Source organism: Streptomyces sp. V1I1 (assembly GCF_030817355.1).
Lineage (GTDB): Bacteria > Actinomycetota > Actinomycetes > Streptomycetales > Streptomycetaceae > Streptomyces.
In genome coordinates this window covers 962,069-1,017,591 of record NZ_JAUSZH010000001.1, presented here as the reverse complement: position 1 = coordinate 1,017,591, position 55,523 = coordinate 962,069, and the positions used below count along the sequence as shown (strand labels likewise).

The window sequence follows — 55,523 nt, the reverse complement described above, 5'->3', positions numbered from 1 at the left end:
GCCGACGTACGCGGTCAGGGCGATCGAGCCGACCGCGGTGACGGGTGAGGCCGCCCACCGCACGCGTGCAGACCGGTCGGTGGCGATGAGACAGGTGGCCAGGATCAGCAGGGCGACGCCGGTGTTGCCCAGGATGGACCAGGTCGTCTGGCTGTGCGGCGCGGCGACCAGCAGCCAGGCGGGAACGCCTGCGGTCGGGTCCTCGCCCACGGCGTCGGACCACCAGGCCGATGCGGCCGCCGTGGTGTCCGTGGCCGCGTTCACGGCGGCCTGCGCGCCGGGGACCAGGTGCAGGGCCAGCCACGACCCTCCGTAGCCGAGCACGGCCAGCGCGCCGCCGCACATCGCCACCCTGGAGAGGGCTCCGGGGCGGCCGAGGTCGAGCTTGGCCACCGCCATTCCGGCGATGATGAAGGGCAGCCAGGTCACCACTGGGTACGCGCCGGTGATGAACAGCTCGACGAACCCGCCCGAGTCGGTACTCCGGGCCAGCGGATCGAAGGCGATGACGGCATCGGCCCGGCTCCTGTTCTCCACCGCGATCCGGATCAGATACAGGACCTGGGGCAGCACGAGCGCGGCCGCCGCGGCGATGACGGCCAGGGTGGCGGCCCGCAGCCGGTACAGCGGAAGCGCGAGGACGAACAGTAGCCCGTAGGCGGCGAGGATCACGTCGATATCGGTGTCCAGAGCGATGAGGGCGTATCCCAGCGCGATCAGGATGGCGGAGCGGATCAGTACTCTCCCCACGGCCTGTCGCCCCGCGCGCCCGGTCCGCGGCTCCGGTCGGCCAGTGAGAATGACCAGGGTGAACCCGGCCAGCAGCGCGAACAGGGCGGCCGGTCGCCCTCGGGCCGCCTCCATTACCCAGCCGAGCGGGCCGCCCACCGACGGCTCGGGACCGACGTGGGCGGCAAGCATGCCCAAGATCGCCAGGCCGCGGGCCAGGTCGAGGCCGATCAGCCGCCCCGTCGACGACGTGCCAGGCGGGTGGCCCGCCCCGACTGAGGACGCTGCTTCGGGCGGCGCGTCACACCTCATGTCCCCCAGGGTCGGTGAAGCTGCCAGTTTCAACCATCCGGCAGGCGGCTGGTACCGCCCCCGCCGGCTGGCTGGCGCAGTGCCGTCGCTGAAAGCCGCGCTCCGCGCGGACTCCGACTCAGGTGTGCGTGATTCCTACGCGTGCGGTGGTGCGTAGTGGCTGAGGAACATGTCGACGCCGCTGGTGATGAGGCGGCCGGTGAGGTCGTCGTCGATGTGGGTGCCGTAGCCGCTGAAGACCATGTGTGGGAAGACCAGCAGTGCGTACAACTGGATGATGGCGGCCTCCAGGTCGGGGATGACCAGCCGGCCCTGGTCCGCGAGCGTACGCAGTGCACCAGCCACGGCGGGGTGGTGGCCTTCGGGGCCGTGGCCCTGCCAGGCCCGACCGAGCTCGGGGAAGCGGTGAACCTCGGCGGCGACGAGGTTGCGCAGGGCGGTGACCTCGTGGTTGGTCCGGACCGCGGCCACCCAGGCGCGTGCGGCGTCGATCAGCGCGCTGCGCAGGTCCTCCACCTCGGGCAGCCCGTCGAGGGCGGCCGATGAGGCGCTGGAGAGGGGTTCGTCGAGCGCGCTCGTGATCACCGCGGTGAACAGCGCTTCCTTGCTGCCGAAGTGGTTGTAGACGGTCACCTTGGACACGCCCGCCTCGGTGGCGATCGCGTCCATGCCGACGCCGAAGCCCTCACGCAGGAACAGCCTGCGCGCCGCCCGGACGATGGCCTGCCGTTTCACTTCGGCGCGGGGTCCGCTGGGGGGCTGCTTGACGTTCTCCGCGCTCATAGGCGGATCTTAGCACCCAACTGAACTGAACAGTTGAGTTCAGGTGAACTGAACCGTACAGTTCAGAATGCTTGGGCGTCTGGCTCAGCCCTCCGTCCTAAGGAGCCGTCATGACCCACCCCGCCCCCGGTGCGCAGCACGCGCCGGAGCACCCTCTGCCGCCGGCCGACCCGCGCCGCTGGGCGTCCCTCGTGATCATCTGCATCGCGCAGTTCATGCTGATCCTCGACGTCACCGTGGTGAACGTCGCGCTGCCGGACATGGCCGCCGACCTCGGTCTCGGCCGGGAGACGCTGACCTGGACGGTCACCGCGTACACCCTGTGCTTCGGCGGTCTCATGCTCCTCGGCGGTCGCCTCGCCGACGCCTTCGGCGCCCGGCGCACGCTCCTGGCCGGGCTCGTGGTCTTCACCGCCGCCTCGCTGGTCACCGGGCTCGCCGCGGGCGCCCCCATGCTGCTCGGCGGACGCATAGCCCAAGGCATAGGCGCGGCACTGCTCTCCCCCTCGGCGCTCTCGATCGTCACCACCACCTTCCACGGGGAGGAGCGCAACAAGGCGTTGGGCGTGTGGGCTGCGATCGGCGGAACTGGCGCTGCCGCCGGTGTGCTGATGGGTGGCGCGCTGACCGCCGGCCCTGGCTGGCAGTGGGTCTTCTACGTCAATGTGCCGGTCGGCCTAGCCGTCCTGGCCGCCGTGCCCGCGGTGATTCCGGCTCGCGCGCCGCAGCCCGCCCGGCTCGACGTGCCCGGGGCGCTGCTGGTCACCGCGGGCACCGCCTCGCTTATCTACGGCCTGGTCACGGCGGGCGACGCCGGATGGGGAGCCACCGCCACACTGTTGCCGCTCGCCGCCGCGGTAGTGCTGTACGCGGCGTTCTCCGCGGTCGAACGGACCGGCCGGGCCCCGCTGATGGACCTGCGGATGTTCACCCGGCGACCGGTGCTGGCGGGCGCGTTCCTGATGCTGATCGCCACTGGGCTGCTGATCGCGTTCTTCTTCCTCGGTTCGGTCTATCTGCAGCACGTACGGGACTTCAGCCCACTCAAGACCGGCCTGCTGTTCCTGCCCGTTGCCGTGGCGACCGGTATCGGAGCCCATCTCGGGTCCCGGCTCGTCGGACGGATCGGCAGCCGTACGACCGCTGTGGCGGGCATGGTGATCGCGACCGCCGGAACCGTGCCGCTGACCCAGCTCTCCGCCGACGGCAGCGTGTACGCCGGTCTGCTGCCCGGCTTCGTGGTCGCGTCCTTCGGTCTTGGTGCGGTCTTCGTCACCGCCACCACCACCGCGCTGGCCATGGTGGAGAACCGTGAGGCGGGTCTCGCGTCCGGAGTCGTCAACACCTTCCACGAGGTGGGCGGTTCCATCGGTGTAGCGGTCGTCTCCACTGTCGCGGCGGCGGGCATCGAGTGCGGCTCCGTCGGCGCTTTCACGGATGCCTTCACGGTCTGCGCTCTCGCCGCGGGGGCGAGCGCAGCGGTGGCCCTGGGGCTCGTACCGCGCGGCAAGCCGCAGTTGACCGGCGGCCCCCACGCGCACTGACACGCTGCGGCCGCACAGGATGCGGACCCTGCGTCCACGCCGGTCGGGCTGGGGCAGTCAGTGCCTGTGGGACTCCTTGTCGGCCTCCGGGTAGACGAAGGTGCGGGTCGCGAGGTGGTTGGGAGCGGTCAGGGTTTCGTGGAGGATCCGGCCGTCCTCGTCGAGGGTCAGTTCGAGCTGGGTGTGCTCGGCCGGGTAGGCGAGGGCGATGCGGCGGTGGCCGTTGTCGTTGGCCAGGCGGGTGGTGACGGGGGCCGTGCCGCTGCCGTACGGCTCGGAGGCGAGGAACTTCTTTCCGGTCAGGGGGAGTTGCTTGAGGTTGCCAAGGCTGAGGGTGGTGTTGCTGGTGACCAGTTCGTGCAGGGTGAAGTGGGGGGTGGCCTGCATGGCGGCGACGGCTTCGCGGAGCAGGGCAGCATCGGGGCGGGGCGGCCAGGTGAGTGTTAGCCCGGTGCGGCCGCCGGTCCATCCTTCGGCGGACACGTTGAGGGTGAGGCGGCTGGTGCCCTTGTGCCAGGTGATGGGGGAGTAGAAGCAGCCGGTGCCGCAGCTGCGCAGCTTGAGCCGCCGGTTGGTTCCGCCCGGGTCTGCGAGGGTGGCGGTTAGGGCGTATTTCTTTGTGCCGTCGCCGACTTGGGGGGCGGTCAGGTCGAGGACGAGCTGACCTGCGCTGGCGCGTGCGCTGACGCCGATCTCTCCGGCGCGGGTACCGGCGGGCACGACAGGGCCGTTGGCCGGGGGCGCGAAGGGGAGGGGGCGGTCGGTGTCGGCGGGTGCCGGCAGGACTGTGAGGGTCGCGGACAGGGCGAGGATCACGGCGAGCGCGGAGGCTTCGGCGCGGGCCGGGCGTTGTGCGGACGTGTCGCGGCGGAGCCATCGGCGGGCGGTGATCGCGAGGGCAGCGGCAGTGGCGACCAGGGCGAGTTTGCCGAGCAGGACCTGGCCGTACGTGGTGGCGGTGAGGTCCTCGAGCGGGACGAGGAGCACGGTGGCGATCAGTCCCGTGGCGACCACCGCGGCGAACAGCCAGGCAGCCAGGCGGGCGTAGGCGAGAAGCAGCGCGCGGGCGGCGGAGCGTTCACCGCGCCAGGCCGCCATCGTACGCAGCACCTGTACCAGCGTCCCGGCCCACAGCGCGGCAGCCGCGAGGTGGACGAAGGTCAACACGGGTCCGGCGACGGGCTGTTCGGCCTGCGGGTGGGCGCGCAGCGCCTCGGCGACCAGCACGGCCGCCAGCGGAACGAGGGCCCAGGCGCGTCGGCGTACGAGCACGGCCACGGCCGCGAGCACGAAGCCCGCGACCTCGATCACGGAGAGCGCACCCGGCCGTGTGTCGAGGAGGGCACCCGGCGAGGCGTCTCCGGCTACCAAGGCGGCCAGGGCGAGAGCGGCCGCGCAGCCGACCAGGGCCACGGGCAGGGACCAACGGCGCGGACGGCGGCCTGGGGCGTTGGGGACGCGGGAGGCGAAACGGCCCGCCGCCAGTTCGCCGAGCAGGAGCGCGAGGGCGGCGAACAACAGCCAGCGCAGCACCGTGGTGGGCGTGGCGTCCTTCGCGGCCGTGCTCTGGCCGGAGCCGAGGGCGACGGTTCGCGGGCCGACGGCGAAGCGGTAGCTGCCCATCATGATGTCGCCGTCGCGCGCGGTGACCTGCCAGTCGACGGTATGGACGCCCTCGGCGAGGGCGGAACGCACGGGGATGGTGACGGTCCGGGCGCCCTGGCCGAGAGCAGGGGAACCCAGCCGCGTGTTCTTGAGACGCACGGACGATCCCGCGACGCTGACCGGCTGGTCGAAGACAAGGACCAGCGATTTGGGCGACTCGGCCACCGTCGCGTCCGCCGCCGGGCCGGTGAACAGCAGAGTGGCGTGAGCCGCGGCCGGCGGGGCGGCACCGATGAGGCCGGCGAGCGCGAGGACGATGGCAGCGAACAGCAGTCCGGCCGCCCGGTGGAGGAGCGGCCGGGCCCCAAGAGCGGGGCGTGGGGCAGGGGAGGTCACGGTCTGATGGTCTCCGGTCCCCGTTCGGGAGCGGCAACGGGGTCCGTCCTGACGGCGGACTGCGCGCGCAGGAGACGCAGTTCCTCGCGGGCGCGGCGGATCTCCTCGTCGACACTCTGCTTCGTGCGCTCGGGCGCGACAGGGCTGCAGCCCTCGTGCCGGCGCATCGGGCGGATGCAGCACACGTAGGTGAGGGTGGCGGCGAGCGCGGTCGCGGCCAGGGGAAGCCAGACGCCGGTCATGCCGGTGAGCCCTTGTGGAGGTCAGCCTTCGGGGACCTCTGCTCGTCGCGCAGGGCCTCGACCTCCTCGCGCAGGCGAGCGAGCTCCTGCTCCTGCGCGGTGGTGGGGGCGGTGTGCGACTGGTCCGGGGCGGGGCGCTTGCCGCGCATCATGAACCACATCATCAGTCCCATGCCGACGGGGCAGGCCAGCGCCGGGAGTATGTACAGCAGGTTGTCCATTGCGGGTCCTCGGGGTGTTGCGGTCGGTCAGTGAACCTTGGTCATGGGGTGCCCGGAGCAGCAGGTGGGGTTCTGATCTCCGCCGTGGCCAGGAGTCGCGCCCCTGGTCACGGTGATCTCACAGCCGCACTCGGCACACCGGTACACCTCGCCGGTCACCAGTGCCATGACGGGACCTCCTCTGCGCTGCTGCGCTGCGTCCTTACGCTCACGACGCTAGAACCTTCCCCCAAGGGCAAGGTCAAGGAGGCGGCGGCAGACAGTTCATCCTCGCCACCTTCGCCGCCTAGTCTTGATATTGGCTTTTCTTCTGAGATGTTCGATTTTGCGTCCATTGTCGTTCGTCGGCTCGGGAAGGCAGGGATGCGCCGCAAGTCTCGCAAACCACCCAGCAAGGGATCGGATGGCCGCCGCGCCCGGGCCGCCGCTCTGCGCGAGCAGGAGGCCCGCGCCCAGAGTCGCCGTCGCCTGCTGACCATTCTGGCGGCGACTGTGGCGGTGATCGTGATCATCGCCGGGATCACGATCGCGCTGGTCTCCACTTCCGGCGGCGGCCCTTCCGGCTCTCGCGCGACCCCCGAGGCGGGCATCCAGACCGTGCCGATGACGACCGCGTCGGGCCGTACGGCCGACCCGCCCTGGAGCGCCCCCGCCGATCCCGCGGCGCGCGCCAAGGCGGCCGGGCTGCCGATGCTCGGAGAGGAAGGGAACGTGGAGCACATCCACGCCGCACCTCGACATCACCGTCGACGGGAAGCCGGTCCCCGTCCCCGCGAACATCGGGATCGACGAGCAGACGCAGCAGATCAGCCCGCTGCACACACACGAGGCGAACGGTGTGATCCACATCGAGTCCCCGGTCAAAGCCACCTTCTCCCTCGGCCAGTTCATGACCGAGTGGGACGTCGCCCTCACCCAGGATTCGATCGGCGGGCTCAAGGCCGACGACGGCAACACCTTCCGCGCGTACGTCAATGGCAAGCCGTACACCGGCAACCCGGCGGCGATCGAGTTCACGGCGCACGACGAGATTGCGATCGTCTATGGGCCGACGGGCCAGAAGGTCGACGTGCCCGGCAGCTACGACTGGCCGGAAGGCGAATAGCCCAACCGAGTCGCCACGCTCACAGGCTCCTGAACTGCGATGACGAGTCAGACCGGCGGCCTGCGCAGGAAGCGGCGGGCGGGCGTGCCATAGCATGGCGCGCATGTCGCGCCGCGTACTGATGCCGCTCCGGGCCTGGTCCGGGGCGCTGCTCGTGTGCGCAGTCATGTTCTGCCTGACCGGGATCGCGCGGCCCGCAATAGCGATGCCCCCCTCGATGACCTCCATGGGCTCGATGGAGGTGGCCTCTCCGGCCGCAGCCGACGATCACTCCTCTCGGGTGATGCATGCCGACGCGGCCGGGGCTGGGGTAGCGATGGCGGTCGGCTCGGTCGAGCACGGTACGCACTGCCCGATGTTCGAGAAGCAGTGCGCGGCACCGCAAGCCACCCTCGTCCACGACGTTCAGCCAGGCACGGCCGTGACCGATGTGCCGACAGTGACGGCCTGCTCCCATGCGGCCGTCACCGCCCGGCCCAACGCGCCGCCTCCGGCCCTGGCCCCTCCTGATCTCCACCGGTTGTGCGTGTCAAGGACGTGACGGTTCGTCGCCCGTGAGGCTGCCCACTGCTGCCGCCTCGTGGGACGCCGACCTTCCTCACGTCCGCCTCGGCACGCCCGTAACCACATCCCTGTGTGCGTGCCGTCGTATCCGAACAGGAGTCACGACGCATGCCGTCGTCCATCACCTTGCTCATCACCGGTGTCAGCACCGGTCTGCTCGCCGGCGGCGCCTCGTGCGCCGCCGTCCAGGGCGGTCTGCTCGCAGGAGCAGTCACCCGCCGCGACCCCGCCGAGGCCCGCGTTCCCGCCCGCACGTCCTCCACGTCCGCCAAGAAGCGACCCCGAACCGCCGCCCCGAGCCCATCCGGGCGCGCGGCATCGACTGCGTCCCCGGAGCCGACGGTCGGGAACCTGGCCCCGGTCGGCGCGTTCCTCGCCGGGAAGCTGTTCTCCCACACGATCCTCGGCGCCCTGCTGGGGATCTTCGGCGCCGCGCTGCAGCCCAGTCCCCGGACGCAGGCGACGCTGCTGATCATTGCCGGGGCACTGATGGTGCTCTTCGCGCTCGACCTCTTCGGGGTCAAGGTGGTGGGCCGGATCATCCCCCGGCCCCCAGCCTCCTTCGGACGCCTCGTGCGGCGCAGCACCAAGACCACCTCGATGGCCACCCCAGCCCTGGTCGGCTTCGCCACGGTGCTGGTGCCGTGCGGGGTGACGCTGTCGATGGAGCTGGTCGCGATCACCGCGGGCTCCCCGATCGCCGGGGCGGCGGTGATGGCCGGGTTCGTGCTGGGCACCGCCCCGCTGTTTACCGTCCTCGGCTACCTCTTCCGCCGCTCCAGCCGGGCACTGTCCGGCCGCCTGGGCATCGCCACCGGCGTCGTGGTGCTTGCCGTCGCGGCCTGGACCATCGCCTCCGGACTCCAGGCCGGCGGGTGGGCCTCCTTCAACACCGGCTCCACGACCGTGGCGGCCGCCGCTCCCGCCCCTTCGGAAGGCGGTACGGGGGCCTCGGACGGCCCGGTGCGCATCGACGCCACCGGCAAGCAGGTCATCACCCTGACCGTGACGGACTTCTACGTCCCCACCCAGTTCACCGCCAAGGCCGGCGTGCCCACCACGCTGGTGCTGCACGGCAAGGACTCCGGCGGCTGCGCCCGCGCCTTCACCATCCCCGAGCTCGGGGTGCAAGAAATCGTGAAGCGTGACGGCGACACGAAGGTCGAGCTGGGCACCCGCAAGCCCGGCACGCTCCGCTTCTCCTGCGCCATGGGCATGCAGACCGGCACCATCGACTTCCAGGAAGACACAAAGTGAAGCTCTTCAAGCGCAAGAAGGACACCGACACCGGCAAGCAGTTGGTGCTCCACATCGAGGGCATGCACTGCAACAGCTGTGGCCTGCTCATCGACGACGAGCTGGAAGACATCCCCGGGGTCCGCTCCTCCAGTACCGACGTGAAAGCCGGACGCACCACCGTCCGCCTGGAGGAAGGCGCCGACGTCGCCACTGCCGCACTCGTTGCGGCGGTGCAGCAGGCCGGCGACTACACGGCCCGTCCGGCCGACTGACACGACAACGCCCCAAAGGGCGGCAGCAGCTCCGCCGTGTGGCCCGGCCGGGAAGTCCTCCCGGCCGGGCCACCCGGCGGGCCAACTGTGACGTGCGGGAGAGACCGGTGACGGCGAGGATGACACCATGCCCGAGCCGAGCGACAACGAGCGGCTGCGCCGCTACTGGGACAAGCAATCCCGCTCCTACGACCGGCAGATGCGGTTCTTCGACCGCACCCTGTTCGGCGAGAGCCGTTCCTAGGCGTGCTCCCAGGCCACCGGCGACGTCCTGGAGGTCGCCATCGGCACCGGCCTGAACCTCCCCCTCTACCCTCCCGGCGTGCGGCTGACCGGCATCGAGTGGAGCCCCAAGATGCTGGCCCTCGCCCGTCGCCGCGCCGACGAGCTCGGCCGGACCGCGGACCTGCGCGAAGGCGACGCCCAAACCCTGCCGTTCCCGGACACGTCCTTCGACACCGTGGTGTGCACCCTGTCGCTCTGCGCGATCCCCGACGACCGGCGCCCCATCGCCGAGATGAGCCGCGTGCTCAAGCCCGGCGGCCGGCTCCTCCTGCTGGACCACGTCCCCAGCTCCGCCTGGCCCGTCCGCGCGATCCAGCGGCTCATCGAACTCGTCACCGTTCCGCTCGGCGGCGAGCATCTGCTGCGCCGCCCCCTCCGGAACGTCCAGGCGGAAGGACTGGAGATCGAGCAATTGGGCCGGTTCAAGCTCGGCATCGTCGAAAGGCTCGCTGCCCGCAAGCCCGCCCGCGCATCGGCCGACGGGTGACGCGCAGGCCGAGCTCGGTCGGGCGAAGCGGCCACTCACTTTCGCAGGGCTTCCGTTTCCGCGCCGACGAGGCGCACGCTGGAGGGGAGGCCGCTCCGCCACCACCCCGGAACGCGGGGTCGGCGCGGGCAGCCACGCAACTCTCATGGCCTTGCGTAGGCGGGGGGATGAGGAGGCTCGCGAGATGACCGAACAGACCACCAGCCCGCCTTGGCATGTGGTCGGCGACTGGTTCGATACCTGCAAATGCGCCATACCCTGCCCCTGCACGTTCGCCCAGCCCCCGACCGAGGGCGATTGCGAGGGCGTGCTCGCCTGGCACATACGCGAGGGACGGTACGGGGATGTCCGGCTCGACGATCTGAATATCCTGATGCTCGGGTCCTTCACCGGCAACGTATGGGAGGGCACCCACACGGACGCATACGCCGCCGTCTTCGTCGACGAGCGTGCCAACGACCGCCAGCGCGCCGCGCTCGGCGCGATCTTCGGTGGTGAGGCGGGCGGCTGGCCGCAGCAGTTCAGCGAGGTCTTCAGCCCTGAGATGCGCGGGATGGACGTCGCCCCCATCACCGTCGAGATCGACGACGACCTCGGGTCGTGGAGCGCCGAAATCCCCGGCCGCGTGACCGCACGCGCCGAGGCCCTCACCGGTCCCACCACTCCCGAGGGCGCGCGCGTGCAGGTCCACAACGCCCCCGGTGCCGAGGTCGGCCCGGGCCAGATCGCCACCTGGGGTCGCGCCACGACCGACCAGGCCGACGCCTTCGGCTTCAGCTGGAACCGCAGCGGCAAATCCAGCAAGCACTTCCCGTTCGACTGGAGCGGCCCCAACTGACGTGTGGCAAGGCGCTCAGTGCGGTCGGTCCGTCATCGAGTTCATCGACGGCTCGGACATCTGCAGGCCGGGCAGCAACCAGTCCTGGAACGGGGCCAGAACGCCCAGGACAAGAAAGGCCAGACCAACCGCCCAGGTGAGCAACGGGCCGCGCCGCCACAGCTTCTCCAGGAAGATGACCGCCGCGAGGCCGGCCATGGCTGCCACATTCATCACGCCGAGCGGGACGAGGACGATCATCAGGCCCCAGCAGCAGCCCACGCAGTAGAGCCCGTGGTGCGCGCCCACGCGCAGGTCGCGGGCCCACGGCCGGAAGTGCGCGTACCGCATCAGGGCCGACAGCGGGTTGCGGCAGTGCAGGAGACAGACGCGCTTCAGCGGCCCGAACTGGTACAGCCCCGCGAGCAGGAACGCAGCCGCGCCAAGCCAGCGGCCTGTCTCGGGGGCGCCGTCCACCAGCCGGGCGGCTGCTGCCAGGACTCCGTAGGCGAGCAGACCGAATGCTGTCCAGGCCAGCAGGTAGCCCCCTGCGAACTGGGCGATACGCGCGGCGCGGACCGCACCGGCCGACTGCCGGCCGATGGCACGGGCCCATGTGATGGCCACCGGCGCCACCGACGGGAACATCATCGCGACCATCATGGTCACCCACAGCAGCAGGAAGAGCGGCAGCGCCAGACCCATCGTTCCCGGCTCCACGCCCATGTCACGGGACTGGGCGACGGTGAGCACCCATGCCAGTGCGGCGAGCACAGCCATCAGGGTCCATGCAACGGCCAGATCACGCCGCGGCAGGATTCCGGGCTGTGTCGGCGCGGGGGCGGCGACGCGGACGTGCAGCATGGCGCTCCTCCCAGGGGCCGCCCTGCCAATATCACCAGGCACGTCACCACCGGAGTCCCGGCAGTGTCGACTACTGCGCCTGCCCACAGGGAGTGACAAGTCGGCCCGACGCCTCCAGCAGATCACAGAAGTGGGCGCTGCAAAACCGCGTCGACGTGGCCTCGGCGGCCTCGACGGTGTGCCCACCGTTACTGTGCGCGCCCGCACCGCGCTCGGTTGAAGTAGGGAGGAGCCGGGCCGCGGACCGTCAGCGCGTCAAGGGCTGGAAGCGGCGCAGCCTCAAGCTGTTCGAGACCACGAACACCGAGGAGAAAGCCATCGCGCCGCCGGCGATCATCGGGTTGAGCAGGCCGAGCGCTGCCAGCGGCAGCGCGGCGACGTTGTAGGCGAAGGCCCAGAACAGATTGGCCTTGATCGTGCGAAGGGTGCGCCGGGCCAGTCGGATCGCATCCGCCGCCGCCCGCAAGTCGCCCCGTACCAGGGTCAGATCGGATGCGGCGATCGCCGCATCCGTGCCGGTGCCCATCGCAAGCCCCAAGTCGGCCTGGGCGAGGGCGGCCGCGTCGTTGACGCCGTCGCCGACCATCGCCACCACCTGGCCCTGCCGCTGGAGGCGTTCGACCTCGGCGACCTTGTCCTCGGGGTGGACTTCGGCGATGACCTGGTCGATGCCGACCTCGGCCGCCACCGCGTGGGCCGCCGCCGTGTTGTCGCCGGTCAGCAGGACGGGGGTGAGCCCGAGCCGCTTGAGGTCGGCTACCGCCTCGGCGCTGGTCGCCTTGACGGTGTCGGCGACGACCAGCGCGCCGCGAACACGCCCGTCCCAGGCGGCGAAGACCACCGTACGGCCCTCGGCCTCGGCCTTCTGTTGTGCGCGGCCGAGCTCGTCGGGCAGCACCTGGTCCTGTTCCTCCAGCCACGCGGCCCTGCCCGCACGGACCGTACGTCCCTCGACCTGCCCGGTCACGCCCCGGCCCTGGGTGTTGGCGAAGCCGGTCACAGCGGGGAGTGAACCGAGGCGGTCCCGTGCGGTGTTCGCGATGGCTGCGGCGATCGGGTGCTCGCTGGCGTCCTCCAGCCCGCCCGCCAGCCGCAGCACCTCCTGCTCGTCCTCGTCGTCGGCCGGTATCACGTCGACGAGGCGCATCTTGCCCTCGGTGATCGTGCCGGTCTTGTCCAGAACGACGGTGTCGATCCGGCGGGTCGACTCCAGCACCTCGGGCCCGCGAATCAGCAGCCCGAGCTGGGCGCCGCGACCGGTGCCGACCATGAGCGCGGTGGGCGTGGCCAGCCCGAGCGCGCACGGGCAGGCGATGATCACTACTGCGATGGCGGCCGTGAGTGCGTTAGCTGCCGAGGCTCCGGTGAGCGTCCACACGCCGAATGTGCCGATCGCCAGGGCGATGACGACCGGTACGAAGACCGCCGATATCCGGTCGGCGAGGCGCTGCACCTCCGCCTTGCCGGTCTGGGCGCGCTCCACCAGCGCGGCGATCTGCGCCAGTTTGGTGTCCGACCCGACTCGCGTGGCGCGTACGGTCAGCCGTCCGTGGCTGTTGACGGTGGCGCCGGTGACCTGCGAGCCGGGCTCGACCTCCACCGGCACGCTCTCACCGGTCAGCAGCGACTCGTCGATCGCCGAGGCGCCGTCGGTGATCTCGCCGTCGGTGGCGATCTTCTCCCCGGGGCGTACGACGAAGAGGTCGCCGACCGCCAACTCCTCGACGGGGATGCGCACTTCGCTACCGTCCCGCAGTACGGCGACGTCCTTGGCGCCCAGGTCCATGAGCGCCCGGATGGCGTCCCCCGCCCGCCGCTTCGCGCGCGCCTCGAAGAACCGGCCCGCCAGCAGGAAGGCCGTCAGGACGACGGCGACCTCCAGGTACAGGTGATCACCGCCCAGTACGAGCGTTACGGCGCTCCACAGGTAGGCGGCCAGTACGCCCAGCGACACAAGGGTGTCCATCGTCGCCGACCCGTGCCGCAGATTCAGGGCCGCGGCCCGGTGGAAGGGCCATGCGCCCCACGCCACGACGGGAGTCGCCAGAGCCAGCGCGACCCACTCCCAGCCGGCGAAGTGCAAGGCGGAGATCATCGACACAAGGACCACCGGCAGCCCGAGCAGAGCCGAAACGATCAGGCGGCGGCGCAGCCCGGCGATGTGCACGCCCTCAGCGTCGCTGGCCTCTTCGTCTCCGGCCGGGGCTTCGGTCCGGGGAACCCCCGCCCCGTATCCAATGGCCTCGACAGCTGCCACCAGCTCCGCCACCTCGACCGCCGGGTCCTCGCGGGTGACGTGCGCGGTCGCGGTCGCGAGGTTGACCGTCGCGGTCACTCCGGGCAGCTTGCCCAGCTTCCGCTCGACCCGCGCCACGCACGAGGCGCAGGTCATCCCGGTGATGGTCAGTTCTATGGACTGCTCGGAATCGGCCCGAGTGGTGGTCGTCATGTCGGCACTCCTCTCTCTCAGTTTCGTACGGCCGGTGCCACAACGGCGAAGCCCTGCCCGGCGGCGGGACGCCAGCTCAGCTCGCCGCCGTACAAGCGGCGCAGGACGGCAGGCGGCTCGTGGTAGCAGAACACGGACGTGCCGGCCCCGACGATCGCCGGGGTGTCGATGAACAGCGGCAGCTCGGCCAGGAAGTAGCGCACAGCTTTCTCGACCTGCTCCACATCCGGCGCCCGCCCGGTGGGCAGCTTCCCGGCAAGCACCCATCCGGTCGCCTCCCGGCAGGCGTCGCGGAAATCCGCGTCCTCGCCATAGCGGCGCAGTCCGCTCTCATGGAGGCGGCCGAACGCCGCATTGCCCTCCAGCTCGGCCCAGCCCAGCACCCGCTTGTCCGAATCGTCCACGCCAAGCGAACCCAGCGCAGTGACGATCTTGTTGCGGGTGTACTGGCCCTGCCTGCGCGCCTTCCACGCGGCCTTTTCCGGCGCGTATCCAAGTGCCTCGAAAGTGAACGCACTCGGCGCGTCCGGGACGAAGAAGTCCACCCGCTCGAAGTGATCGAGCCCCCACTTCGCCAGCTCGTGGATCCGGGCCTTGGAGAAGTAGCTGTTGAACGGACTGATCCCGAAGCAGGCGTGCTCGGCCCGCTCGACCGCTTCGGCGCACCGGCCGCTCAACGGAGTCACCGCCATCGCCGCCGGACAGCCGTCGCCTTGATCTGTGCTCATGACCGGACGGTAAAACCTTGCCCTTAGGGCAAGGTCAAGTGCACACTGGCATCACTCGCACGAATGGAGCCGCACATGCTCACCGTCGGCCGCATCGCCGCCCAGACCGGCCTGAGTCCCAAGGCGGTACGCCTCTACGAGGCCAACGGCCTCATCGACCCACCCGAGCGCACCGCGGCTGGCTACCGCACCTACACCGACGAAGCGGTACCCGTGCTCGGCTTCATCCGCCAGGCCCAGGCCCTCGGCCTCAGCCTCAAGGAGATCAAGGACATCCTGGACCTCCAGCGCCGCGGCGAGCAGCCCTGCGGCCTCGTCACCGATCTCCTCGACCAGCACCTCGCCGACATCGACCGCCGCATCGCGGACCTCGAGGCCCTCCGTACGACGCTCCAGCACGCCCGAGCCCAGGCAGACCAGGCGGCGGACCGTGGGGAGGGTGCCGTGGTGTGCCGCATCATCGAGAACGCTGTCGGCTGAGCGCACCATTCGCCATCGGCATCCGCCCTCGGGTCGCGCGCCCTGATGGACATCGCCTCCGAGCCGCTGTCCTTCGTCTGCGGCCGACTGCTCGGCTTCCATCAGAACACCGGCGACAACGGGCAGCGCGAACGCCAGGGCTTCGGCGCCGAGTACGCCGCCGACCTCACCCGCCGCTGAACCGGCGGCCCGCGGCCCGCCGACTGCCAGTGCTTCTGCCGAGAACTGGGATCGGTGTTCATGGCATCGCCCACTCGCCGGCCCGGCCGGCGAACGGGCAGACTCCCCGGCATGACCGAGACTCCGCCGCTCGCCGACCAGACCATTCCCGAGCAGGAGCGATGGCTGACGCCCGGCGTCCGCGGCATCGGCACGGCCAGTTTCCTCGCCGACGTGGGCCACGAGATCCCCACGGCGCTGCTGCCCTCGCTGCTGACCTCCACCCTCGGCGCCCCGGCTGCCGCCCTCGGCGCGATCGAGGGCGTCTCCGACGCGCTCGCCGGGGCGGCCCGGTTCGGCGGCGGAGTCCTGGCCGACGACCCGGCCCGCCGCCCGAAGGTGGCCGTCGGCGGCTACGCGACCACCGCTGTCCTGGGCGCCGCGACCGCCGGTGCGACCGCGGTCTGGCAGGTCGGGGTCCTGCGAGCTGCCGCCTGGACCGCCCGGGGGCTTCGCGTCCCGGCCCGCAACGCGCTGCTCGCGGACATCGTCCCGGCCAAGGCATACGGACGGGCCTACGGCTTCGAGCGGATGATGGACAACCTCGGCGCGATCTTCGGACCGCTCCTGGCCCTTGGCCTGGTCGCCTGGCTGGGCGTGACCTGGGCGATCGGCCTGTCCGTCATCCCCGGCCTGCTGGCCGCCGTCGCGATCATCTACGCGATCCGGCACACGCCGAAGCCGACCAGCCGGGACAAAGTCCCGCTCAAGATCCGCATCCGGCCCGTCCTGCAGGGCGACATCGGCCAGCTCATGGCCGCCGTGGCCGCGTTCGAGGTCGGCAACGTGGCCGCCACGCTGCTGATCCTGCGCGCCTCCGACCTGCTCGCCCCCGAGCACGGAACGAAAACCGCGACGACGATCGCCCTCGGTCTGTACACCGCCTACAACGTCGCCGCCACTCTCGCGTCGGTCCCCGCCGGACGCCTCTCCGACCGGCTCGGCTCCCGCGGCCCCGTACTGGTCCTGACCGGAGGCGTCGCCGCATTCGCCGCGGCCTACGGCCTGTTCACGATCAACGGCGCCGCCATCGCATTTCTGGCGATCCCGTTCCTCCTGGCAGGCATCGGGATCGGCGCCGTGGAGACCGCCCAGCACTCCGCCGTCGCGGCCCTCGCCCCGACAGACCTGCGCGGCTCCGCGTTCGGCATGCTTGCCACCGTCCAGTCGCTCGGCAACCTCGCCGCCAGCACCATCGCCGGCATCTTGTGGACCGCTATCTCGCCGACGGCCGCCTTCACCTACCTGACCGCCTGGATGCTCCTGGCCCTCATCGGGCTCGGTCTCAGCTTCCGACGCTGACCGGCCACACCCGCCCGCCCAAGTGCATCCGCGCCCAGCGAGCACAGTGGCAGGGCTTGACCTTGGACCGTGCTCCCAGGTTTAGCGTCGAAGGCATGAACGGCTCGCACCTCACCGTCTCGGCTCTCGGCTCACAGGTCGGAGTCTCGGCCGACACCGTGCGCTACTACGAACGGGCCGGCCTGCTGTCCGCGCCGCAACGCACGGCGGCCGGTTACCGGCTCTATGGCCCCGAGGCCACCGATCGCTTGCGCTTCATCCAGGCGCCCAGCGTCTGGGACTGCGGCTGCGCGAGATCCGTGACCTGCTGGCTGTGCGCGACACCGGCGAGTGCCCCTGCGAGCCCGCTGAGGACATGCTGCGGCGCCGGATCGGCGAGATCGACGCCGAGATGGCCCGGCTGTCCGCCCTGCGTGGCGAGCTGGAACAGATGCTCGCCCGCATTCCCGCCCCCGACTGCCCGGACCCGGTGCCGGGCACCTGGCGACCGGAAGGAGGTGACCAGATGACCGAGGAGATCACTACCGTCGAGGCCCCCGTCCGCGGCGGCTGCTGCGACGACCCGGAGTGCCCGCCCGAGGCATGCGGCAACACCTGCTGCTAACGCAGACGAGCAACCTGACCGCCGGATCACGATCCGGCGGCCAGTGCTGATCAGGCGCGTCGAGCGCCCGGGACGACCCCTGGCTGTCAGAGACAGCCGCAACGCCTCCGGCCAACGGTCAGTGGGCGCCGTGCCGTCGGTGGTGGTGCAGGTGCTGTTCCTGGTCATCCGCTTCCTTGGCGGCGGAGGCCGGGCCGACGGCTTCGGCCGGGGGGCGCAGCCCGGCCAGGGTGACCGTGACAGGTCTTCGGACCGCGGCTTCGGAGGGCAGGCTGCCGGCTGCGCCGAGGGCGTGGAGGCAGTAGGCGGCGAGTTCGTCGGGTGCGCCATCGTTCCGCAGGTCGCCGGCCTTGGCTCCCTCGGCCAGCAAGTCGCTGATGAGTCCTCTGAGTTGCTGGTGCGCCCGTGCGACGTGCTTGCCTTGATGCAGGAGTGCCGCGACCTCGGTGCCGTGGTGCTCGTGCCGCCTGTGGGTCATGAGCGCGTATGCAGTCAGCACGGCTTCGAGCCGCTCGCCCTCATCGCCGGCTTGGTCCCTTACCGCGGTGAGGTGTTCGAGGTGTCCGGTGATCTGACGTTCATGCCAGGCGGTCAGGATCGATTCGACGTCCGGGAAGTACTTGTACAGCGTCGCCCGTCCGATGCCGGTTTCCTGGGCGATGCGCGACATCGTCACCGAGAGCAGCCCGTGCTCGGTCACCAGTGCCGCGGTGGCGTCCAGGGTCGCTTCGCGCACTGCGTGGCGGTGTGCCTCGATCGTCTCGTTCCAGAGCTTCGGCATCCCCCGAATATACGCGACGACGACTCCGTGACACGATGACTTGACAGAGACAGCCTGTCTCGCAAAAGGTGGCCGCCGTGACGGACTCGGTAATCGCGCACGACAGCGGAGGACACACTCATGGCTGACTTTCCCCCTGCTACCCACTCGGCCGACGGGACGGACGCGGCGAGGCCCGGTCCCCCTCCGGCATCGGGCAGGCCGCGGTGGGTGATCGTGTTCGCCGTCGTTGCCATAGCCTTGGTCCTGGCGTTCGTGATCATGCACCTGGCGGGCGGCGATATGGGGGGCCATCACTGATGGCGATGACACCGCGCCTGCGTAAGCTCGCGCTCACCGCGCACGTCACGGCCTCGGTGGGCTGGCTCGGCGCGGTCGCCGTCTTCCTGGCTCTCGCCGTCGCCGGTCTTACCAGTCAGGATGCCCAGACGGCACGGTCCGCGTATGTCGCGATGGACCTGACCGGCTGGTTCGTCATCGTCCCGCTGTGCTTCGCTTCGCTGCTGACCGGGGTTGTCTCGTCCCTGGGCACTACCTGGGGCCTGGTCCGGTACTACTGGGTCGTGGTGAAACTCGTGATCACGGTCCTGTCCACCATCGTGCTGCTGGTGCACATGCAGCCGATCAGCTACATCGCCGGAATAGCGGCGGGAGCGGACTGGTCCAGTGGTGAACTCGACGGCCTGAGGACCCAGCTCGTGTTCCAGTCCGGTGCTGCGGTGCTGGTGCTCCTCGTGGCGACGGCTCTGTCGGTGTACAAGCCGCAGGGCCGGACCCGCTACGGGCAGCGCAAACAGCACGAGCAGCGCACCGCGTCACAGGCCACGGACGCAGCCGCACCCACCCGGGGCTGAGGGAACGCAACGGCGCCCCCGACCTTTCGGCGCCCGGAACGCTCGGCTTCGCCAGGGCAATGTCGTTGCCCTGGCGAAGCCTTCCGTGTGCGTGGATCAGTGGCCGTCGCCGACGTCGACCGTGAACCGCTTGGTGAAGGTCTTGCCGCCGTCCCGGGACTCGTAGACGCCGTTCTGGGTGGCGGCCAGGATGTGCTCGGCGTCAACCGCCGTGAGCGCCTGGGCCTGTCCGCCGGGCACCGTGCCCGCCTTCTGCCAGGTGGCGCCGCCGTCGGTGCTCCGGTTGAGCCCGCTCGAGTCGTCGAGTCCGTACAGCGCGCCGGGCTTCGGCCACGAGAGGAAAGCCATCGCCGGCTGCTTGCCTGCGGCGAAGGTTCTTCCGCCGTCGGTGCTCATCGCGATCCCCTCGGCGGTGGTGGCCAGCACGGTGTCCGGGGCGTCGGGGCTGACGGCGATATCCAGTGCCTGGAGGCGAGCGCGGTCGTCCCAGGCGGCTCCGTCCTTGCTGACGCGCAGCAGGGCGTTGGTGCTGTCGTAGCCGTAGATGGTGCCGTGGGTGTAGTCGAGGGCGTGGAAATCGACCTCGCCGGCCAGCGAGCGGGTCTTCCAGGTCTTCCCGGAATCGGTGCTCTCGATCAGCCCCCGGTTGCCGGGGCCGCCGGTGCCGGGGGCGGGGTGGCCGCTAGCCAGGAAGGTCTTCGCCTTGGCCACGGTGAAGCCCATGAAGTCGTCCTTGCTGTTGCCGACCCGCTGGGCCGCGCCGTCCTTGCCCGGGGTGTAGTTCCCTTCGTGGGTGGCGACGTAGAGCCGGTTGTCGGCGGGGTCGATGCCGAGCCCGTGAACGTGGCCGTGCACCGACGCGACTGACGTCGCGGCAGCGGTGCTGGTGCCGGAGTCGCTGGAGCAGGCGGTCAGCGCGAGCGTGAGCGCGAGGACCGCGGTGGTGGCGAGGGGCCACTTCCGTGTGTTCTTCATCTTCTTTGTCCTGCCGTGGGTGGAGGCGTGCGCCGCCGTTCCGGGCCCTCGCATGGAAGGCCCGGAACAGCGGTGAGTACGGTGCGGATCAGAGACGGTCGAGGGTGCTCTGCATCTGCTTGACCTCGGCGGACTGGTTTTTGATGACGTTGTCGGCGAGCTTCTTGGCGGCGGTGTTGCGGCCGTTCTTCTGCTCGTCCTTCGCCATGTCGATGGCGCCGTTGTGGTGGTCGATCATCATCTGGGCGAACTTGCGGTCGAAGTCCGTGCCCTTGGCGGCCGTGAGTGCGTCCATGTCCTGATCGGACATCATCCCGGCCATGTCGTCGCCGCCATGGCCCGCGTTGCCGTGGTCCATGTCGGGAGACTGAGGCTTGCCCCAGGACTTGAGCCAGGACTGCATGGTCTTGATCTCGGGGTCCTGGGCCTTCTCTATCTGCCCGGCCAGGGTCTTGATCTCCTGGTCGGAAGCGCGGCCGTCGGCCTGCTGGGACATCTCCAGTGCCTGCTGGTGGTGGACGATCATCGCCTGGGCGAACGTCACGTCCCCGTCGTTGAAGGCGCCCGCGGCGGACGATGCGGCCGTCTCCGGTGTGGATGCGGAGGAGTCGCTGCTGTCGTCGCTGCCGCAGGCGGCGAGCAGCAGGGAGCCGGCGGCGATGACTCCCAGCACCGCGACGCGGCGGCGCAGGGGCAGGTCGAAGGAACGCGTGAAGGCGGTCATGTTCTGTGTACCTCGTGGTGTCGATTCTGCGGGTGGATGCGTAGGCGTCATGGCGGGCAGCCCTCATGGGCCTGTCCGCGCGGAAGAGATCGGCCTAGATCCGCAGAATCGACAGTTGTGCGAGGTCAGGAGCTCTGGGCGGAGGATTGGGCCGTACGACTGATCGCACCCCGGTCGCGAGAGCGGCCAGCCAGTCGCACCTGCCGGCGAATGCCGCGTGCAGCAGCGCGGCCAGTGCCCAGGCGCCGAGGACGGCCACGCACAGCGATGTGAGGTCCATGCCCATGCCGGGCTCGTGCGGTGACGAGATGGCGCCTGTCAGTTTCGCGCTGTCCGAGCTGGAGAGCGTGCTCGCGTGCGCGGCGGCCGGTTCGCCTGACATTGCATGCGTGCCGACGGCGTGCGATGCGGCAGACATGCCGGAGCCGGAGCCCTCTGCGGGGTGACCGACGGTGTGCATGACGAACACGCCGAGTGCCAGCACCACGACGAGCAGGAGGCGTGCGGCGACGGTGACCGCTTGTGCGTACCGGTGTGTCATCACCGCCTCCTTCCGCGTCCCACGATAACCGCGGTGCAGGGATGTACGCCCTGCGGGCCGCTTCCGTTCAGTCAATGGCTGTGGCCGTCGTTGTGACCTGGCTCGGGAGAGGTGCCGCGGTCCGCCGTCGGGGACTTGCTGGGCGTCGGCACGTCCTTCGTGGGAGGAGCTTCGTCCGGGTTGTGCGTGTCCGGGTCCGGCTCCTCGGCGTTTCCGTGGCTGTGCCCGCCGCCTTCCGCAGGCTCACCCATGGAGGCTGCTACCTGTCGCAGGCCGACGAAGCTGACGACCGCGGCGAGGAGCACGGTCAGCCCCACCAGGCTGAAGATGCGTTGCCAGGGGGTGTCGGCGTCCTTGATGACGTACGCAACGAAGGACACGGTGATTCCGAGGGGCACGAGGACGGCGCCGCGCGCCGGGAAGTCGTCGAAGTGCTGGAGGCCGCCGCTGAGCATGCCGATACCGAACGAGAGCAGCAGGGAGGCGCCGATCACCACAAGCATGCGTGGCAGGCGCGGCCTGTGGTGGGCGAGGACGATCTCGTTGAGGACGGTGGCGGCCAGGAAGACCAGGACGCCGTAGACGGCGATCCGGGTGTAGCGGGCCGGGTCGAGCGGATAGTGGACCACGGCTCCGCTGATGAGACCGGCGCCGACGAAGTAGCCGACGTATCCGAGGTAGCGCGCGGGCAGGGAGCTTTTGCGGGCGCGGCGGGCGCGGGCTTTGCGCTGGGCGGCCCGGCCGCCTTGGAGGGCGGGCGGCTCTTCGGTGAGGACGGGTCGGTCGACGAGTTGCGACGAGGACAAGGGTTCTGTTCCTTACGGCTCCGGGATGTGGCCGGCCGCAGGCGACGCCAGGCGTCGCCCGGCGCGCTACGGCGCGCCTGGGCAGGAGAATGGTGCGGACGGCGTGGGACAGGTGAATCCGGGAAACGCCGGAATCTAGACCTGCTGGATCACGGAGCCCGTTGAACTTCGCAACGGCGGCAGGGCCGACTGGTTCGCGGGCGGTCCCGACTTCCCTGCCACGACTCGATGGCAGGGCGTCTGCCCGTCGACGGGGGTGAGCGAGGGGCCGACGGGTCCCGATGTCAGCTGGGGCTGTACGGACGCACACTCCGCGGCCGGGTGGGAAGACTCCTGGCCGTCGTCGTGATGTTGCTCTTCGGCCGTGTCGCCGTGTGCACCATGCCCGTGCGCTGAGGGGGGTGCGGCACTGGCTGCCGGGTGACTCGAAGCGCTGTGGGCGCTCGCATCGTGTGTGAACAGGAAGCCGAACAGCAGAACTGCCAGCCACAGCACGCGCAGCGGACCCGCCGAGATGCGGGCCCGCGGCTTTCTGGGCGACGACCATGCCGTGACCATGCCGTGATCCTAGCCGCCCCTCGCGGCCCTGCCGCCCCGCCCCCTCACAGGCGCAGAGTGCGGCGCAGGGCGGTGGCGAGTTCGGCGTACTTTGCCTCGCCTTGGGCCGGGTCGGCCCGGACGCATCGAGCCTGACCTGAGCCGCTGGTTCCCGCTGTGGGGCACCCCCGGCTTGTGACACCGGCGGGCCACGAGCCCGCGCGCCCAGCCCTGGCCACACCTACGATGAAACCGTGAGCCGTGGCGAGCGAAGTCCGTCGCCGCAGCCGATGCTGCGGCTCACGATGCTGCTTGTGCTCACCGTGCTGACCGGATTGGTCGCGATGCACGGACTGGGCTCCGCAACCCCAGCCCTTGCGGACAAGGCCCCCTCGCACGCAGTGCACCAGATGCAGACGACCGCAACCGAGCACCCGTGCGTGTGCCCCGACGACGACGGCAGCGCCGACCGGCACGGCAGCCACGCCGACCAGATGTGTGCGTCAGCAGCGGTTCCCGGCGCCGTCTTCATCCCCGCCCTGGCCGCCTCTGCACCGAACGTGATCGCCACGACAGCACCGTCTGCCGCTGCGGCGACGCCGTGCGAGCCGGCCGGTGCACGCGCCCCGCCCACACTCGCTCAACTCCAGCTCCTGCGGATCTAGGAACGCCGCGCGCGGCACAGGCCCCAGCCGGGCCCGACGCTGCGCACAGGCACGCCCGGATCCCTCTCACATCCAGGAGCACCAACCATGAGCACGACCCGTTCCCTTCCCCGCCGTGCCGCTCTGGCGGCCGCCGCCTTGGCAGCCGCGCTCGGGCTCGCTGCCTGCGGCGACGACGGCAACACCAGCGGGACCGACACCTCTCCTCGACCCACCGCCTCCGCCCCGTCCGCCGTCCCCGCGGGCGAGCACAACCAGGCCGACGTCACCTTCGCCCAGGGCATGATTCCGCACCACCGCCAGGCCATCGTCATGTCCGAGATGGTGGAAACCCACTCCTCCTCCAACGACGTCAAGGCCCTCGCGGCGCAGATCAAAAAGGCGCAAGGCCCTGAGATCACCACCATGTCCAGCTGGCTCAAAGCCTGGGACGAGAAGGTCCCCACGGGCATGGATGGCATGGACGGCATGGACCACGACGACTCGGGCCGGCCCGGAATGATGGATGACCGGCGGATGGACGACCTCGAGGCCGCTTCCCGCTCGGCCTTCGACACGATGTTCTTGACCATGATGATCGAGCATCACGAGGGCGCGATTGAGATGGCCAACACCGAGAAGACCGAAGGCGCCTACGGCCCTGCCAAAAAGCTCGCCGACGACATCGTCACCTCCCAGACCGCCGAGATCGCCCAGATGAAGGCGATGCTGGGCAAGAGCTGACCGCCAAGGGTGGGCGGCAGCGTGTCGCCGTGCTCTGACCGGATGCCTGTGACCGCCCGGACAACCCGTGCATGGGCTGGCGGGCAAGAGGCAAGGACGCAGGCCACCCGCCGTACAGCCAAGGGAGCCCTTCGAAATGGTGAGGAGGGATGACCGTGCCTGACTCCACAGATGACCGTCGTCACCACGTGCACGGCCCGGCAGGCCCGAGCAAGGAGCGCAGCATTGCTGTGCTGGATGTGCGCGGCCTTGCGTGGGCGTCGCAGCAGAGCACGGTGATGGCCGTGCTCGGGCGGCGCCCCGGCGTGCTGGATGTCGAGGTCAACCCGGTCGCCCAGTCGGCGACGGTGGTTTTCGATCCGCGGCGTACGTCGCTGGCCGAGCTGCGCGGCTGGGTGACCGAATGCGGTTACAACTGTGCCGGCCAGGTGGTGCCCTCCCATATCTGCGACCCGATGGCCGAGCCCGATCCGCCCGCCGAGGATGTGCCGGGCGGGGAGGCGGGCCACGAGGGCCACGGCGCAGGGGCGGCCCTGACCAAGCCGGCCGAGCCGGTAGGTGCCTCGCACGCGGAACACGCCGAGGTCCTGGCCGCACCGGAGGGGATGCCGACGCCGCACGAGGTGATGGGCCACGGTGGGCACGGCGAGATGTCGATGGCGGCGATGGTGGCCGACATGCGCAACCGCTTCCTGGTGGCGCTGCTGTTCTCGATCCCCATCGTGATCTGGTCGCCGATCGGCGAGGACGTGTTCGGCCTCGACGTGCCGGTCCCCTTCGGGCTGCGTCAGGACGTGTGGGCACTGCTGCTCAGCCTGCCGGTGATCTTCTACTCGTGCTCGATCTTCTTCACCGGCGCCGTACGCGCGCTGCGTGCCCGCACCTTGGACATGATGGTGCTGGTTGCGGTCGCCGTCGGAGCCGGCTGGCTCTACTCCCTCATCGTCACAATCACCGGCGGCGGCGACGTCTTCTACGAAGCGGCCACCGTCCTGGCCTCCTTCGTGCTGCTCGGGCACTGGTTCGAGATGCGCGCCCGCGGCGGCGCCAACGACGCCATCCGCACCCTGCTCGACCTCGCCCCGCCCAAGGCCCTCGTCCTGCGCGAAGGCGAACCGGTCGAGGTGCCCACCGCCGAAGTCGTCGTCGGTGACCTGCTGCTGGTCCGTCCCGGGGCCAAGATCGCAGTCGACGGGATCGTGGAAGAGGGCGAGAGCGACGTCGACGAGTCGATGGTCACCGGCGAGAGCATGCCCGTGCACAAGGCCCCCGGCTCGCAGGTCGTCGGCGCGACCATCAACGCCAACGGCACACTGCGCGTACGCGCCACCAAGGTCGGCGCCGACACCGCACTGGCACAGATCGTCAAACTCGTCCAGGAAGCCCAGAACTCCAAGGCCCCCGGACAGCGACTTGCCGACCGGGCAGCATTCTGGCTTGTCCTCGTCGCCCTGATCGGCGGCGCCGCGACGCTGGCCGTCTGGCTGCTGGCCACCGACCGCTCCTTCGGCACCGCAATGCTGTTCGCGATCACCGTCGTGGTCATCACCTGCCCGGACGCCCTGGGCCTCGCCACGCCCACCGCAATCATGGTCGGAACGGGACTGGGAGCCAGGCGTGGTGTGCTGTTCAAGAACGCCGTCGCCCTGGAGACCTCTGCCGGCATCCAGACCGTGGTCATGGACAAGACCGGCACCCTGACCAAGGGCGAACCGGAAGTCACCGACGTCATCACCGCCCCGGGAACGGACGAGGGCCAGTTGCTACGGCTCGTAGCAGCGGTCGAGCGCGAGTCCGAACACCCGCTCGCCGAAGCCGTCGTACGCCACGCCCAGACACGCTCCACAGAGGCCGCGAGCGCCCGGCACTTCGAGAACGTTCCCGGCCATGGTGCAACCGCCGTCGTCGATGGCCACCGGGTGGCGGTCGGCAACCGTCGCCTGGCCGAACGCGAAGGCGTTTACCTCGGCCCACTGGCCGCTCGCCGCAAGGCGCTGGCTGCCACCGGCCGTACGGTCGTCATCGCCGCCGTCGACGGCCGGGCGGCGGGCCTGATCGGCATCGCCGACGCGCCCAGGGAAACATCGGCCGCCGCCGTGACCGAACTGCACGGCCTCGGCGTCGAAGTCGTCATGCTCACCGGCGACAACCAGGCCACCGCCGAGCGCATCGCCGACCGCCTGGGCATCGACACCGTCATCGCGGAAGTCCTCCCCGGTGACAAGGCGGCCAAGGTGGCCGAGCTGCAGTGCGGCGGCCGGAAGGTCGCCATGGTCGGCGACGGCGTCAACGACGCCCCGGCCCTCGCCCAGGCCGACCTCGGCATCGCCATCGGCGCAGGTACCGACGTGGCCATCGAGACCGCCGACCTCGTCCTGATGCGTTCCGACCCCCTCGACGTGGCCACAGCCCTGCGCATCGGCCGCGGCACCCTGCGCAAGATGCGCCAGAACCTCGGCTGGGCCATCGGCTACAACGCCATCGCCCTCCCCATCGCCGCAGGCGTCTTCGAGCCCGCCTCCGGCCTGGTGCTCCGTCCAGAGATCGCCGCACTGTCCATGTCGGGCTCCAGCATCATCGTCGCCGTCAACGCCCTCGCCCTCAAACGCCTCCGGCTGCCACGAGCAACAACGCCCCCCGCACGACCACCAGTCACCCCCGCGGCCCTTGATGCTGCGGATGGCGGTGCCTCCCGTCGCCGCGCCGCCTGACCTCGGCGCAATGCAGGACTCACCAACACCGCACCAAGGCATAGGACATGGCAACGACCACCGATCCGGTCTGCGGCATGTGTGTGGATCCTGCGACCGCCACCGAACGACGCGACACAGAAACCGGCACCCACCACTTCTGCTCCGCGCACTGCGCGGCGGCCTTCGGCGCCGACCCCGGCTGCTACCGCACAGCACTCGCCGGTCACAGCCACGGTCACGGCACTCCGTGACGTTCCCGGGATGGCAGCCTCCTGCCCTATTTCGATTGCGTGCGCTATGTGCAGCCATATGTTGGCGTGATCTTTGCGACCGGGGCGGCAGGGGATCGTCAGGACGAGCGGCTAGGATCACGGCATGGTTACGGCCTGGTCGTCTTCCCGCATGTCGCGGGCCCGCTCATCGGCGGGCCCGTTGCGCATGCTGTGGGTGGCCATGATGCTGTTCGCCTTTGTGTACACGCATGGCGTGAGCGCCGAAGGCGTTGCCGGCCATCTCGACGCAAGCGCGATCGTGCCTGCGGTGGCTGCCATTGACGGCCAGGCGGTCGAGGACGTTCCGTTGGATCACCACGGTGGTGGTCACGGCCCGTCCCATCCGGATCAGGAGTGCGTGCCCGGCCAGCCGCAGCAGACCCCTGCTTTGGATGCCCCCAGCGCCTGTGCCCTCGTCGAGGAGGGCACTTCTCCATCGGGGCCACCTGCTGCGGTCGCTTTCGGTGACGTGGCGTCGGCCAAGCAATTGCTGAGCACGTCGATAAGAGCCACAGTTCTGCAGGTCTAGGATGCGGCGACTGCTCGCTGGCCCTCGACGCCTTCCCGTCTGACACAGCTCTGGGACAGCCCACTGCGGCTGCGGGCGCGATGCGGCCGGCCAGTTCGCCGCCCCCTGCCTCGCCCAACGCGCCACCGCGCATTTGCGAGGCAGATCTCTGCGGCGATGTCCTGACACTGCCCACCCCGCCCGCCGTTTTGATGCACCACGTGGTGCATGACGGCCGCCTGCGGAGGAACTGTGCTCCCGTCATCCCGTATTCGCCCGATCCCGGCTGCCTCTGTGCAGGGCCGGCTGCTCGCCCTGCTCCTGAGCGGTCTGCTCATGATCGTGCTCGACTGTGCGCTCCTGCTGCACGAGTCCGGCCATGCTCACGGCGCCGCCCGTACGTTCTCCGGCGCCCCACAGGGCATCGAGCAGGTGCCGCGTGCTGCGGCCCCTGCCGACTCCTCCTGCTCGCCGACCGGTTCGGACGTGGAGCTGGCCGGACGGCAGCAGGTGCGTACGCCGGTGTCCGCCGCGGCGGCGCCCGAGGCGAGAGCGACGCGCGTGACGGTAACCGATGGGGGTGTCCGGCCCGTGTCGGGGGAGGCCCGAAGAGCCACGTCCGGCCGCTTCACGCTGTGCGCGCTGTGCCGGTGGCGGACGTAGGCCGTGCCCTTCGAGCCGCAGCATGCTGCGGCATCCGCCCTGCCCCTGAGACTGGATCACCGGTCGGGGACGGGCGGAGTGCGAGAGATCAGCACCCGACGCGCCATTCACCGAAAGATGAGAGCCGACCGATGCACTCTCCGAACACCGCACGTCAACTCACCAAGCTCGGCCACGCCGCCCTGACCGGTCTGGTGGGCAACACTCCCCTCCTGCACGTCGGCGAGCCCTTCGCTCCTGCGGGACGGGGATTTTGGGCGAAGCTGGAAGGCTTCAATCCCGGCGGCATCAAGGACCGCCCCGGCCTGCACATGGTCGAACGCGCCCGGGCCCGCGGAGATCTGAAGCCCGGAGGCCGGATCATCGAGTCCACCAGCGGAACACTCGGCCTCGGCCTGGCCCTGGCGGGCATGGTCCACGGCCATCCGGTCACTCTGGTCACCGACCCGGGTCTGGAGCTGTCCATGACCCGCCTGCTGACCGCCTACGGTGCCCAGGTCAACGTCGTCTCCGAGCCCCACCCCACCGGTGGCTGGCAGCAGGCCCGACGTGACCGCGTCACCCAGCTGATGCGGCAGCACCCCGATTCGTGGTGCCCGGATCAGTACAACAACCCGGACAACACTGCCGCGTACACCCCGCTCGCCCTCGAACTCGCCACGGAACTCGGCCACATCGACGTCCTGGTGTGCAGTGTCGGCACCGGTGGCCACTCCGCAGGCGTCTCCCGCGTTCTTCAGCAGCTCTACCCCGATGTGCGGCTCGTGGGCGTGGACACCATCGGCTCCACGATCTTCGGCCAGCCCGCCCGCCCCCGCCTGATGCGCGGACTCGGTTCGAGCATCTATCCCCGTAACGTCGCCTACGACAAATTCTCCGAGGTGCACTGGGTCGCCCCGGGCGAGGCGGTGTGGGCCTGCCGGCAGCTCGCCGCCTCGCACTACGCCACCGGCGGGTGGAGCGTCGGCGCGGTCGCCCTGGCCGCCGGATGGCTGGCGCGCACCCTGTCCGAGGACACCCGGATCGCGGCGATCTTCCCTGACGGGCCACAACGCTACCTGGGCACCGTGTACGACGACGACTACTGCGCCGCCCACGGCCTCCTCGACTCGCCGCCCGCGGCCGAGCCGGACGTGATCGGCTGCCTGGACGAGAAGGAAGTCACTCGCTGGACCCGGTGCACGAGTGTGGTCGACCCGCTCGCGCTCACCCGAGCCGCAGGCACGGACGATCCGGCGGCCGATGACATGCGTCCCGAGGCCGATGCGGAGGAGGGCCGGTGAAGAGCACCGTCGCGCAGGTTCGCGAATACCAGCATAGTGTCCAGCTGTTGATGGTGAACCAGTTCACCATCAACCTCGGCTTCTACATGCTGATGCCGTATCTGGCCACGCACCTGGCCGGGCCCCTCGGGCTGGCCGGGTGGCTCGTCGGGCTGATCCTCGGGGTGCGCAACTTCAGCCAGCAGGGCATGTTCCTGGTTGGCGGCACGCTGGCCGACCGGCTCGGCTACAAGCCGATGATCATCGCTGGGCTGGTGCTGCGCACCCTTGGCTTCGCGACCCTCGGTCTCGTCGACTCGGTGCCCGCGCTGATCGCCGCCTCCGCCGCGACGGGCCTGGCCGGCGCGTTGTTCAACCCGGCCTCCCGCGCCTACCTGGCAGCGGACGCGGGGGAGCGCCGGGTGGAGGCGTTCGCGCTGTTCAACGTCTTTTACCAGGCCGGGATCCTGCTCGGCCCGCTGGTGGGAATGGTGCTGACCGGTGTCGACTTCCGCGTCACGTGCCTGACGGCGGCCGGCATCTTCGCGGTGTTGAGCGTCGTGCAGATCCGGGCCCTGCCCGCGCGCCGGGCCGACGACACCAAGGTCCAGGCGGATGGCCGTCGGGAGAGTGTGCTGTCGCAGTGGCGCAGCATCGTGGCCAACCGGCCGTTCATGCTGTTCTCGTTCGCCATGATCGGCTCGTACGTGATGTCCTTCCAGGTCTACCTCGCGCTGCCGCTGGAAGTACGGCGCCTGGGCGGCGAGGGGAAGTTCGGCACGGCCGCGGTGGCGCTGCTGTTCGCCGTGTCCGGACTAAGCACCATCCTGGGCCAAACGAGGGTGACCGCGTGGTGCAAGGCCCGCATGGAGCCAGGGCGTGCGCTCGCCTGGGGCCTGCTGACCATGGGGGTCGCGTTCGTACCGCTGCTGCTTGCCACGGCGATGCCGGTACCGGACGGCGGAATCGGGCTGTGGCTGCTCGCGGCGGTGCCGCCCGCGCTGTCCGCGCTGCTGCTCGCCGTGGGCACGATGATCGCCTATCCGTTCGAGATGGACACCATCGTCCGGCTCTCCGGTGACCGTCTCGTCGCCACCCACTACGGCCTGTACAACACCATCTGCGGACTCGGTATCACCCTGGGCAATTTCCTCACCGGGGTCGCACTCGATGCCGCCCGCAACGGTGGAGTGCCCGCGCTGCCGTGGATCGCCCTGCTCCTGCTGGGTCTCGCCTGCGCCGCCGCCGTGTACGGGCTCAACCGCACCGGCCGCCTGGCAACTCCGGCACCCGCCGGCCGGCCCGAGCCCGCCACAGCCTGACGCCGTCGGGCCATCACAGCGCCGGGGTGGGTAGCCGTACGCTGCCCGCCCCGGCCCAACCGCCTCAGTGCTGGTGGCTGTCTGTCTCGTGTCCGGTGGCGGGCTCGGCGGACTGCTGGGCGCCCGTGGAGGTTCCGGCCTGGACGGTGAAGGCCGCGGTGCGGACAGTGCCGTTGTGCTTGAAGTCGAGGAAGAGGCGGTAAGTCGCGGAGCTGGGTGCGTCGCGGTGAGCGAGATCTCCGGACCGGGCTTGGTGGTGCTGTCACCGGGTTCGCCGTTGGGGTGGACGGGGAGGTAGGCGAGGTCGCCGGCCCGGAGGGCGACGGGGTGGCCGCAGGCGCCGAGGTAGGGCTGAAGGTCCGTGACCGGGCGGCCGTTCTTGCTCACGTTCGGGCTTCTGCAGCGCCGGGGCGAAGTTCGCCGTTCAGGGTGACGGTGTATCCGTCGACGGTGGCGGTACGGGAAGGCTTGGGCGGTGCTGCGGGCTGGTAGGGCCCGACGGCGGCTGATGCATTCTGCCATTGGACGGCGACTTGGATGTGGACGCCGAGTATCCGGGCGGGGAGCTCGGTGGCGAGGGTGAACAGGGCGGTGGAGCGGTCCTGTCGGGAACAACCAGGGGATGTCGTCAGGGGTGCCGAATGTGATGGCGACTGTCGTCGCTGATGTGGACGTCGCCGACTGTGAGTTGGCTGATTGTCACGATCTTCTGGGGCGACGGCCCGCCCGCCGACACCTGGTTCAAAGTGACCGGCGTCTGGCTCCCCGCGGCACCGTAGGCACCTCCTCGGCGCTGCTCTCGCCCTCGACATGGCGACCGTCAAGAAGATCCCGCGGCCGCCAGGCCCCTTACCTGGACTGAGCCCCGGCCGCAGACTGAGATCCGTGATGCGCCAGGGCCATATGCGGGTCGGGGGTGCCTGGCATCGGGGCTGGGTCGGCGTGGACCAGTGCTGCGGTCAGTTTCGGTACGGCGTGCAGCAGGGCGTGCTCGGCGTCGACGGCCACCTGGTGCGCCTCGCGCACGTTCAACTCCCCGTCCACGACGACGGCGACCTCGGCGCGCTGCCGGTGCCCTATCCACCGCAGTCGCAGTTCGCTCACCGCCCGTACAGCCGCAACGTCGAGCAGCGCGTGTTCCGCGGCATCGACGAGTGCGGGGTCGACCGCGTCCATGATCCGGCGGAAGACCTCCCGGCAGGCGTCACGCAGCACGAGGAGTATCGCGGCGGTGATGGCCAGGCCAACGATGGGGTCGGCGAGCTGCCAACCCAGCGCCGCGCCGCCCGCGCCCAAACAGGACGGCGAGGGAGGTGAATCCGTCGGTACGGGCATGCAGCCCGTCGGCCACCAGGGCCGCCGAGCCGATCTCATGGCCGACGCGGATGCGATATCGGGCCACCCACTCATTACCGATGAAGCCGATCACCGCCGCCGCGGCGACGGCCGGCAGGTAGCTGATCTCCTGCGGGTTCAGTAGCCGGTCGATCGCGGTCCAGGCGGCGAAGGCAGCAGAGGCTGCGATGGTCAGCACGTTGACGATGCCGGCCAGGTCCTCGGCCCGCCCGTAGCCGTAGGTGAAGCGCCGGTTGGCAGCGCGGCGGCCGAGCACGAAGGCGACGCCGAGCGGCAGCGCGGTCAGGGCGTCGGCGGCGTTGTGGACGGTGTCGCCCAGCAATGCCACCGAACCGGACAGCACCAACGACGACCGCCTGCGTCGCCGCCGTCACCCCGAGGACGGCCAGCGATATCCACAGCACCCGCATGCCCTTGGCCGAAGACTCCAGCGCGCGGTCGACCTTGTCGGCGGACTCGTGCGAGTGCGGCTTGATCAGGTGGCCGGCCTGGTGCCGCCACCGCGCCCAGCGGCGCTCGCCATGGCCGCGGGCATGCTGCTGTCCGTGGTCGTGGTGGGCAGGGGCAAGCTCGCAGCCGTGGTCAGTGCTGGTGGTCACCCATCTCGTCATCTTCCGACGGCCCGGTCCCCCGGCTGCCTTCGGCCGCCGCATCGGCCGGGACGGTGAAGGCGGCCGTACGCACTTTCCCGCCGTGCTTGAAGTCGAGGAAGAGGCGGTACGCGCCCGAACTCGGTGCGGTGGCGGTGAAGGAGACGACGGGGCCGGGCTTCGTGGTGTCGTCGTCGGCTTCGTCGTTTGGGTGGACGTGCAGATAGGCGAGGTCTCCGGAGCGTAGCGCCACCAAGTGACCGTAGGCGCCGAGGTAAGGCTGGAGGTTTGTGACCGGGCGGCCGTTCTTGGTGATCTTCAGGTCGAGTTTCCGCGCCTCGCCCGGACGCAGATCGCCGTTGACGGTGACCGTGTAGCCGTCGACGCTGGCGGTCCGGGACGTGTCGGGGAACTCGACGGGCTTGTAGATGCCGGAGACGGCCAGGTCGGCGCCCAGGGTCAGGTTCTTGCCGCCCATTGCTGCGGGGGTGAAGTCGGCGAAGATGCGGTAGTCGCCTGCCTTCGGGAGGTCGACCGGGGTGCTCCAGGTGCCGTCGTCCGTCCGTGTCGGGTGCAGGTGCCGGTAGACGGACAGATCGCGCGAGGCGAGGATCAGGTGCAGCTCCTTGCCGTGCACGCGCTTGTAAGCGGTGGTCTTTCGGCCGCTCGCGTCGAGGATGCCGAAGCGCAGCTCAGTGCGCCGCTCCGCTTCCACCCGGGGAGTCCTGAGGTCGAGGGCGTAGCCGCTCTCCGAGATCTGAAGTCCCCCGGCGGGCGGGTCACCAGGGCCGGTGACCTGGGGGCCACCGGCGCCGGCCGCAGCGCCGCCGCCGTGGTCCGCGTGGGCGGCGGGCTCGGTTCCCGTCGAGATCGGGGCGAGGCTGCTGCCCACTGCGTAGGTGGCGCCGAAGGCCCCCGCGAGTGCGGCGGCGAAGCCAGTGATCTTCAGTGCTGTATTCATGGCGTTCCCTTACTCAAGACAGTTGCCCAGAGAGGCGATTCGACCTCCGACAATACCCCCTAGGGGTATATTTTCAAGCGGTCGACCTGCCTTGCGTTTCCATACGGACTGGGGGTATACATTGATCATACCCCCAGGGGGTATACATTCGCCGCCAGTCCAGCCCGACCACACCTTCAGGAGGAACCCATGTCGTCCTGCTGCACCCCCGACGGCAGCTGCCACACCGGCGCAACAGGCGAGTCTGTTGCCGATGGCCGCACCACGGTCTACAACGTCGAGGGCATGACGTGCGGCCACTGCAAGACCACGCTGACCAAGGAGATCGGCGCGCTCGACAGCGTGCTCTCCGTCGAGGTCGACGTGGACACGGGGCGCGTCACCGTGACGACCGCCGACGAGCCCGACGACGCCCTGTTCGCCAAGGTCGTCGACGACGCCGGATACGAACTCATCGGCCGGGCGTGACCAAGTCCTGACCCGCTTCCTCGCCCGCGGCGAGGAGCACTTCAGCTGGGGCCCGACCGGAATTCTCCCCGGGCCCCAGCTGTCCATTCCTTCAGCTCCAGGAGCAGTGATGACTACCACGGTGCCGGAAACCGCTGAGGTCGAACTCGCCATAGGCGGGATGACCTGCGCCTCGTGCGCTGCCCGTATCGAGAAGAAGCTGAATCGCCTGGAGGGCGTGGAGGCCACCGTCAACTACGCCACGGAGAAAGCGAAGGTCACCTACCGCGGTGGCGTCGCGGTGGACGACCTCGTCGCCACCGTGGAAGCCGTTGGCTACACCGCGGTGCCTCCCGCTCCCGCCGGAACGAGCATGCCCGCTCAAGGAGACGGCACGGGCGCCGGGGCTGAGGAGGTGGATGAGCTGCGGCCGCTGCGGCAGCGTCTGATCACCGCTGTACTCCTGGCCGTGCCGGTGATCGCCCTGGCGATGGTCCCGGCCTGGCAGTTCGAGTACTGGCAGTGGCTCTCGCTCACCCTGGCGGCACCCGTGGTGACGTACGCGGGGTGGCCGTTCCACCGGGCCGCGTTCACCAATGCCCGGCACGGTGCCGCCACGATGGACACCCTGATCTCGGTGGGTACCTGGGCCGCGTTCCTGTGGTCGCTGTGGGCGCTGTTCTTCGGGACCGCCGGCATGCCCGGCATGACCCACGGCTTCGAGCTGACCATCGCCCGTACCGACGGCGCGGGAAACATTTATCTGGAGGCCGCGGCGGGCGTGACGGCCTTCATCCTGGCGGGACGCTACTTCGAGGCGCGCTCCAAGCGGAAGGCCGGGGCGGCACTCCGGGCGTTGCTCGAGCTCGGCGCGAAGGAAGTCACCGTCCTGCGCGACGGGCGCGAAGTGCTCATCCCAACCTCGGAATTGGCGGTGGGCGACCGGTTCGTCGTACGCCCTGGGGAGAAGATCGCCACCGACGGGACGGTCGTCGAGGGCTCCTCGGCTGTGGACGCCTCGATGCTGACCGGCGAGTCCGTGCCGGTCGAGGTCGCGGTCGGTGACGCGGTCACCGGCGCGACGCTCAACGCCGGCGGGCGGCTGGTCGTCGAGGCGACCCGGGTCGGCGCGGACACCCAACTCGCCCGGATGGCCAAGCTGGTGGAGGACGCGCAGAACGGCAAGGCCGCGGCCCAGCGACTCGCCGACCAGATCTCCGCGGTCTTCGTCCCGGTCGTGATCGGCCTAGCGCTCGGCACGCTGGGCTTCTGGCTGGGCAACGGCGCAGGCCTGACCGCGGCGTTCACCGCCGCCGTCGCCGTACTGATCATCGCCTGCCCCTGCGCACTGGGCCTGGCCACTCCCACGGCCCTCATGGTGGGCACCGGCCGCGGCGCGCAGCTCGGCATCCTCATCAAGGGCCCAGAGGTCCTGGAGACCACGCGCAAGGCCGACACCATCGTCCTGGACAAGACCGGCACTGTCACCACCGGCAAGATGACCCTGCTCGCCGTGCATGCTGCCCACGGTGTGGATGAGACCGAAGTGCTGCGGCTGGCCGGCGCGCTGGAGCACGCCTCCGAGCACCCCATCGCCCAGGCCGTCGCCAGCGGAGCCGCGCAAACGGTCGGCGACCTCCCAGTGCCGGAGGACTTCACGAACGTCCCCGGTCTCGGCGTCCAGGGTGTCGTCGACGGACACGCGGTGCTCGTCGGCCGCGAGAAGCTGCTGGAGGAGTGGGCGTTGGAGCTGCCCGCTGACCTCGCCCGCGCCAAGGCCGAGGCCGAGGCAGAGGGCCGTACGGCCATCGCCGTGGCGTGGGACGGCGAGGCCCGGGCAGTGCTCGAGGTCGCCGACGCGGTCAAGCCCACCAGCGCCGAGGCCGTACGGCGGCTGCGCGCCCTGGGCCTGACCCCGATCCTCCTCACAGGCGACAACCGTGCCGTCGCCGAGTCCGTCGCCCGCGAGGTCGGCATCGAGCGAGTGATCGCGGAGGTGATGCCGCAGGACAAGGTCGCCGTCGTCAAGCGGCTGCAGGGGGAAGGGCGTTCGGTGGCGATGGTCGGCGACGGCGTCAACGACGCCGCCGCGCTCGCCCAGGCGGATCTCGGGCTGGCGATGGGCACGGGCACGGACGCCGCGATAGAGGCGGGCGACCTGACCCTCGTACGCGGTGACCTGCGGGTGGCGGCGGATGCCATCCGCCTCTCCCGCCGAACCCTGGGCACGATCAAGTCCAACCTCTTCTGGGCCTTCGCCTACAACGTCGCCGCCCTGCCGCTCGCGGCCTCGGGCCTGCTCAATCCGATGATCGCGGGCGCCGCCATGGCCTTCTCCTCGGTCTTCGTCGTCGGTAACAGCCTCCGCCTGAGGAGCTTCCAAGCGGCCGACTGACAGGGTGCGCGGACAGCAGGGGCGGACCGACCGGACCGCCCCCGGTGCTCTTCAGAGCGGTTCGCCCACCACCACTACGCGAGAAGGAGCCCGCAGTGCCGGGTTACGAGAACGACAAGGAAGGCATCCTCCGGCGTCTCCGCCGCATCCAGGGGCAGGTTCGAGGACTCGAGCGGATGGTGGAGCAGGACGCCTACCGCATTGACGTACTCACCCAGGTCACCGCGACCGCCGCGGCCCTGCGCTCCTGCGCACTTGCACTGCTCGACGACCACGTCAGTCGCTGCGTCGCCGAGGCCATCAAGAAAGGCGGTGACGAGGCACGGGTGATGGTCGCGGAAGCATCCCAGGCCATCGCGCGTCTGGTGCGGTTCTGACTGACAGAGGCCAGGTGGATTTTCTTCGCCGCGAACGGCCAGTTGCCCGCCGCTGGCGGCCAGCTACGTCCGACCCAGTCGCTCTCGCTGCGGTGTGCAGCGTTGCGATCAGCGGCAGCCCTCGCAGCCAGTACGGCACCCAAGGGCATCGACCTCGGCTGCTGGCGCGACGAGGATGGGGCCCACGCAGCCGCTGTTCGGAGTCGGCGACGGCCAAGGCTGTGCCCAGTTCGCCTCCGGCGCGGCGCTGGGCGTAGCGCGTCGAGGTGTGGGCCAGCCAGTCCGTAGCGGGTGCGGCGGCCGACGAGGATGGCCACGACCAGGCCGCAGTCGCGCAAGCACGTCAGGTGGTTGGACAACTCCGGCGGGGACGGTGGCTGCTCCTGATGATCAAGCTGCCTGCGGAACCGTCGCGGCACCAGGTGGCGGTCTGGAGGTAGCTGCGCAAGGCTGGCGCGCTGTCGCTGGGCCAGGGGATCTGGGCGGCGTCGGACGTTGCCGGTCCTCGCCGACGGGACGCGGCGCGCGATGGAACGGACCGAGAGCGCGCCGGGGGCAGGTGGTGACGCTTCAGGCAGCCGGGCGCTCACCCGAAGACGCGACCGCCCGGCTCAACCCGGCAGCCGAACACGGGCGGGCGTTCGGCAGTTACGGCTCCGAGAAGTCCATCGGCTACACCCTCATTGCCCGCTGCTCGGCGGCGTCCTGGGCCGGGGGCTGCAACTGCTATTCGCAGTCATGGCCATGCTCGGCGCGGCGTTGCGGTATCGGCCGCCGTGGACGTGCCAGCCGTGCGCCCCTGCCCCGCAGCCGCCAGACGGTGCTCGACCTGGCCAGGCGGCTCACCTCCCGCACGTTCCTCGCCCCGACCGCGGGGACGCCCCCGGAACCCGCCCGTGCTGCCCTCGTCTGCGCGACCGCCGCGCTCTCCGGCGGCGTCGGCTTCCTGCCCGTCTCCGGCCCAGCCGCCGGGCTCCGCACCGTGGCCGCCGGCGCCGCTGTCTCCGTCCTCCGTCGTCCAGCCGGTTGCTGGCGAGCCCTGGACGCCGGACGCATCACCTCCCGCACCGGCCTGGCCGCCGGACCGTTGATCACCGCCGCCGGCCTGGGCAGCGCGATGCTGCCCGGCCTGCTCGGCGTTCTGACCGGGGCGGTCCTGATCGGAGCGGGAACGGGATTGATTACCCCCCTTGGCTTCGCGGCCCTGGCCGCACCGCACCCGCCGAACGCCTCGGCCAGACCATGGGACCGGCTGAACTCGGCCGCCAACTCGGCCATGCCGGCGGCCCGCCGCTGGTCGCGGCGGTCCCCACCCTCTCCACCCTCACCTACGGCTCCGCGGCCCTGGCGGTACTCCTGGCTACCGGTCCCATCATCACGCTCGCCACACACCGCCGCACAGCACCCGCCGTGCGGTAACCATCAGGGGCCTGTGGCAACTCTCCGCCGTGGCGGTCCTCAATACGCCCATCCAAAGATCGCCGGGCAACCGCAGCTGGACCGCCCCGGTTGCTGCCCGCCGGCATGACCTTGCGCACCTTGCACACCTCTTGCCAAAGGGTTGGCGCAGGGCGCGGGCTCGGATACGACGGGGCCACCCGACACCTGCATTCGGTGTCGAGTGGCCGTTGGGGGATTCCCTTGTGCTGAGGTGCTCGGGAGTGGTGCCCTTCGGCTATGCGCCTACGGACTCGCCGTGCGACTGCGGCGCGGGCTCCTCGGCCTGGGCCGCAGCGGCCTTCTGGCCCCGCATCAGGAGCGCTGTGAGCAAGGCTCCGGTGGCTGCGATTCCGGCGGCGGCGATGAAGGCGGCGCTGAAGCCGTCCGTCAGCGCGGGCAGGTTGCCGAGCTTGCCCGCGCCCTGGGAGGTGGCCAGCGCGGTGAGCGCAGCCAGGCCGAGCGCCGAGCCCACCTGGTAGGTGGTGTTGACGATGCCGGAGGCCAGGCCGGCCTGCTCCTGCTGGACGCCGGAGATCGCCGACATCAGGGTGGGGATGTACGCCAGTGACATGCCGAGCGCGGCGACCAGTGAGGCGGGCAGAACGTCCACTGCGAAGGTGCCGGTCGGCTCGACGGCGGACAGCCACACCAGCCCGAGGGCGAGAATCAGCAGACCGCCCGCGATCAGTGGCTTGGCCCCGAAGCGTGCCATCAGCTTGGCAGTGATTGCCGTCATGAAGATCATCAGTAGCACGGTCATGGGCAGCAGCGCGGCGCCGCTGGCGAAGGCCCCGTAGCCGAGGACCTGCTGGAGGTACAGGTTCAGGAAGTACCACATGGGGATCCACGCGGCGCCCAGCAGAGTCATCGCCAGGTTCGAGGTGCCCAGACCCGGGGTGCGCCAGACGCCCAGCGGCATGAGCGGTGCCCTGACCGACCGCTGGATGAGGAAGAACAGAATCAACAGAGCTGCAGCGCCGACAAGTTCGAGCACCGTCTCGGTCTCGCCCCAGCCGACCTCGGGAGCCCTGACGATGGAGAACACGGCGAGCGCCAGCCCGGCCGTGACGGAGACCGCACCGAGCACGTCGACCGATCCCCGGCGACTTTGAACCGCGGGGAGCAGCCCGGTGGCGAGCAGCGTGGCGATGCCGATCGGGATGTAGATGATGAAGACCCACGGCCAGCTCATCCACTCGGTGAAGACACCACCGAGGAAGACGCCGGCGGTGCCGCCTGCGGGAGCCGCGGCGCCGTAGAAAGCGAGGGCCCTGCCCAGTTCCTTCGGATCGTGGCCGAAGAGCATCATCAGCAGGGTCATCGAGGCGGGCGCGATGAGCGCTCCGCCGACGCCCTGTACGGCCCGGCCCACTACCTCGACCCAGGCGGTACTCGCTGCCGCGGCGACGATGGAACCCGCGATCATCACCACCCACCCGCTGGCGAAGATACGTCGGGCTCCGAGCAGGTCGGACAGCCTGCCGCCGAGCAGCAGCAGGCCGCCGAAGGCGATCACGTAGGCGTTGAACACCCACTGCAGGTCGCCCGGGGTGAAGCCCAGATCGCGCTGCATCTCCGGGAGCGCCACGCCGATGATCGAGGTGTCCATGATCACCATGAACTGGGCGGCGGCGAGTACGAGGAGCGCCCACCAGCGCCGGGGATTGACGGTTGACATTTCCCTGCCCCTTCGTTGGGTTCATACCCCTAGGGGGTACCTTTCGACGAAAACGATATACCCCCAAGGGGTATTCCGAAAGGGGGGGTGAACCTCAGGAAATCTGGGGTACCCACCTCGCCAGCGGAGAGCCGTTGGCGGCCAGAAGTGTCGGCGGTTTGGCTGAGAATGTGCGCAGGCGCCCGAGTGCGGCTGCGCGCGGGCGCCTGCTGTGCGACAGCGCCGGGGAGGCTGTCAGCGTGCCGTGTGCACGACGTCCAGAGATCCGCTCAGATACCGGGCCCGAGTGACTTGCCGCTGGCGTTCGCCGGAGGACTTCGGCAACGTGCCCGGCCGGATGAACACGACTTCGCGGGGGACGTGCTGCACACAGTCCCGGAAGGCAGCGAGCATCCGATTGCCGGCCGTCAGCAGCGCCTGGGTGGTGTCGACCGCTTCTGCGACCACGACCAGCTCCTTCCGGTCCGGGAGAGCGAAGGCGACGACCTTGCCCGCGCGAACACCCTCAATGCACTCTGCGGCCCTCTCGTATTCCGCGGGGTGCAGTGTGCGGCCACCGATGCGGAGCATTTCCTTCTCGCGGCCACAGACGACCAGCTCCCCGGCGTCCATGAACCCCATGTCCCCGGTGTGCAGCCAGCCGTCGCGTACCGGCGCCGAGCCGGGGTGGCCGTCCGAGCGCCAGTAGCCGCCCGTCACCCCGGGGCCCCTCACCACGATTTGGCCCACGGCACCGGGCGGCAGGGCAGTCCCGGAATCGTCGCGGATCTCCACCTCCACCCCGTCCACCGGGCTTCCGCAGCTGACCAGGGGCTGCCGTTCGTACCCCTGAGCCGTGAGGCCCGGCGCCCGCTCGGCCTCGGCGACGATACGCACCGGCTTCCGTGCGGTGCCGGCGCTGACCGCCAGCGTCGCCTCCGCCAGCCCGTACAACGGGCACATCGCCCGCGCAGGCATTCCAGCGCGTTGCAGCACGCCCACCGTATTCATCAGGTCCTCCGCATCGATCGCCTCCGTCCCGTTGAGCGCCACGCGTAGTCCACGCAGATTCAATGCCGCGCGCTGTGCCTGCTGAGTTCTGGCGGCCAGTGAATAAGCGAAATTCGGAGCGGCGGTAACGGTCGCCTGGTAATCGCTGATCGTGCGCAGCCAGGAGCTGGGGTGCTCGACGAAGGTTTCGTACGTCATCATCACCACCTCTGCGCCACCTGCGACGATTCCCGCCAAGGGCACAATTCCCAGCGGGTGGTGAAGCGGCAGCCAGGTAGCGAACCGGTCTGCCGGACCGAAGCCCATATGCGACCCGGTAGCGGCGATGCTGCCGACGAGCTGATCCTGGCTGATGAGGACGGCCCGTGATGCCGCCGTGGTGCCCGATGCGAATTGCAGCAGACCAGGGGCGTCCCCAGTCGGCACTCGGAGCGTCGAGCGCGACGGGACCGTCTGGTGCAGCTGTTGCAGGGTCACCACGGGGCAGGGCGCGGTCTTCCCGAGCGGCGGGGCCCACTCCCGTGTGGTGACCGCCAGGGAAGGAACCGCCGCCTCGATCCGCCGCCTGATCGCATCCAACACCGGTGTGTGCATGCCTCGTTGTGGTGACGGCAGCACGACCGGCACCGCGCCCAGCCGCCACAGTCCGAACAACGTCGCCACCATCGCCAGTGATGTCGGGGACAGTAAACACACACGGTCTCCCGCAGCGATGCCGCGCTTCTGTAATTTCTTGGCCGCGTTGAGCGCTATCTCGTTCAGCTCCGCGTATTCCACGTGGTGCGGCAGGAGCTGATCGTCCAGCATGATCAGACCGCCTGGCCTTGAGCCGGCCTGCTCCAGTCCCTCGGCAATGGACATGCCTGCCATATCTGCGGGATCGAATGTTCTCGTCTTGAGCATTGCTTTTGCCGCCACTGTTGCCTCCATGGGCACCGCGTCGGAACATCGGCAGGACATACCTTACCCCCGTAGGGTATGTCTTCTCAAGAATTCTTGCCGCGGCCGTATTTCCCCTTTATGGTGGGTGTCGCAGGTGGAAACCTAAGAGTAATTCCCCATGCCCTGCATGTATGAGATGCCACGGCAGCATCGGCCCGCGGTGCCGCTGAAGGCGGTTCGGCACAATAGAGGGGGCTGAATCTCAGCCCCCTGCGCTTCAGGAACGCACGAGGCGGGCGATCGCGTCGTTGGCCTCTTTGATTTTGACGCTTCCTTCCTCGCCGCCCTCGGCCACGGCGTCGCGCACGCAGGTGGCCAGGTGCTCGTCGAGCATCTGCAGCGCGAAGGATTGCAGCGCGCGCGTGGTCGCTGATACCTGCGTGAGGACGTCGATGCAGTAGGTGTCCTCATCGACCATCCGCTGCAGGCCGCGAACCTGGCCCTCGATGCGTCGCAGCCGCTTGAGGACGTCCTCTTTGTGGTTGCTATAACTGGCCATCTACCTTCTCGACTTTCACTCCGCGCCGCACGAGTGCTGCCTCTGGACCTGCCCCTGGATCCATGATCCGGGGACAACCGAGGCCAGTACGGTAGCCATACCTGGGTTTCCACCATACCGGGGGGTGGTATCGGGGGGAATGGTCGGAGCCGAGCAATGTCATGCGGCGGGGTCACTTGTAGATGACCAGATCGGCCGGGGCCGCGCCGACGAGGGAGTAGAGGCCTTCGTCGGCGGGGCGCCCTGTGTACAGGCGCACGAGGTTATCGGCGTCGGTCGTCAGCCCGGCGCGTTTCCGCTGGTCCGGCAGCCAGGTGCCCAGTTGCAGTTCACGGTCGGGGAGGCGTGCCGTCAGCAGGGGGGTTTCGCGTACGCGGCTGCAGGTGGCGAGCAGGGCCAGGGCGTCGTCGGTGCCCTCGGTGGCGTAGGCGGGGGTGATCCCGAACGCAGCACGTACGTCGCCGGCGTGCACCCATTCCCCCAGAGCTATGACGTCCAGCTGCCCGTCGGCGGCGGCGATGGCGGGCCCGGCCTTGGCGCAGCCTGCTTCCAGCTCGTCGACGATTTCCTCGATCGAGCAGTCCTTCCGGTCCAGGATGTCCTGCTGGTTGTCCTGCGGGGAGAAGTCGTGGAGCCGGTCCTCGGCGATGCGGGTGAGGGCGGCCGCGCAGTGAGCGAGCAGGTCGCGGACGGTCCATCCGGGGCAGGAGGTCGGCCGCGCGAACCACGCTCCGGGCGCCCGCCGCAGCACTGGGATCAGGAAGTCCCGCTCGATGAGCAGCAGGCGCTGCGGGCACTGTGGGTCGTGTGAGGGCGGGCGGGATTCAGAGGTCGGAGGGGGCGCTGTGTCAGAGGAACTCACGGAAGTCTCCGGGGTGTCGGCTGGCTTCGTCGGTGAGACGGGTTCGGACCCGTAGGCCGTATCCGTTCCCGGCAGGAAGGGGGCCACCCGCGTCGCGGCGGAGCGGCCGTAGGTCAGCGAGAGCCGGTCGAGCAGGGTGCGGGCGTCCGCCCTGTAGTCCTGGGCGCCAGTGGATTCCAGGGCACCGGCGGCCATGGCGCAGCCCAATTGAGCCGCCGCGCTGTAGTCAAGACCCCATGCGATGGCGGCGAGGAACCCGGCGCGGAAGGCGTCGCCGACGCCCGTAGGGTCGGCGACCTGGGCAACGGATACGGCGGGCACGCAAAGGGGCGGCGCGCCGAGGCTGTCGACGCGCACGCCAGCGGTCCCGAGCGTCGTCACCCATACCCCTACGCGCTCCAGGACGGTCTGTTCGGACCAGCCCGAGCGCCGCAGCAGCAAGGCCCGTTCGTGGCTGTTGGTGAACAGGAAATCCGCCCCGCAGACAAGGTCTTCGATGCTGCCTCTGTTCAGCCGGGCCAACTGCTGGGAGGGAACAGCAGCGAACGCGGTGCCGCGGGCACGGCAGGCGCGGGTGTGGCGCAGCATCGCCTGGGGGTCGTCCTGGGTGATGACGACGAGACCGCCGGGCTCCGACACATCGAGCAGGCGGTTCAGGTCGATGTCGCGGGCGCGGCTCATCGCTCCGGGGTAGAAGGATGCGATCTGGTTCTGGTCGAAGTCGGTCGTCACGAGGAAGCGGGCGGTGCAGGAATCGGGTTCGACGTGGATGCCTTTGATGTCGACGCCGTTGCGTTCGAGCCAGATGGCGTAGTCCTCGAAGTCGGCGCCGACCGCGGCGACGAGCCGCGGCGTCAGGCCAAGGCGCCCCAGACCCACGGCGATGTTGGCGGCGGTACCGCTGTGGCGCACCTGGAGGGAGTCGACCAGGAAGGACAGGGAGACGCTGTGGAGTTGGTCGGGGAGCAGCTGTTCGCTGAACCGGCCTGGAAAGGTCATGACGTGGTCGGTGGCAACGGAGCCGGTGACGACCAGCTGCATGGTGGTTCCTCTCGGCGGGGGCGTCGTTCAGGTCGAGGCTGCACTGCCCAGCGAGGCCGACCGGGGTGGCCGATGGAGCTGTGGGCCCGCCGGGCGTGGCGACTTACAGCGGGCCCACAGGTTTGCGTCCCGGTCGTGACCCGGGCGGTGGATCAGCCGATGGGGGTGAGAAAACGTTCCTCGATGGTTCCCAGACAGCGGAAGTCGTCGACGTTGATGGTGTCCATGTCGATGCTGCGGCCGCTGACCTGTTCGAGGAGGAAGACGAATTCGACGAACGACAAGGAGTCGATGAGCCGGTTCTCTATTAGATCGAGGTCCGCGGGGATCTCGTCACGCTCGGGGTGCCGCTTGAGGATCCAGTCCTTGAGCTGCTTCAGGGGGGTGTCCATGGTCTGCCTTTCCTTTCGGGGCGGAGGGTGCGGTGAGGCTGGTGGGTTCGGGCGTGCGGGCCGCCGCCGCGACGGCCACGGCGTAGTCGCCGTCGTGGCTGATGCTGATCCGGACATCGCTGACCCCGGCCTGCGCGGCCAGGTTCCGGGCGGCGCCGCTGAGATGGAGAGTGGGACGGCCGCCGGCGGCGCGGCGTACTTCCATCCCCAGCCAGGGCAGTGCGGAGCCGGGGACGGCCAGCGTCTTGAACGCGGCTTCTTTGGCTGCGAGCCGGCCGGCGACGGACAGAAGGTCCAGACGGCCTTCCTTGCAGCAGTCCTCGAGCTCCGCGGGGGTGAGCATGCGGGTGAGGATGCGTTCGCCGTGATCCGTCAGCATCGTCCTGACGCGCTGGGTGAGCACGATGTCGACGCCGACTTCGCCCAGGCCGACAGCCGATGGCTGGGGCGGAAGCTCAGCAGGACTCAAGGGCCCGCTCCACGGCGTCGGTTGCCTGCGCCCATCCGCCGAAGTGGCGGGTCAGGACGGCCAGCCAGCGTTCGAGGCCGAAGGCGACGCAACTGGTGAAGACCGGTTGCCCGGTGCCGGCGAGCGTGATGGCGCAGCGCTCGCCGAAGAAGTTGCGGTGCGTGTTGACCGAGGCGATGGCCAGGTCCTCATGCAGGAACTCGTGCTTGACCGGAGAGATCTGCTGCAGGAGGGCGCGCGGGCCGCCGCGGTCGTAGAACGGGTCGGTGGCCGCCTCCCTGCGCAGCGGCAGGCCCATGCGGTCCGCGAAAGCCTCGATGCGGGCGGTGAAATGCCGCAGATGCTCCTCGGCGTACTCCTGGGTGCCGATCGCCACGATCTCGCGCATGTGGAAGCCCAGCAGACGGCGCAGATCTTCGTAGTGCTCCTCGCGGCGGAAACATCGGCCCAGTACGGTGATGCGCTGCGGAGCGGCGAGCTCTTGGTCGGCCAGGTGCAGATAGACGCCGTAGCACGCGGCGGACGGCAGGGCCAGCCGAGCGGGCTCCAACTCGTTGGGGGCGAAGACCCCGTCGGACGGTGCGTAGGAGTCCTTCGCGTCGACGAGCCTCAGCGGTGCGGCGACGACTGCCTGGTGGGGGAAGTTCTGGTAGTAGTCGAGCTCGGCCAGGCGGGCCACCGGCAGCAGCGGCGGCGTGATCATCGGAAGGGCGCCGGCCTGGGTTCCCCAGGACTCGAAGCCCTGGTCGAGCAGTCGTAACAGCGCGGTGGCGTCAGGCCCGAGGGCTGCGACGCCGCCGGTCGCGGCGGGTGAGATCCGGGACGCGGTGAGGGGGGTCATCGCTCATTCCTTCCGGTGGTCGAGGACAGGGCGGGGCCTGCACCGGGGAGCTCGGTGTCGGCGAAGATCCCGGATTTGACGAAGAAGGCCAGGGGCTTGCGGATGACCTTCCGCTCCACCGCGCGGCGCCGCGGGTCGGCCAGGATGCGGCTGCGCACGTTCAGAGGGTTGGCCAGGCCGACGTCCCGATAGACGTGCGGGTTGTACAGGGACTGCAGGCTGAAGACGATGTAGCGCTTCAGGTAGCTCTCCAGTCCGCGCAGCCGGTCCTCGTCGAGGCGGTCGCTGAACCGCCCGTACAGCAGCGCGACGAGCTCCCGGCCGAAGGCGATGTGCCGTGACTCGTCGTGGTGGTGGATGCGGTTGACCTGCCGGATGGTCTCGTGCAGGCAAGCGTCCTCCGCCATCCGCGAGTTGTAGTGGTCGACGATCTCCTCGAAAAGCAGGATGCGGGCGAAGACCAGGAAGTTCTCCACTTCGGGGTCGTCGCCCGCCTCCGTCTTCAGCGAGGGAGTGGAGTAGATCTTGCCGTCGCCGTAGCGGCGACAGAATTCGGCGAAGAACCACATGTGTTCGTTCTCCTCGCCGATGAAGTGGTGGAAGAACTCCGAGGGCACCTGGAAGCCGGGCATGTGGATGCGCTTGACGACCTCGATGAGCAGTTCGCGTATGCCGTGCACATTGAGGCTGTAGAAGTTCACGCTCTCCCATCGCGAGAGGCGCTTCATCCCTTCTTCGCCGATCTCATCCGCCACGTCGGTGTCGTAGGCGGAAATCAGTTCCGGGGTCATCCAGTAGGCGTCCTCGGGCAGGCTGTCCGCCCAGTGGAACATCCGGTACGGGTTGTAGTAGTCCTCAACCGACTTGCGGCCGAGCCTGTCGAGGATCTCGACGAAGCGGTCGGGAACGGCCTGGTCAACAGTGGTCACAGGTCCTCCTGGACACGGTTGTGTGGGGTGTGGTCCGCAGGCAGGACGGATCGCGCCCGCGGGTGTGGTCGAGCGTCGGCGGGTGGCTGACGGTCATGGGCGGTGCCGCGTACGTGACGCGAAATCAGGTCTCGGCGATCCGGAAGGCTGCGAGGGACACGGCGTCAGGGACGCGCTTCGTAGACCGCACTGACGGGCGTGGCATCGGCCCGCCGCCAGCGGGTGAAGCCCGCATCAAGGGCGATCCCGCGCAGAGTCTCCTCGCCGGAGTGATTTCCCAGGGCGCGCGGGCCCTTCTGGGCCGCCGCGGCTGGAAGGCACATCACGGCGGACAGCGCCATGAACAGGCGACCTGCTGGGTGGGTGTTCTTGTGCACGTCGGGATCGGCGTTGGGCTCGACGATCATCCAGGCCCCGTCGTCAGCCAGTTGCGAACGGACGTGCCGGGCGACCGCGTCGGGATCGCCGATGTCGTGGACGCAGTTGAACGAGGTGATCAAGTCGTACGGGCCGCCGGTGAAGGCGTTTCCCGCGGAAGTGGTGAAGTGCACGCGGTCCTCGGGCAGTTGGCGACCGGCCGCGATACGGCGGGCCTGCGCGATAGCCTCAGAGGAGTAGTCGAAGCCCACGAAGCGAGAGTGGGGAAAGGCCTCGGCCATCAGGAACGTCGAGTGGCCCGGTCCGCAGCCGACGTCCGCCACCCGGCCTCCGGCCGCTAGCCTGGCGGGAACCTCCTCCAGGGACGGGATCCACTGGTCCACCAGGTGGGCGCGGTATCCGGTCAGGAAGAAGCGGCCCAGGGAATCATCGAGCGCGCCGTCGTGTTCGTCCCAGCCGACACCGCCGCCGTTGCGGTAGGCGTCGACCAGGCTGTCCTCGGTGCCGTACAGGGCCTTGAGGGCGGAGAAGAACGGAGCGGTGAAGACGTCGGAGTCGCTGCCGGCCAGGACTGGTACGTGTTCTTCGGGCAGCCGGAAATGGGTACCTGACGGGTCCGTCTCCACGTAGCCGCCGCTGACCTGGGCGTGGAGCCACTCGCGCGCGTACATCTCCTGGATGCCGGCCTGTTCGGCCAGTTCGGCGGCGGTCAGGGACGGAGAGTCGGCCAGTGCTGCGTACAGCCCCAGACGCTCTCCCAGAGCGACGGTCAGGGCGCGCACCGCCGTCGCGGCGTCGCCGATGATGCGTTGCTGAAAGTCCTGCGATGAGCTGGTAGTCACGGTCCTGTTCTCCTTTGGGTTGCGGGGGTCCGTCGCACGACGCCAAACGGCATCGGACGCGCCGGACTGCGCGCGGGGGCGTAGAGGGAGGACGGTGTCCAGGGACGGCGCCAGGGAAGGGCCGTTCCGCAGTCAGCCTGTGGCTGGTAAAGCGCCGTTGCGGGGGATCGCCCCGCTCGGAGACGCGAGCCGGTTCGGGCCTGGTGCCCATACCCGGCGGGGGTGTGCTTCAGGAGTGGTAACTAGCACACGTTGTCATTGTCATTCTATCGCTACAATACCGGGGTAGGGTATGCCTCTTTGCGAAATGGTCACTCCTCGCCCAAGTTATGGCCAGCGGTTGTCCGGGCCGTAACCAGCTCTCCAACAGACGGTTAAGGCTGCCTGACCGCCCTGCGGTTGCCGCCTCGTGCGCCGGGTGCTACTCCGAGAGGGGCTCGGCGGTGAAGAGGAAGGAACGCGGAACGTGACGCATCGCGCGCGGTGCCACGGGGTAGGGCCAGCGGCCGAACGAGGCGCCTTCCTCACCGGGTTGATGCACCTCGCGCGCGTGCCAGCCGCAGGAGCTCAGGAACTCCTCGGGCTCGTCGCTGCCGAACTGCCAGGGAGCTCCGTCCTCGCGAAGGGCGGAGAGGAACTCGCGAGCCAGGGGATTGGCGAGCGAGGCTCGGCTGGCCATATCTCCGACGAGGAGGCTGCCGGGGCCGGACAGCGTGCGCAGGCCCGCCAGGAGGTCTCGGACGGCGGGTTCGGGAAGGAAGAACAACAGTCCCTCCATGACCCACACGGTGGGCTCGGCGGGGTTGAAGCCCGCTCCGGTCAAGGTGGTGGTCCAGTCCCCGGCGAGGTCGACTCCCACGGGGCGGCGCTCGCGGCCGGCCGGGACCGGCCGGCCGTCGAGTATCTGCCGCTTGGCCTCCAGCAGGGCGGGCCGGTCGAGCTCGTACACAACAGTGCCGTCGGGCCAGGCCAGCCGCCAGGCGCGGGTGTCCATGCCGGCGGCGACGAAGGCCACTTGGCGAGCGGAGTGCTTGGCAACGGACTTCAAGGCCGCCTCGTCGAGGTACTTGGTGCGTATCGCCAGGAAGGGCACGGTGCCGGCGCCGGTGTAGCGCTCCAGGAGGCGGAAACCTGTCTCGCCTGCCAGGACGCGGGCATAGGGATCGTCGAAGAGGCGGTCGTCGCGGTCGCTTTCCAAGGCACGGGCCGCGGCAGTCCACTGAGCGGTGCAGGAGACGGCTTCCACGTCGGGGTCCTTTCGGTTGGTGGAGGTCAGGAGCAGGACACGGCGGGTCGGCGCAGAAAGATGCTGTGAAGGATCATGCTGAAGACCGGCTGCCCGTCGGTGTTGAGGAGTTCGCACCGAGGCTGGACGATGCCCCGGTCGGAGTGGCCGAAGGAGGGACGGGTCCCCTCCACAGTGAGCCTGGCGGTGAGAGTGTCGCCGGGACGGACGGGCTGGTGATAGCGGATCTCGTCGACTCCGGGGGAGCCGGCGCAGGCGCTGTCGTTCAGCAACCCGTCGACGTAGCGGCGCATGAACAGCGCGGCGGTGAGCCAGCCGCTGGCGATCAGCCCGCCGAACGGGGAGTCCTTGGCGGTGACTGCGTCAGTGTGGAACGGCTGGGGGTCGTACTGTTTGCCGAACTCGATGATCTCCTCGGCGGTGAGGGTTACCTGTCCCAGGTCGTGGACGTCGCCGCGTTGGAAGTCCTCGAAGTAGCGCATGTGCTGCCTTTCCGTGGTTGAGGCCGGCGGCTCAGATACGGGATAGCGCCTGCTCGAAGTCGTGCCACAGGTCATCCGGGTGTTCCAATCCCACCGAGACCCGGACGGTGCCCTCGCCGATGTCTGCGGCCTGCAGGGCGGCAGTGTCGAGCTCCCGGTGGGAGGTGCTGGCGGGATGCAGGACCAGCGTCTCGACGCCGCCGAGCGAGGGCGCCAGGCAGGCAAGACGAACGGCCGAAAGGAAGGTTCGCCCAGCCCCGCGGCCCCCCGCCAGGTCGAAGGCGAGCACGCCGCCGAAGCCGTCCAGCAGGCGGCGGGCCAGGCCGTGGTCGGGATGGTCGGGGTGTCCCGGCCAATGAACGGCCTTGACGGCGGGATGTACGGCCAGATTGCGGGCGAGGTGGGCCGCGTTGTCGCAGTGGCGCCGCATGCGCAGACCCAGGGTCTGCAGGCCGCGGATGGTGAGCCAGGCCGCGAACGGGTCCGCGGTGGCGCCCAGTTCGACGGCGTTCTTCCAGCAGGCCCGGTACGTGTCCTCGGTGGCGAAGACGGCGACGCCGCCGGTGACGTCGGAGTGGCCGGCCAAGAACTTGGTGCTGGAGTGGACGACCACGTCCGCCCCGTGTTCGATCGGGCGGCAGAGCAGTGGCGAGGCGAAGGAATTGTCCACCACGGTGACCAGGCCCGCATCGCGCCCAGCGCCCAGCAGAGCCGGCAGATCGGCGAGCCGGGTGGTGGGGTTGGCGATCGTCTCCAGGTACAGCAGCCGCGTGGTGGGACGGACATGGGCCCGCACCTCCTCGGCGTCGGTACCTGAGACGTACGTTACGTCGATGCCGAAGCGCGTGCTCAGCTCAGACAGCAGGGAGTACGTGCCGCCGTATAGGCAGCGTTGGGCGATGACATGGTCGCCGGTGCTCAGCAGCGACAGCAGGACGGCGCTGATCGCCCCCATCCCGGAGGCCGTTGCCAACGCGGCCCGCCCGCCTTCGAGGTCGGCTATGGCGCCTTCCAGAGCACGCACCGTGGGGTTGCCGCGTCGGCTGTAGACGAATGCCCCGTCGGGGCGGCTCATCGCCTCGGCGAAGGCATCGGGGTCGTCGAAGGCGAACGTGGAACTCTGGTAGATCGGCACGCTCAGCGGGCGGCACCCCTGGAGCGGCGGAGCGGCGATGTGCACCGCCCGTGTCTCCGGGTGCGGTAAGTCCTGGTCGCCCATGGTCTCCTCCCGGGTCTTGATGCGCGTGGGCCTCATGGATCCATTTTCCGTACGTGGCGGAACAGAACAACTCATATGCTGATACTTTGCCATATCGCAAGAAACCACCGTCTTCTGAGGTGAATGGTCGTCAAATTCGCGGGTGAAGACCTGAGTCGAGGAGGAGACATGCGCAAGACGTCCGTACTCAAGGACGCACAGGTGGAGTGTGCGCTGGTGGTGGCCGCGCACCCGGACGACGTGGACTTCTTGGCCTCCGGAACCATCGCGCGCTGGACGGCGGGTGGGATGCGCGTGGTGTACTGCATCGTCACCAACGGCGACGCGGGTGGGTTCGACCCGGACAGGGAACGCGCGGAGGTGCCTGTCCTGCGCCGCGAGGAGCAGTTGGCCGCGGCCAAGGTGGTTGGCGTCGACGATGTGCGCTTCCTCGGCTACGTGGATGGCTCGGTGGAGGTCACCACGGGACTGCGGTGCGATCTCAGCCGGGCCATCCGGCAGATACGGCCGCGCCGCGTGGTGATGCACAGCCCGGAGATCAACTGGCCTTGGCTGCCGGACTTCCATCCGGACCACCGTGCCACCGGAGAGGCGACTCTTCGGGCGGTCTATCCCGACGCCCGCAACGCCTTCGCCCACCCGCAGCTGCTGCGGAACGAAGGGCTGGCGCCCTGGACGGTCGAGGAGATATGGATGGTGGGCGCTCCGCGGCCGAACCACTACGTGGACGTCACCGGACAATTTCAGCTGAAGATGCAGGCGCTTCGCGCACACGTCTCGCAGACCGCCCATGCGGAAGACCTGGAGGGTACGGTGCGTGAGCGCTTGGCCCGACAGGCTGATGAGGCGGGCCGACCGGGCCTGGCCGAAGCCTTCCACGTGGTCACCACCGCCTAACTGCACGTATGGGCGGGTGGACAAGGTAGCCGCGGGCGCACGTGGTCATCCGTCCTCTCCTCGCTCATCGGTCCGCCTGACGCGGCACTACCATACCCCCGTAGGGTAAGAAGACAAGGGCTGCAGCCGGTGCCCGGCTCGAGCAGCCGAGCGCGCTGGCACAGGATGCGGCACTCGCTCTGCTGGTCATCAGGTCCGCCTCGTCACGAAAGGCGTCTCATGAGGCTCTTCAACACGGCCACGAAGGCGTATACAAACTTCGAGTTCAGCAACAAGGCTCTCGTGTACGTCTGTGGAATCACACCGTACGACTCGGCGCACCTCGGCCATGCGTTCACCTTCCTCACGTATGACCTTCTCCAGCGGCGGCTCCAGGACACAGGTGTCGCTGTGCGGATGGTCCGCAACATCACCGACGTCGACGAGCCGATCTATGTGAAAGCTCGTGAGCTCGATATGCACTACTTGGATCTCGCCGAGAGCGAGACCACCGCATTCCAGCGCATGATGCGCGCCATCAATGTCCAGGCTCCTGATGCGGAACCTCGATGCAGCGAGCACATCGACCTGATTGCCGGAATGGTCGAGGAGTTGATGAACAGGGGGTATGGGTACGAGATGGAAGGCGACATCTACTTCGACACCGCCCGCGTACCGGAGTTCGGCCTGGTCAGCGGCTACAGCCGACACGTGATGACCGAGTTCGCAAAGCGGCGCGGCGGCGATCCGGAACGTGTCGGCAAGCGCAACCCGCTCGACTTCCTGCTCTGGCGGTCGATCGCCGACAAATCCGATCCCGCGGCATGGGACACCGTGGTGGGCTACGGCAGGCCGGGATGGCATATTGAGTGCACTGCGATGTCGTTCGCCCATCTCGGGCCGAACATCGATATCCACGGTGGCGGTGCCGACCTCATCTTCCCGCACCACGAATGCGAAAACGCGCAGAGCGCAGGGCTTGATGAAGGACCGTCCGTACGGCACTGGATGCACACTGCGCCCATGCTGCTGGGTGGCGAGAAAATGTCCAAGTCAATCGGCAACTTGGTCTTCTTGCGCGATCTCGTCGAACGCGCTGACCCGGCAGCGGTCAGGATCGCCCTCATGGCCTATCACTACCGGACGGGTGGTGAGTGGCGCGATGATGCTCTGCAGGGCGCCGGCGGTCTGCTGGAAAGGATCAAGCACGCACTGAAACAGTCCAACGGCGCGGACCCCCGCCCTTTCCTGGCGCGCATCCGGGCAGCCCTGGACAATGATCTCGACGCCCCTGAAGCAGTCCGCGTACTCATGGAATTGACCCAGACGCTGCTCGTCGGCGGCAGCTCCGCAGACGCGGCGGCCGGCCTCGCCGAGGCGCTTGATCTGCTGGGGGTCGACGTGGCCGAATGACATCACCAGCAGGGTGAGTGCGGCCTCTCGTCGGCGGCCACGCTCACCTGCTGCGACCGGGGCAGTGGCCGGAAAGCGTGATGCGTAGTTTCAGGCACAGCCCCAACACGTTCCGCAGGAGCTCCACTTCCGTTGAGCCGCGTCCACAGAGAGCTGCACAAGTGCGGCCGGACATGCTTCCGTTGACTTCCTTGGTGAGTGACATCATCCTTCGACTATACCCCGCCCGGGTATGTCGAAGGATGGCCGCGAACTCCGCCGGTGTCGGGGACGACGGGCGTTCGCCGCGGGGGTGGATGTGCCCCGCGCCCGCTTCTTCGGCCACGAGCTGCAGGGCACTACCCGCTACCTACCGGATGTCGCCGCATCTTCACCGAGCCTGTGGCTGATCTGCTGCGGTATCCGCGCCGCGCTACAGGTTCTGTTCCTAGGCGCTCGGCGTCGGGCCATTCCAGTTCGCCGATGGGCAGCACCTGAGCCCTAGTGTCGATCGGCGGTGCCAGCAGCGGACCCGTGGGGTCGTAGCTGGCGCTTATAACACGGGATCGCCGGTTGGCCAAACCAGCGGTTCTCCTCATCATTGTCTGCGTTCGGCGATGGATCTCGCGGTCCTCTTGTTTATGGCAGGTGCATCTTGGTGCTTCGCCGTTGAGCAGCGTCGCGTTCATGCGGTGCGAGTACGTGCTGTGCGTGCGATGAGGCTTGTCGGCAGGGGATGGTGCGATGGCGGTCTGGGGACCAGGTCTGGGGACCAATGCCCGGTACAGCCATCGCTCTAACGGCGTCGGTAGAGACGAAGAGCATGCGATTGATGAAGCGGCACCCTTCGATGGTTTGGCGGACGTTCTGGTTTCTGGAAGGAGTGCGGCGTTGCTGGGTTCTAGTCTTCGAGGAGGAAAGGTGGGGGGACTTGTGGGAGACAAGCTGTCGATGGCTGACGTTCCGCTCGGGCCGTATGCGGGCTCGTTGATCACGGTGCATTCGGCCAAGGGCACGGCTGCGAATCTGCATGCTTCCAAGCGGTGCGGACAACTGCGCACGTCCGACGTGAGAACTGTCGATGTGCCGCTGGAAACAGAGGCGCTGAGTCGGTTGTGCTCGCGATGTGCTGCATGGGGTGCCTGGGGTCGGTCGACTACCGGGCTGGGCATGTTCCTGCGAGCACTCGGCGGGATGGGCCTCTTGTACCAGCTGCAGTCCTACACGGAGCCGGATGAGGACGAATGCTGGACCGACGACGAGGCACGGGACGCTGCCGCGCTTCTTCGTGCTGAACGGGATATTGCCGGGGATGACGACGAGGACGTGGAAGGTGACACTTCGCTGGAGGAAGCACGTGAGGACGCCGAGCGTCTGCGGGACCTGATCTTCACCCACTGGCGTGGCGCGGGACGCAGCCTGAACCAGATACAGGCCGTCCTCACGCACTTCCCCTGGCTGGTGGAGTGGGCGAAGCCTTCGCTGACAGCCAAGATGCGGTATCTGGAGACGCTGCGAGCCCAGGCGGCGCGGTTTGTGGACCTGGAGGAGCTTCTCGTAGCTGCTGCCGCAACAACCCTTTCTATGCCCGAGCTTCCGCGTGCCGACTCGGCCTTCGCGGTGCTCGGCAGCAGTCGGGTATCCACGGCGCTTGTGGACCTGTGGCGGCGGTGGCAGAGCGCGGCCGGACGCCTCTGGGAAGGGCCAGGGGCACGCTCCTACCTCTCGTACGAGATCGTGCGAGACATCCGCAGCAACCGGAAGAGCTACGACGCGGCCCGAGCCAAGGCCGCGCACCTCATCGAGTCGTGGGAGGGACAAGCCCGGGCGGCAGTAGCGTCGGCGCACCGGGCTCCGACGCGCCGACTGACGGCACACGTGCCAGAAGCCTTCGAAGAGACAGCACGTCACGATGTCTGGGACTTCCTGGACGGACTGGATGCGTGGACGCTCGGCGTTCTGGTCACGTGGACCGTCCGTGCCGACTGGGGGAACCGTGTCCTGATGCTCGAAGTTCCCGGGCTCGTCGCCGAACGGCTGCTCGGCCCGACCAGCGATCTTCCTTGTAGCCCAGCTGGTGAGGCGGCGCATCGGCCCGAGGGCGACGGTGGTCCGGTAACTCAGCCGGGCGTCGTTCGGCCAGGCGTCTTCGACGACACCCCGGTCTTCGACCGACGCCCTGTCACCCTCGATCACATCCGTGCGCTGCGCACCCTCTCGCCCGGTGCCGACCAGCTGTACCTGATCTTCTCGGCGAGCGGGGGAGCGGAAGTCCTGCCGCTCGCCACTATCGAAAGGAGGCTGGC

53 protein-coding genes and 5 pseudogenes (2 of these 58 running past the window's edge) are annotated in these 55,523 nt (G+C 69.3%); 28 read left to right on the top strand and 30 right to left on the bottom strand.

The window, feature by feature from the left end:
- Positions 1-1,041 carry the 5' portion of a DUF418 domain-containing protein gene (locus QFZ67_RS05035; protein ID WP_307659877.1) on the bottom strand. 183 nt of this gene lie to the left of the window's left edge, so the window shows 1,041 of its 1,224 coding nt (coding positions 1-1,041); the start codon lies at positions 1,039-1,041; the stop codon falls past the left edge of the window.
- Positions 1,042-1,176: 135 nt separating this feature from the next.
- Positions 1,177-1,824 carry a TetR/AcrR family transcriptional regulator gene (locus tag QFZ67_RS05030; protein WP_307659876.1) on the bottom strand — a complete coding sequence of 216 codons (648 nt, stop codon included), beginning with the start codon at positions 1,822-1,824 and terminating at the stop codon, positions 1,177-1,179.
- A gap of 110 nt (positions 1,825-1,934) precedes the next feature.
- On the opposite strand from QFZ67_RS05030, the gene QFZ67_RS05025 reads away from it, so the two are divergent.
- Positions 1,935-3,368 (top strand): MFS transporter, encoded by a 1,434-nt coding sequence (locus QFZ67_RS05025; protein WP_307659875.1) that lies wholly within the window; start codon positions 1,935-1,937, stop codon positions 3,366-3,368.
- 57 nt (positions 3,369-3,425) lie between these two features.
- On the opposite strand, the gene QFZ67_RS05020 is transcribed toward QFZ67_RS05025, so the two are convergent.
- The 4 genes from QFZ67_RS05020 to QFZ67_RS05005 are packed head-to-tail and all read right to left on the bottom strand — an operon-like array spanning position 3,426 to position 6,000.
- Positions 3,426-5,369 carry a copper resistance protein CopC gene (locus QFZ67_RS05020; protein ID WP_307659874.1) on the bottom strand — a complete coding sequence of 648 codons (1,944 nt, stop codon included), beginning with the start codon at positions 5,367-5,369 and terminating at the stop codon, positions 3,426-3,428.
- The gene (locus tag QFZ67_RS05015) at positions 5,366-5,611 is read right to left on the bottom strand and encodes a hypothetical protein (protein WP_307659873.1); all 246 of its coding nucleotides are present in this window, start codon (positions 5,609-5,611) and stop codon (positions 5,366-5,368) included. The genes QFZ67_RS05020 and QFZ67_RS05015 overlap by 4 nt, the downstream gene beginning before the upstream one ends.
- Complete coding sequence (locus QFZ67_RS05010; RefSeq protein ID WP_307659872.1) at positions 5,608-5,832, bottom strand: hypothetical protein; 225 nt, start codon at positions 5,830-5,832, stop codon at positions 5,608-5,610. Before QFZ67_RS05010 ends, QFZ67_RS05015 begins: the two co-directional genes overlap by 4 nt.
- A 27-nt stretch (positions 5,833-5,859) precedes the next feature.
- On the bottom strand, positions 5,860-6,000 hold the full coding sequence (locus QFZ67_RS05005) for a hypothetical protein (protein WP_307659871.1): 141 nt from the start codon (positions 5,998-6,000) through the stop codon (positions 5,860-5,862).
- A 670-nt stretch (positions 6,001-6,670) separates the two neighbouring features.
- Here QFZ67_RS05005 and QFZ67_RS05000 point away from each other — a divergent pair.
- From QFZ67_RS05000 to QFZ67_RS04975, 6 genes and pseudogenes are all read left to right on the top strand, one after another.
- A complete protein-coding gene (locus tag QFZ67_RS05000; RefSeq protein ID WP_307659870.1) occupies positions 6,671-6,937 on the top strand; it encodes a hypothetical protein in 267 nt (88 codons plus the stop codon).
- Between the two features lie 103 nt (positions 6,938-7,040).
- Positions 7,041-7,478: a hypothetical protein gene (locus QFZ67_RS04995; RefSeq protein ID WP_307659869.1), complete on the top strand. Its 438-nt coding sequence runs from the start codon at positions 7,041-7,043 to the stop codon at positions 7,476-7,478.
- Positions 7,479-7,609: 131 nt separating this feature from the next.
- Complete coding sequence (locus tag QFZ67_RS04990) at positions 7,610-8,758, top strand: sulfite exporter TauE/SafE family protein (protein ID WP_307659868.1); 1,149 nt, start codon at positions 7,610-7,612, stop codon at positions 8,756-8,758.
- On the top strand, positions 8,755-9,012 hold the full coding sequence (locus QFZ67_RS04985) for a heavy-metal-associated domain-containing protein (protein WP_307659867.1): 258 nt from the start codon (positions 8,755-8,757) through the stop codon (positions 9,010-9,012). The genes QFZ67_RS04990 and QFZ67_RS04985 overlap by 4 nt, the downstream gene beginning before the upstream one ends.
- 268 nt (positions 9,013-9,280) lie before the next feature.
- Positions 9,281-9,784 (top strand): annotated as a pseudogene (locus QFZ67_RS04980) (class I SAM-dependent methyltransferase); the annotation flags it as partial.
- A 184-nt stretch (positions 9,785-9,968) separates the two neighbouring features.
- A complete protein-coding gene (locus QFZ67_RS04975) occupies positions 9,969-10,622 on the top strand; it encodes a DUF1326 domain-containing protein (RefSeq protein ID WP_307659866.1) in 654 nt (217 codons plus the stop codon).
- 15 nt (positions 10,623-10,637) lie between these two features.
- Here the strand turns inward: QFZ67_RS04975 and QFZ67_RS04970 are convergent, their stop codons facing one another.
- The 3 genes from QFZ67_RS04970 to QFZ67_RS04960 form a co-directional block, all read right to left on the bottom strand.
- Positions 10,638-11,465: a DUF2182 domain-containing protein gene (locus tag QFZ67_RS04970; RefSeq protein WP_307659865.1), complete on the bottom strand. Its 828-nt coding sequence runs from the start codon at positions 11,463-11,465 to the stop codon at positions 10,638-10,640.
- A gap of 247 nt (positions 11,466-11,712) precedes the next feature.
- Complete coding sequence (locus tag QFZ67_RS04965) at positions 11,713-13,914, bottom strand: cation-translocating P-type ATPase (RefSeq protein WP_307659864.1); 2,202 nt, start codon at positions 13,912-13,914, stop codon at positions 11,713-11,715.
- A 17-nt stretch (positions 13,915-13,931) separates the two neighbouring features.
- Positions 13,932-14,642, bottom strand: coding sequence for a tRNA-dependent cyclodipeptide synthase (locus QFZ67_RS04960; protein ID WP_307659863.1), 711 nt, complete (start codon positions 14,640-14,642; stop codon positions 13,932-13,934).
- 75 nt (positions 14,643-14,717) lie between these two features.
- Between QFZ67_RS04960 and QFZ67_RS04955 the strand changes: the two genes are divergently transcribed.
- The 5 genes and pseudogenes from QFZ67_RS04955 (at position 14,718) to QFZ67_RS04940 (ending at position 17,247) form a co-directional block, all read left to right on the top strand.
- Positions 14,718-15,122, top strand: coding sequence for a heavy metal-responsive transcriptional regulator (locus QFZ67_RS04955; protein WP_307659862.1), 405 nt, complete (start codon positions 14,718-14,720; stop codon positions 15,120-15,122).
- A 45-nt stretch (positions 15,123-15,167) separates the two neighbouring features.
- Positions 15,168-15,302: a hypothetical protein gene (locus QFZ67_RS04950; RefSeq protein WP_307659861.1), complete on the top strand. Its 135-nt coding sequence runs from the start codon at positions 15,168-15,170 to the stop codon at positions 15,300-15,302.
- Positions 15,303-15,413: 111 nt separating this feature from the next.
- Positions 15,414-16,643: an MFS transporter gene (locus QFZ67_RS04945; RefSeq protein WP_307659860.1), complete on the top strand. Its 1,230-nt coding sequence runs from the start codon at positions 15,414-15,416 to the stop codon at positions 16,641-16,643.
- A 95-nt stretch (positions 16,644-16,738) separates the two neighbouring features.
- Positions 16,739-16,897, top strand: a pseudogene (locus QFZ67_RS39035) (MerR family DNA-binding transcriptional regulator); the annotation flags it as partial.
- Positions 16,898-16,956: 59 nt separating this feature from the next.
- Positions 16,957-17,247: a MerR family DNA-binding protein gene (locus tag QFZ67_RS04940; RefSeq protein WP_373429945.1), complete on the top strand. Its 291-nt coding sequence runs from the start codon at positions 16,957-16,959 to the stop codon at positions 17,245-17,247.
- Between the two features lie 118 nt (positions 17,248-17,365).
- Here QFZ67_RS04940 and QFZ67_RS04935 read toward each other — a convergent pair whose 3' ends face one another.
- A complete protein-coding gene (locus tag QFZ67_RS04935) occupies positions 17,366-18,028 on the bottom strand; it encodes a TetR/AcrR family transcriptional regulator (RefSeq protein ID WP_307659859.1) in 663 nt (220 codons plus the stop codon).
- Positions 18,029-18,327: 299 nt separating this feature from the next.
- Between QFZ67_RS04935 and QFZ67_RS04930 the strand changes: the two genes are divergently transcribed.
- Positions 18,328-18,882 carry a hypothetical protein gene (locus QFZ67_RS04930; protein ID WP_307659858.1) on the top strand — a complete coding sequence of 185 codons (555 nt, stop codon included), beginning with the start codon at positions 18,328-18,330 and terminating at the stop codon, positions 18,880-18,882.
- 96 nt (positions 18,883-18,978) lie between these two features.
- Here QFZ67_RS04930 and QFZ67_RS04925 read toward each other — a convergent pair whose 3' ends face one another.
- From QFZ67_RS04925 to QFZ67_RS04910, 4 genes are all read right to left on the bottom strand, one after another.
- Entirely contained in the window at positions 18,979-19,857 is an 879-nt protein-coding gene (locus QFZ67_RS04925) for a F510_1955 family glycosylhydrolase (RefSeq protein ID WP_307659857.1), read from the bottom strand.
- An 88-nt stretch (positions 19,858-19,945) separates the two neighbouring features.
- A complete protein-coding gene (locus QFZ67_RS04920) occupies positions 19,946-20,581 on the bottom strand; it encodes a DUF305 domain-containing protein (RefSeq protein ID WP_307659856.1) in 636 nt (211 codons plus the stop codon).
- Between the two features lie 94 nt (positions 20,582-20,675).
- Positions 20,676-21,122, bottom strand: a complete 447-nt coding sequence (locus QFZ67_RS04915) for a DUF6153 family protein (protein WP_307659855.1) — start codon at positions 21,120-21,122, stop codon at positions 20,676-20,678.
- A gap of 71 nt (positions 21,123-21,193) precedes the next feature.
- A complete protein-coding gene (locus QFZ67_RS04910; protein ID WP_307659854.1) occupies positions 21,194-21,928 on the bottom strand; it encodes a hypothetical protein in 735 nt (244 codons plus the stop codon).
- Positions 21,929-22,719: 791 nt separating this feature from the next.
- Between QFZ67_RS04910 and QFZ67_RS04905 the strand changes: the two genes are divergently transcribed.
- From QFZ67_RS04905 to QFZ67_RS04870, 8 genes are all read left to right on the top strand, one after another.
- Positions 22,720-23,130 (top strand): DUF6153 family protein, encoded by a 411-nt coding sequence (locus tag QFZ67_RS04905; protein WP_307659853.1) that lies wholly within the window; start codon positions 22,720-22,722, stop codon positions 23,128-23,130.
- Positions 23,131-23,217: 87 nt separating this feature from the next.
- Positions 23,218-23,853 carry a DUF305 domain-containing protein gene (locus QFZ67_RS04900; protein ID WP_307659852.1) on the top strand — a complete coding sequence of 212 codons (636 nt, stop codon included), beginning with the start codon at positions 23,218-23,220 and terminating at the stop codon, positions 23,851-23,853.
- A gap of 155 nt (positions 23,854-24,008) precedes the next feature.
- Complete coding sequence (locus QFZ67_RS04895) at positions 24,009-26,564, top strand: cation-translocating P-type ATPase (protein WP_307659851.1); 2,556 nt, start codon at positions 24,009-24,011, stop codon at positions 26,562-26,564.
- 47 nt (positions 26,565-26,611) lie between these two features.
- Positions 26,612-26,797 (top strand): hypothetical protein, encoded by a 186-nt coding sequence (locus QFZ67_RS04890; protein WP_307659850.1) that lies wholly within the window; start codon positions 26,612-26,614, stop codon positions 26,795-26,797.
- 202 nt (positions 26,798-26,999) lie between these two features.
- Positions 27,000-27,347 (top strand): hypothetical protein, encoded by a 348-nt coding sequence (locus QFZ67_RS04885; RefSeq protein ID WP_307659849.1) that lies wholly within the window; start codon positions 27,000-27,002, stop codon positions 27,345-27,347.
- Positions 27,348-27,578: 231 nt separating this feature from the next.
- Complete coding sequence (locus QFZ67_RS04880; protein WP_307659848.1) at positions 27,579-27,989, top strand: hypothetical protein; 411 nt, start codon at positions 27,579-27,581, stop codon at positions 27,987-27,989.
- 131 nt (positions 27,990-28,120) lie between these two features.
- A complete protein-coding gene (locus QFZ67_RS04875; protein ID WP_307659847.1) occupies positions 28,121-29,272 on the top strand; it encodes a PLP-dependent cysteine synthase family protein in 1,152 nt (383 codons plus the stop codon).
- Between the two features lie 50 nt (positions 29,273-29,322).
- A complete protein-coding gene (locus QFZ67_RS04870) occupies positions 29,323-30,573 on the top strand; it encodes an MDR family MFS transporter (protein WP_373430205.1) in 1,251 nt (416 codons plus the stop codon).
- 64 nt (positions 30,574-30,637) lie between these two features.
- Here the strand turns inward: QFZ67_RS04870 and QFZ67_RS04865 are convergent.
- From QFZ67_RS04865 to QFZ67_RS04855, 3 genes and pseudogenes are all read right to left on the bottom strand, one after another.
- Positions 30,638-31,079 (bottom strand): annotated as a pseudogene (locus QFZ67_RS04865) (hypothetical protein); the annotation flags it as partial.
- A 343-nt stretch (positions 31,080-31,422) separates the two neighbouring features.
- Positions 31,423-32,540, bottom strand: a pseudogene (locus QFZ67_RS04860) (cation diffusion facilitator family transporter).
- Positions 32,512-33,480, bottom strand: a complete 969-nt coding sequence (locus QFZ67_RS04855; RefSeq protein ID WP_307659845.1) for a hypothetical protein — start codon at positions 33,478-33,480, stop codon at positions 32,512-32,514. Before QFZ67_RS04855 ends, QFZ67_RS04860 begins: the two are co-directional and overlap by 29 nt.
- 189 nt (positions 33,481-33,669) lie before the next feature.
- Between QFZ67_RS04855 and QFZ67_RS04850 the strand changes: the two genes are divergently transcribed.
- The 3 genes from QFZ67_RS04850 to QFZ67_RS04840 all read left to right on the top strand — a co-directional run bounded on the left by QFZ67_RS04850 (position 33,670) and on the right by QFZ67_RS04840 (position 36,699).
- Entirely contained in the window at positions 33,670-33,948 is a 279-nt protein-coding gene (locus QFZ67_RS04850) for a heavy-metal-associated domain-containing protein (protein ID WP_307659844.1), read from the top strand.
- Between the two features lie 109 nt (positions 33,949-34,057).
- Positions 34,058-36,322: a cation-translocating P-type ATPase gene (locus QFZ67_RS04845; RefSeq protein ID WP_307659843.1), complete on the top strand. Its 2,265-nt coding sequence runs from the start codon at positions 34,058-34,060 to the stop codon at positions 36,320-36,322.
- 95 nt (positions 36,323-36,417) lie between these two features.
- The gene (locus tag QFZ67_RS04840; RefSeq protein WP_307665726.1) at positions 36,418-36,699 is read left to right on the top strand and encodes a metal-sensitive transcriptional regulator; all 282 of its coding nucleotides are present in this window, start codon (positions 36,418-36,420) and stop codon (positions 36,697-36,699) included.
- A 257-nt stretch (positions 36,700-36,956) separates the two neighbouring features.
- Here the strand turns inward: QFZ67_RS04840 and QFZ67_RS39030 are convergent.
- A pseudogene (locus tag QFZ67_RS39030) lies at positions 36,957-37,118 on the bottom strand (winged helix-turn-helix domain-containing protein); the annotation flags it as partial.
- A gap of 823 nt (positions 37,119-37,941) precedes the next feature.
- Here QFZ67_RS39030 and QFZ67_RS04830 point away from each other — a divergent pair.
- Complete coding sequence (locus QFZ67_RS04830) at positions 37,942-38,118, top strand: hypothetical protein (RefSeq protein WP_307659842.1); 177 nt, start codon at positions 37,942-37,944, stop codon at positions 38,116-38,118.
- A gap of 256 nt (positions 38,119-38,374) precedes the next feature.
- On the opposite strand, the gene QFZ67_RS04825 is transcribed toward QFZ67_RS04830, so the two are convergent.
- The 12 genes from QFZ67_RS04825 to QFZ67_RS04770 form a co-directional block, all read right to left on the bottom strand.
- On the bottom strand, positions 38,375-39,817 hold the full coding sequence (locus QFZ67_RS04825; protein ID WP_307659841.1) for an MFS transporter: 1,443 nt from the start codon (positions 39,815-39,817) through the stop codon (positions 38,375-38,377).
- A 234-nt stretch (positions 39,818-40,051) separates the two neighbouring features.
- Positions 40,052-41,725, bottom strand: a complete 1,674-nt coding sequence (locus tag QFZ67_RS04820; RefSeq protein WP_307659840.1) for an AMP-binding protein — start codon at positions 41,723-41,725, stop codon at positions 40,052-40,054.
- A gap of 241 nt (positions 41,726-41,966) precedes the next feature.
- Positions 41,967-42,248, bottom strand: a complete 282-nt coding sequence (locus tag QFZ67_RS04815; protein ID WP_307659839.1) for a metal-sensitive transcriptional regulator — start codon at positions 42,246-42,248, stop codon at positions 41,967-41,969.
- 172 nt (positions 42,249-42,420) lie between these two features.
- Positions 42,421-44,151 (bottom strand): PfkB family carbohydrate kinase, encoded by a 1,731-nt coding sequence (locus tag QFZ67_RS04810; RefSeq protein ID WP_307659838.1) that lies wholly within the window; start codon positions 44,149-44,151, stop codon positions 42,421-42,423.
- Positions 44,152-44,303: 152 nt separating this feature from the next.
- Positions 44,304-44,543, bottom strand: a complete 240-nt coding sequence (locus QFZ67_RS04805) for an acyl carrier protein (protein WP_307659837.1) — start codon at positions 44,541-44,543, stop codon at positions 44,304-44,306.
- Positions 44,485-45,012, bottom strand: a complete 528-nt coding sequence (gene acpS / locus QFZ67_RS04800) for a holo-ACP synthase (RefSeq protein WP_307659836.1) — start codon at positions 45,010-45,012, stop codon at positions 44,485-44,487. The genes QFZ67_RS04805 and acpS overlap by 59 nt, the downstream gene beginning before the upstream one ends.
- Positions 44,999-45,853, bottom strand: a complete 855-nt coding sequence (locus tag QFZ67_RS04795; protein WP_307659835.1) for an aminoacyl--tRNA ligase-related protein — start codon at positions 45,851-45,853, stop codon at positions 44,999-45,001. The genes acpS and QFZ67_RS04795 overlap by 14 nt, the downstream gene beginning before the upstream one ends.
- Positions 45,850-46,782, bottom strand: a complete 933-nt coding sequence (locus QFZ67_RS04790) for a diiron oxygenase (RefSeq protein ID WP_307659834.1) — start codon at positions 46,780-46,782, stop codon at positions 45,850-45,852. Before QFZ67_RS04790 ends, QFZ67_RS04795 begins: the two co-directional genes overlap by 4 nt.
- A 164-nt stretch (positions 46,783-46,946) precedes the next feature.
- Complete coding sequence (locus QFZ67_RS04785; RefSeq protein ID WP_307659833.1) at positions 46,947-48,002, bottom strand: methyltransferase domain-containing protein; 1,056 nt, start codon at positions 48,000-48,002, stop codon at positions 46,947-46,949.
- Between the two features lie 421 nt (positions 48,003-48,423).
- Positions 48,424-49,248, bottom strand: a complete 825-nt coding sequence (locus QFZ67_RS04780) for an SAM-dependent methyltransferase (RefSeq protein WP_307659832.1) — start codon at positions 49,246-49,248, stop codon at positions 48,424-48,426.
- Between the two features lie 26 nt (positions 49,249-49,274).
- Complete coding sequence (locus QFZ67_RS04775; RefSeq protein WP_307659831.1) at positions 49,275-49,730, bottom strand: MaoC family dehydratase; 456 nt, start codon at positions 49,728-49,730, stop codon at positions 49,275-49,277.
- Positions 49,731-49,761: 31 nt separating this feature from the next.
- On the bottom strand, positions 49,762-50,985 hold the full coding sequence (locus QFZ67_RS04770) for a PLP-dependent aspartate aminotransferase family protein (RefSeq protein ID WP_307659830.1): 1,224 nt from the start codon (positions 50,983-50,985) through the stop codon (positions 49,762-49,764).
- 132 nt (positions 50,986-51,117) lie between these two features.
- Here QFZ67_RS04770 and QFZ67_RS04765 point away from each other — a divergent pair, with 132 nt between their 5' ends.
- The 3 genes from QFZ67_RS04765 to QFZ67_RS04755 form a co-directional block, all read left to right on the top strand.
- Entirely contained in the window at positions 51,118-51,846 is a 729-nt protein-coding gene (locus QFZ67_RS04765; RefSeq protein ID WP_307659829.1) for a PIG-L deacetylase family protein, read from the top strand.
- A 219-nt stretch (positions 51,847-52,065) separates the two neighbouring features.
- Positions 52,066-53,238, top strand: coding sequence for a class I tRNA ligase family protein (locus QFZ67_RS04760; protein ID WP_307659828.1), 1,173 nt, complete (start codon positions 52,066-52,068; stop codon positions 53,236-53,238).
- Between the two features lie 912 nt (positions 53,239-54,150).
- Positions 54,151-55,523 carry the 5' portion of a hypothetical protein gene (locus QFZ67_RS04755; RefSeq protein ID WP_307659827.1) on the top strand. Its footprint extends 862 nt past the window's final position, so the window shows 1,373 of its 2,235 coding nt (coding positions 1-1,373); it begins with the start codon at positions 54,151-54,153; the stop codon falls past the right edge of the window.

Excerpts from the sequence above, each read along its gene's own strand:
- QFZ67_RS05030 (WP_307659876.1), bottom strand. The coding sequence starts at position 1,824 with ATGAGCGCGGAGAACGTCAAGCAGCCCCCCAGCGGACCCCGCGCCGAA.
- QFZ67_RS05025 (WP_307659875.1), top strand. The coding sequence starts at position 1,935 with ATGACCCACCCCGCCCCCGGTGCGCAGCACGCGCCGGAGCACCCTCTG.
- QFZ67_RS05015 (WP_307659873.1), bottom strand. The coding sequence starts at position 5,611 with ATGACCGGCGTCTGGCTTCCCCTGGCCGCGACCGCGCTCGCCGCCACC.
- QFZ67_RS05010 (WP_307659872.1), bottom strand. The coding sequence starts at position 5,832 with ATGGACAACCTGCTGTACATACTCCCGGCGCTGGCCTGCCCCGTCGGC.
- QFZ67_RS05005 (WP_307659871.1), bottom strand. The coding sequence starts at position 6,000 with ATGGCACTGGTGACCGGCGAGGTGTACCGGTGTGCCGAGTGCGGCTGT.
- QFZ67_RS04995 (WP_307659869.1), top strand. The coding sequence starts at position 7,041 with ATGTCGCGCCGCGTACTGATGCCGCTCCGGGCCTGGTCCGGGGCGCTG.
- QFZ67_RS04990 (WP_307659868.1), top strand. The coding sequence starts at position 7,610 with ATGCCGTCGTCCATCACCTTGCTCATCACCGGTGTCAGCACCGGTCTG.
- QFZ67_RS04975 (WP_307659866.1), top strand. The coding sequence starts at position 9,969 with ATGACCGAACAGACCACCAGCCCGCCTTGGCATGTGGTCGGCGACTGG.
- QFZ67_RS04970 (WP_307659865.1), bottom strand. The coding sequence starts at position 11,465 with ATGCTGCACGTCCGCGTCGCCGCCCCCGCGCCGACACAGCCCGGAATC.
- QFZ67_RS04965 (WP_307659864.1), bottom strand. The coding sequence starts at position 13,914 with ATGACGACCACCACTCGGGCCGATTCCGAGCAGTCCATAGAACTGACC.
- QFZ67_RS04960 (WP_307659863.1), bottom strand. The coding sequence starts at position 14,642 with ATGAGCACAGATCAAGGCGACGGCTGTCCGGCGGCGATGGCGGTGACT.
- QFZ67_RS04955 (WP_307659862.1), top strand. The coding sequence starts at position 14,718 with ATGCTCACCGTCGGCCGCATCGCCGCCCAGACCGGCCTGAGTCCCAAG.
- QFZ67_RS04950 (WP_307659861.1), top strand. The coding sequence starts at position 15,168 with ATGGACATCGCCTCCGAGCCGCTGTCCTTCGTCTGCGGCCGACTGCTC.
- QFZ67_RS04945 (WP_307659860.1), top strand. The coding sequence starts at position 15,414 with ATGACCGAGACTCCGCCGCTCGCCGACCAGACCATTCCCGAGCAGGAG.
- QFZ67_RS04935 (WP_307659859.1), bottom strand. The coding sequence starts at position 18,028 with ATGCCGAAGCTCTGGAACGAGACGATCGAGGCACACCGCCACGCAGTG.
- QFZ67_RS04930 (WP_307659858.1), top strand. The coding sequence starts at position 18,328 with ATGGCGATGACACCGCGCCTGCGTAAGCTCGCGCTCACCGCGCACGTC.
- QFZ67_RS04925 (WP_307659857.1), bottom strand. The coding sequence starts at position 19,857 with ATGAAGAACACACGGAAGTGGCCCCTCGCCACCACCGCGGTCCTCGCG.
- QFZ67_RS04920 (WP_307659856.1), bottom strand. The coding sequence starts at position 20,581 with ATGACCGCCTTCACGCGTTCCTTCGACCTGCCCCTGCGCCGCCGCGTC.
- QFZ67_RS04915 (WP_307659855.1), bottom strand. The coding sequence starts at position 21,122 with ATGACACACCGGTACGCACAAGCGGTCACCGTCGCCGCACGCCTCCTG.
- QFZ67_RS04900 (WP_307659852.1), top strand. The coding sequence starts at position 23,218 with ATGAGCACGACCCGTTCCCTTCCCCGCCGTGCCGCTCTGGCGGCCGCC.
- QFZ67_RS04890 (WP_307659850.1), top strand. The coding sequence starts at position 26,612 with ATGGCAACGACCACCGATCCGGTCTGCGGCATGTGTGTGGATCCTGCG.
- QFZ67_RS04885 (WP_307659849.1), top strand. The coding sequence starts at position 27,000 with ATGATGCTGTTCGCCTTTGTGTACACGCATGGCGTGAGCGCCGAAGGC.
- QFZ67_RS04875 (WP_307659847.1), top strand. The coding sequence starts at position 28,121 with ATGCACTCTCCGAACACCGCACGTCAACTCACCAAGCTCGGCCACGCC.
- QFZ67_RS04870 (WP_373430205.1), top strand. The coding sequence starts at position 29,323 with ATGGTGAACCAGTTCACCATCAACCTCGGCTTCTACATGCTGATGCCG.
- QFZ67_RS04855 (WP_307659845.1), bottom strand. The coding sequence starts at position 33,480 with ATGAATACAGCACTGAAGATCACTGGCTTCGCCGCCGCACTCGCGGGG.
- QFZ67_RS04850 (WP_307659844.1), top strand. The coding sequence starts at position 33,670 with ATGTCGTCCTGCTGCACCCCCGACGGCAGCTGCCACACCGGCGCAACA.
- QFZ67_RS04845 (WP_307659843.1), top strand. The coding sequence starts at position 34,058 with ATGACTACCACGGTGCCGGAAACCGCTGAGGTCGAACTCGCCATAGGC.
- QFZ67_RS04830 (WP_307659842.1), top strand. The coding sequence starts at position 37,942 with ATGGGACCGGCTGAACTCGGCCGCCAACTCGGCCATGCCGGCGGCCCG.
- QFZ67_RS04825 (WP_307659841.1), bottom strand. The coding sequence starts at position 39,817 with ATGTCAACCGTCAATCCCCGGCGCTGGTGGGCGCTCCTCGTACTCGCC.
- QFZ67_RS04815 (WP_307659839.1), bottom strand. The coding sequence starts at position 42,248 with ATGGCCAGTTATAGCAACCACAAAGAGGACGTCCTCAAGCGGCTGCGA.
- QFZ67_RS04810 (WP_307659838.1), bottom strand. The coding sequence starts at position 44,151 with ATGCAGCTGGTCGTCACCGGCTCCGTTGCCACCGACCACGTCATGACC.
- QFZ67_RS04805 (WP_307659837.1), bottom strand. The coding sequence starts at position 44,543 with ATGGACACCCCCCTGAAGCAGCTCAAGGACTGGATCCTCAAGCGGCAC.
- QFZ67_RS04795 (WP_307659835.1), bottom strand. The coding sequence starts at position 45,853 with ATGACCCCCCTCACCGCGTCCCGGATCTCACCCGCCGCGACCGGCGGC.
- QFZ67_RS04775 (WP_307659831.1), bottom strand. The coding sequence starts at position 49,730 with ATGCGCTACTTCGAGGACTTCCAACGCGGCGACGTCCACGACCTGGGA.
- QFZ67_RS04770 (WP_307659830.1), bottom strand. The coding sequence starts at position 50,985 with ATGAGGCCCACGCGCATCAAGACCCGGGAGGAGACCATGGGCGACCAG.
- QFZ67_RS04765 (WP_307659829.1), top strand. The coding sequence starts at position 51,118 with ATGCGCAAGACGTCCGTACTCAAGGACGCACAGGTGGAGTGTGCGCTG.
- QFZ67_RS04760 (WP_307659828.1), top strand. The coding sequence starts at position 52,066 with ATGAGGCTCTTCAACACGGCCACGAAGGCGTATACAAACTTCGAGTTC.